Source organism: Umezawaea sp. NPDC059074, assembly GCF_042738955.1.
Lineage (GTDB): Bacteria > Actinomycetota > Actinomycetes > Mycobacteriales > Pseudonocardiaceae > Umezawaea.
The window spans coordinates 57,672-111,508 of the sequence record NZ_JBHYHC010000016.1 but is presented as its reverse complement, the minus strand read 5'-3'; the positions used below and the strand labels follow the sequence as shown (position 1 = coordinate 111,508).

Sequence of the window (53,837 nt, the reverse complement as noted above, 5' to 3'; positions counted from 1 at the left end):
TTAAAATTGGAGATCGGGCAGGGCTTTGGGGCACTGCCTTTTGGCCCGATCAAGGCCGAAATGAGGGGTCCCCAAGTCAAATCGGCCACACCAACGACGGAAATCGCCCGGTGACCACGACGACAGCCGGAGCCGCCCGGTGACCACGACGGAAGCGGCAGCCACCCGGCGACCACTGCCGGAAGCAGCGGCCACCGGCAGAACACCGCTGGAAGCAGTAGCCGCGGGTTGAAGCAGCCGCCGGAAGGCCAACGCCGGAAACCGCCAGAACCCAAACCCAAGGCAAGACACGCCTCCGCAAGGGTCCTCGATCGAGCAGAACCCCCCAATACACAAGGTACAAGCCACCACCGACAAAAACCGGCTCACCCGATCAGGCGACTCCCACATCCCACGCCGGGCTCAACCCCCAGCCAACCGTTCCGCGATCAAGTCCGTCACCTCGTCCTGGTGCTCGCTCAGGTAGAAGTGCCCTCCGGGGTAAACCTGCAAGTCAAACGCCCCACTGGTGTGCTCCGCCCAGGCCCGAGCTTCCTCTATCGTCGCCTTGGGATCCGAGTCCCCCACCAGCACCGTCACCGGGCACTCCACCACCGCCCCGTCCTCACACCGATAAGTCTCCACGGCCTTGTAATCGGCCCGGATCACCGGTATCACCAGCCGCAGCAGGTCCTCGTTCCCGAGCAACCGCGAATCCGTCCCGCTCAACAACTGCAACTCCGCGACGATCCCGTCGTCGTCCCGCAGGTGAACCTGGTCGTCCCGGTACCGCGACGGAGCACGACGCCCCGAAGCGAACAGGGCCACCGGCGATACCCCGACGCGTTCCAAACCTCGCGCCACTTCGAACGCCAGGGTCGCCCCCATGCTGTGCCCCAGCAACGCCAGGGGCTTGTCGGAGGTCCACGGTTTCAGGGCTTGGACGATCCGGTCGGCCAGTTCGGGAACGGATTCGATGCAGGGTTCCGCGCGGCGGTCCTGCCTGCCGGGGTATTGCACCGCCAGCACTTCCACTCCCGGCCTCAGGGATTCCGAGACCGGGTAGTAAAAACTCGCCGATCCTCCCGCGTGCGGAAGGCATACCAGCCGGACGGTCGCGTCCGGGCTGGGGTGGAACCGTCGGATCCACAGGGCGGTGTCGACCACTACTCGTGCCATGGCGGTTGGTTGTTCCTCTCACGACATCACGACAGTCACCAGGGGCGCACAACCTCCAGGCGCATCCGGAAGGGACGTTCGGATTGGTTTCACCACAATGGTGCGGGACGCCGTCGGCGTCCCGCACCCCCTGTTCACCCCTGTTCGGGCGTGTTCTCCACCAGCCACCCGTGGACCAGGGCCGCGGTCGAGGCCGCATGTTCTTGCATCATCGAGAAGTGCGTGCCCGGTGCGTCCACAACGGAGTGGTCGTAGTCCCAAGTGGACCGCCAGTCGGCGGCCGGATCCATGCCCGGCAACGGTTCCGATGCCCGGACCAGGAGGGTAGGGGTCGTGATCGGGGTCGGCTGCCAGCCGGCGTAGACCCGGCAGTACGCGCCCATCGCGGTGAGGCGCTGGTCGTCGACCAGCGGGGCCTCGACGTCACCCACGACCTCGGGGTGCACGCGGGACAGGGCCTCGCGGTCGTGGCGGAAGATGTCCATCAGCACCAGTGCCGCGGCGGGCGTCCCCAGGCTCTCCAGGTGCGCCGCCACGCCGTGCGCCAGCGTACCGCCGGACGAGTGCCCGACCAGCACGAACGGCTTGCCCTCCGCCTGCTCCAGCACCGCCTGGGCCTGTGCCCGGACGATCGCGTCGATGGACGCGGGCACCAGCTCCCCCTTGAGGAAACCGGGCGTGGACACCACGGACACGGTCCGCTCGTCCCGCAGCGACGCCGCGAAGCGGGCGTACACCTGCGGTCCGGAGTTGGCCAGGATCGGCGGGAAGCAGATCAGGCCGGGACCGGTGTCGCCCTTGGCCAGCCGCGCGGAGTGCAGCGGTTCGGGCAGGTCCTCCGGGCCGGTGAACGACGGCCGGAACTCCGAGACCGCCATCAGCAGCCCCATGAAGTCCTCGCCACGCCCGGAGGCGGTGGCCTGCTGGTGCAGCAGACCGAGCGTTCCACCGGGAGCGGCGACGGCCGTGTCCGGCACGGCGATCTCGCGTTCCAGCAGTTCGGCGACCAGCGCGGGCGTGGGGTGGTCGAACAGCAGCGTCGGCGGCAGCCGCAGCCCGGTGACCGCGTTGAGCACGTTCCGCAGCTCCACCGAGGTCAGCGAGTCGAAGCCCAGTTCCACGAACTGCTGCGTCGGCTCGACCTTCTTCGCGCCGCTGTAGCCCAGCACGGCGGCGGTGTGCGTCAGGACGGCGTCCAGCAGCGCCCGCGTCCGGTCCTCTGCGGACAGGCCGCGCAGGTCCAGCCGCACGTCCGCCGACGCGGTCCGGCGGGTCGTCACGCGAACCAGGCCGCGCAGCAGCGCGGGCAGGGCGGGTCCGGCGCCGCGCAGTCCGGCGGTGTCCAGCTTCATCGGCACGGCGACCGCGTGCTCGCCGCGGAACGCCCGGTCGAACAGCGACAGCCCCTCGGCCACGCCCAGCGCCGCGACGCCGGAGCGCCGCAGGCGGTCCTGGTCGGCGGTCATGCCGCCCAGGTCGTCCCACAGGCCCCAGGCCAGCGACAAGCCGGCCAGTCCCCGTGCCTTCCGCTGCTGCATCAGGGCGTCCAGGTAGGCGTTGGCGGCGGCGTAGTTGCCCTGGCCGGGCGTGCCGAACGTGCCCGCGGCCGACGAGAACACCACGAACGCGTCCAGGTCACCGGCCAACTCGTGCAGGGCCGCGACCGCGTCCACCTTGGGCCGCAGGACGGTGTCGACCTGCGCGGCGGTCATCTTCCCGAGCGTCGAGTCGTCCAGCACACCGGCGGTGTGCACGATCGCCTTCACGTCGTGCGCGGCCAGCAGCGCGGCCACCGCGGAGCGGTCGGCGACGTCGCAGGCCGCGAACTCCACCGCGGCACCGAGGGCGGCCAGTTCTGCGGCCAGCTCCAAGGCGCCGGGCGCGTCCGCGCCACGCCTGCTCGCCAGCAGCAGCTCCCGCACCCCGTGCTCGACCACCAGGTGCCGCGCGAACAGCGAGCCGAGCCCGCCGGACGCGCCGGTCACCAAGACCTTGCCGGAGCTGAAGGATCGGGAGGCGTCCACATCGGACACCGTGCGCGCCAGGCGGGGCGCGAACACCTCGCCACCGCGGACCGCGATCTCCGGCTCGTCCGCGACCGTGACGACGTCGCCGTCGACCACGTCGACCAGCACGAACCGGCCGGGGTACTCGGCCTGCGCCGACCGGACCAGCCCGCGCACCGCGGCACCGGCCAGGTCGGTCACGTCGTCACCGGCCCGCACAGCGACCGCGCCGCGGGTCACGAACGCCACCACGGCGTCGGACTCGGCGTGCTCGCGCACGGTGGCCAGCGCGGCGTGCACGGCCTCGGACACCGTCCCGGCCACCTCGACCACCACGACGTCACCACGGGCGGCGGGAGCCGTGACCGGCGTCCACTCGACGTGGAAGAGGGAGTCGGTCGCCTGCGGCGCGAGCGCCACCGGGCGCAGCACCAGCGAGTCGACGGACGCGACCGGTGCGCCGGTGGTGTCGGCGACCAGCAGCGACACCGCGTCGGTGCCCGCTCCGGTCATCCGGACCCGCAACTCCCCCGCGCCGACCGCGTGCAGCCGGACGCCGGAGAACGAGAACGGGAGCCGGGTGCCGTCGCCCTCGGCGAGGAAGTCGCCGAACCGGATGGCGTGCAGCGCGGCGTCGAGCAGCGCCGGGTGCAGGCCGAACGCGGTGGTGTCGGCGTCCAGCGAGACCTCGGCGAACACCTCGGACCCGCTGCGCCAGGCCGACTTGAGGCCCTGGAACACCGGCCCGTACTCCAGGCCCAGCGCGGCGAAGTCCTCGTACAGCCCGTCCACCTCGACGGCTTCGGCGTCCGCGGGCGGCCACACGGCGAGATCGTCCGAGGTCGTGTCCGCGGCCTGGCCGAGCGCGCCGGTCGCGTGCCGCGTCCACGGGCCGTCGGCGGCGGTGCGGGAGAACACGGTCAGCGTGCGCCGACCGGCATCCTCCTCGCCGACCATGACCCGCAGCGCCACGCCACCGTGCTCGGGCAGCACCAGCGGGGCCTCGAGGGTGAGTTCTTCGAGCAGGTCGCAGTCGACCTGCGCACCGGCCTGGAGCGCCATCTCGACGAACGCCGTGCCGGGCAGCAGGACCGTGCCGGCCACCGCGTGATCGGCGAGCCACGGGTGGGTGTTGAGCGCCAGCCTGCCGCTGAACACCAGCGCGCCGGACTCCGGCAGCGACACCTCGGCGCCGAGCAGCGGGTGGTTGCCAGCGCCCAGCCCGAGGCCCACGGCGGTGCCGTCGTCGGCTCCGGCGGGCGACTCCAGCCAGTAGCGCTCGCGCTGGAACGCGTACGTCGGCAGGTCCACGGTCTTCGCGCCCGCGAAGAACGCCGTCCAGTCGACCGCCACCCCCCGCGTGTGCAGCGCGGCCAGACCGCTGACCAGCGAGCGGACCTCGGACCGGTCCTTGCGCAGCAACGGGGTCACGGGGACCTCGGCCATCGCGGCGAGGACGCCGTCCGGGCCCACCTCCACGAACGTCGTGACGCCCTGCTGTTCCAAGGTCTGCACGGCCTCGTGGAAGCGCACGGTGTTGCGGACGTGGGCGACCCAGTACTCCGGGTTCGTCACGTCGCCGAGCAGCTCGATCCGGGGCTGCTGGAAGGTGAGGTCGGAGACGACGGCGCGGAAGTCGTCCAGCATCGGGTCCATCAACGGCGAGTGGAACGCGTGCGAGACCGCGAGCCGCTTGGACTTCCGGTCGCCGAACTTCGCGACCACGGAGGCGACAGCGGATTCCTCGCCCGCGAGCACGATCGCCTTCGGACCGTTGATCGCCGCGATGGAGACGGACTCGGTGAGGTGGGGCGTGACCTCGTCCTCGGTGGCCTGCAAAGCGACCATCGCGCCACCGGCGGGCAACGCCTGCATCAGCCGGGCACGGGCGTTGACCAGCGCGGCGGCGTCGTCCAGCGAGAGCACACCGGCCACGTGGGCCGCGGCGATCTCGCCGATCGAGTGCCCCGCCAGGTAGTCGGGACGAAGGCCCCACGACTCGACCAAGCGGTAGAGAGCAACTTCCAGGGCGAAGATCGCGGGCTGGGTGAACTCGGTGCGGTCCAGTTCCTCTTGGGTGTCCCGCACGTCCACCAACGCGGCGACCTCGTCGAACGCGGCCGCGAACACCGGGTAGGCCGCGTACAGCTCACGGCCCATGCCCGCGCGCTGCGAGCCCTGGCCGGTGAACAGGACCGCGAGCTTCCCGGCCACGGCGGTGCCGGAGGCGGGCGCGTCCAACACGGTCAGCAGCTCATCTCGGTCGTCAGCGACCACGGCCGCGCGGTGCTCCAGCAGCGTGCGGCTGGTGGCCAGCGAGAACGCCACGTCCAGCGGGTTCGCGGAGGGGTTGGCGGTCAGGTGGGCCTTGAGCTTGGCGGCCTGCGCGACCACCGCCGAAGGGGTCTTGCCGGACAGCAGCCACGGCAGCGTCGACCACTCGGTGGGCTCGTCCGCCTCGACGGCGGGCACGTGCTCCAGCACCACGTGCGCGTTGGTGCCGCTGATCCCGAACGACGACACCGCCGACCGGCGGACGCGGCCGCTCTCGGGCCACGGCGTCGAGTCGGTGACCAGCTCGACCGAGCCGGACGTCCAGTCGACGTGCGGGGAGGGCGCGTCGACGTGCAGGGTCTTCGGCATCACGCCGTGCCGCATGGCCATGACCATCTTGATCACGCCCGCGACACCGGCCGCGGCCTGGGTGTGGCCGAGGTTGGACTTCACCGCGCCCAGCAGGACGGGCGTGGACCGGTCCTGGCCGTAGGTCTCCAGCAACGCCTGCGCCTCGATGGGGTCGCCCAGCTTGGTGCCGGTGCCGTGCGCCTCCACGGCATCGATGTCCGAAGTGGACAGTCCGGAGTTGGCCAGCGCCTGGCGGATGACCCGCTGCTGCGACGGCCCGTTCGGGGCGGTGAGGCCGTTCGACGCGCCGTCCTGGTTCACGGCCGTGCCGCGCAGGATCGCGAGCACCGGGTGGCCGTTGGCGCGGGCGTCGGCGAGGCGCTCGATGACGAGCATGCCCGCGCCCTCGCCCCAGCTCGACCCGTCCGCCGCGGCGGCGAAGGGCTTGCAGCGCGAGTCGGGGGCCATCGCGCCCTGGGTGCTGAACTCCACGAACGTGCCGGGCGTCGCCATCACCGTGACACCGCCGGCCACGGCCAGCGAGCACTCGCCGGAGCGGAGTGCCTGCGCGGCCAGGTGCAGCGCCACCAGCGAGGACGAGCACGCGGTGTCGACCGTGACGGCCGGGCCTTCCAGGCCGAGCGTGTAGGCGATGCGGCCGGACGCGACGCTGCCCGCGGTGCCGGTGCCGAAGTAGCCGCCGACCTCCTCGGGCAACGAGGTCAGGCGCGTGCCGTAGTCGTGGTACATCATCCCGGCGAACACGCCGGTCTGGCTGCCGCGCAACGAGGTCGGGTCGATCCCGACCCGCTCGAACGCCTCCCACGACGTCTCCAGCAGCAACCGCTGCTGGGGGTCCATGGCCAGGGCTTCCCTCGGGTTGATGCCGAAGAACGCCGGGTCGAACTCGCTGGCGTCGTAGAGGAACCCGCCCTCGGCCGCGTTGCTGGCCTCGGTCAGGTAGTCGATGTTCCAGCCGCGGTCGGTCGGGAAGCCCCCGATCGCGTCCCGACCGGCCGCCAGGAGGTCCCAGAGACCTTCCGGGCTCGTGACGCCGCCGGGGAAGCGGCAGCTCATGGCGACGATCGCGATCTGGTCGTCGTCGACCGACGTGGCCGCGCGCACCACCGCGGCGGCACCGCCGGAGCCGACGATCTTGCCTCGCAGGTACTCCACCAGCACGTCGGCGGTCGGGTAGTCGAACACCAGCGTGGCGGGCAGCTTCAGGCCGGTCGCGGCGTTGATCCGGTTGCGCAGCTCGACCGCGGTCAGCGAGTCGAAGCCCAGCTCGCGGAACGCCTTCGAGGTGTCGACCGTGTCCGTGGACGCGAACCCGAGCACCGCCGTGACGTGCGTGCGCACCAGGTCCAGCAGGAGCTTGACCTGCTCGGCCTCGGGCAGCGCGCCGAGCTTCTGCGCGAGCCCGGACGCGGCGGCCTGGTCGGCGGCGGACGCGGTGCGCCTGCCGGGCGCGCGGGTGAACCCGCGCAGCAGGGCGGGGACGGACGCGCCCGCGCCGCGCAGGGCGGCGGTGTCCAGGTGCATCGCGACCAGGACGGGCTCGGTCGACGCGAGCGTGGCGTCGAACAGCGCGAGGCCCTCCCCGGAGGTCAGGCCGCCGACGCCGCCGGACACCCGGCCGCGGTCGGCGTCGGCCATCTCGCCGGTCATCTCGCTGGCCTGCTCCCACAGCCCCCACGCCAGCGACAGCGCGGGCTTGCCCTGGGCGACGCGGTGGCGGGCGAAGGCGTCGACGAACGCGTTGGCGGCGGCGTAGTTCGCCTGGCCAGCGTTGCCGAACGTGCCCGCGGCCGAGGAGAACAGGATGAAGTTCTCCACGTCCCCGACCAGCTCGTCCAGGTTGAGCACCGCGTCGACCTTGGGCCGCAGCACGGTGTCCAGCCGGTCGGGCGTGAGCGACGACAGCACGCCGTCGTCCAGCACACCGGCCGTGTGCACGACGGAGGTCACCGGGTGCTCGGCCAGCAGCGCGGCCAGGGCGTCGCGGTCGGCGGCGTCGCACGCGGCGACGGTCACCGCCGCCCCGAGGGCGACCAGCTCGTCGCGCAGCTCGGCCGCGCCGGGGGCGTCCAGGCCACGGCGGGAGGTGAGCACGAGGTCGCGGACGCCGTGCTCCACCACCAGGTGGCGGGCCAGCAAAGCGCCCAGCACACCGGTCGCTCCGGTCAGCAGCACGCGACCGTCGGCGGAGAACACGGGCTCGTCCACAGTGGACACGGCCGCGCGGGTCAGCCGGGGCACGCGCACGACACCGTCGCGCAGCTGGAGTTCCGGCTCGCCGGACTCGACGGCGGCGGTCAGCATCCTCGCCGACGCGGCCGTGGTGTCGGAGTCGACCAGGACGAACCGGTCGGGGTTCTCGGTCTGGGCCGAGCGGATCAGGCCTCGGACAGCCTCGGCCGCGAGGGAGTCGCCACCACCGGTGAGGAGGACAAGACGGGATTCACCGGCAAGGCACTCCTGCGCCTGCGCGAGTGCGGCGTGAACGGCTGCGTGAACGGAGCCTGCGTCAGCCTCTGGGAACGCGTGGGAAACCACATCAACATCGGGCACCTCTTCCAGTGGGGTCTCAAGGGCGTCGAGGGGCAGGACCTGCCAGTCGACGCGGAACAGCGACCGGCCCGTGGCGGGTCCGGCGGCGGCTTGCTGGGAAACGGGGCGCAGCACCAGTTCCTCGACCGACGCGACCGGCTGGCCGGTCTCGTCGGCGACGACGACCGACACCGAACCGGTGCCGACCGGGGAGATCCGGACCCGCAGCGCGGTCGCGCCCGCGGCGTCCAGCCGAGTGCCGGTCCAGGTGAACGGCAGCCACGGCGTGTCCGTGACCTCGATGAACGAGCCGAGGCCGACGGCGTGCAGAGCGGCGTCGAGCAGCGCGGGGTGCAGGCCGAAGCCGACGACCTTCGCGCCCTCGGGCAGGGCGACCTCGGCGAACACCTCGTCGCCGGAGCGCCAGGCGGCGCGCAGGCCGCGGAAGGTGGGGCCGTAGCCGAGGCCGATGCCCGCGAGCCCGTCGTACAGGCCGCTGGTGTCGATCGCCTCGGCCCCGGACGGCGGCCACGCGGTGAGGTCGGCCGGGGCCGCTCCCCCATCGGCGGCCATCGTGCCGGTGGCGTGGCGGGTCCACGGCTCGTCGTCGTCCGCGAACTCGATCCGCGAGTACACGGCCACCGCGCGGAGGCCGGTCTCGTCGGGGGCTTCCAGGACGACCCGCACCACGACGGCGTCGGTGTCGCCCAGCACGAGCGGGGCTTCCAGGGTCAGCTCGTCCACGACCCCGCAGCCGACCTGGTCACCGGCGCGGATCGCGAGCTCCACGAACGCCGTGCCGGGCAGCAGGACCGCGTCGGACACGCGGTGGTCGGCCAGCCACGGGTGCGTGCGCTGGGACAGCCTGCCGGTGAACAGGTAGCCGGCGGAGTCGGGCAGCGCGACGGCCGCGCCGAGCAGCGCGTGGTCCATGACGCCGAGACCGGCGGACGTGACGTCGCCGTAGCCGGACCCGGTGGTGTCGAGCCAGAACGGCTGGCGCTGGAACGGGTACGTGGGCAGCTCGACCGCGCGGGGGCTGTGACCGGCGAACACCGCGTCCCAGTCGAGCGCCAGGCCGCGCACGTGGGCCTGGGCGAGGGACGTGAGCAGCCGGGTCGGGCCGCCTTCGCCGCGGCGCAGCGAGCCGATGACGACGGCCTCGGTGCCGAGGTCGTCGACGATGTCCTGCACGCCCATGGTGAGCACGGGGTGCGGGCTCATCTCCAGGAAGAACCGGTGGCCGCGCTCGACCAGCGCGTGCACGCCCAGCGCGAACTCGGCGGTCTCGCGGAGGTTGGTGTACCAGTAGTCCGCGCCCAGCTCGGTGCCGTCGATCGGCTTGCCGGTGACGGTGGAGTAGAACGGGATCTCGCCCGCCATCGGCTTGACCGGTCCGAGCAGCTCGGCCAGCCGGTCGCGGATGATCTCCACGTGCGCCGAGTGGGACGCGTAGTCCACGGCGATGCGCTTGGCGCGGACGCCATCGGCGTCGCACGCGGCGACCAGCTCGTCCAGGGCGTCGTTGTCGCCGGAGACGACCGTGGCGCGCGGGCCGTTGACCGTGGCGACCGAGATCCGGCCGTCCCAGCGGGTCAGCAGCTCGCGGGTCTTCGCGGACGGCAGCGCGACGGACACCATGCCGCCGAGGCCGGACAGCGCGCCGAGCGCCTGGCTGCGCAGCGCGACGACGCGGGCGGCGTCGTCCAGCGACAGCGCGCCCGCGACGCACGCGGCGGCGATCTCGCCCTGCGAGCTGCCGACGACGGCGGCGGGCGTGACGCCGTAGGAGCGCCACACCTGGGCCAGCGACACCATCACGGCCCACAGCGCGGGCTGGACGACGTCGACCCGGTCGAAGCCCGGAGCGCCGTCCTCCTCCCGCAGCACGTCGATGAGGGACCAGTCCACATAGGACGACAGGGCGGTCTCGCACTCCGCCATGCGGGTGCGGAAGACCTCGTTGTCGTCCAGGAGTTCGAGGGCCATGCCGACCCACTGCGAGCCCTGGCCGGGGAAGACGAAGGCGATCTTGCCGCGCACGTCCGCCACGCCCTCGACCACGTCCGCGCTGACCTCGCCGTCGGCGAGCGCGTCGAGGGCGAAGTCGGCGCGCTCCCGGCCGATCACGACCGCGCGGTGCGGGAAGCGGGCGCGGGTCGTGGCCAGCGAGTAGCCGAGGTCGGCGACCGACACGTCCGGGTTGGCGGCCAGGTGGTCGCGGAACTGGGCAGCCTGGGCACGCAACGCGGTCTCGCCGCGAGCCGACAGCACCCACGGGAGCACCCCGGCCTTCGGAGTCCGCTCCGCGGTCTCGTCGGCGACCGGCGCCTGCTCGATGATCGTGTGGGCGTTGGTGCCGCTGAAGCCGAACGAGGACACGGCCGCGCGGCGGGGTTCGCCGGTCTCGGGCCAGGCGCGCTCCTCGGTCAGCAGCTCGACCGCGCCGGCGGTCCAGTCGATGTGCGGGGACGGCTCGTCGACGTGCAGCGTCTTCGGCATGACCCCGTTGCGGACGGCCATGACCATCTTGATGACACCGGCGACACCGGCGGCGGCCTGCGTGTGGCCGAAGTTCGACTTGATCGAGCCCAGTCGCAGCGGCTCCTGGCGGTCCTGGCCGTAGGTGGCGAGGAGGGCCTGGGCCTCGATCGGGTCGCCGAGCTTGGTGCCGGTGCCGTGCGCCTCGACCAGGTCGACCTGGCGGGTGGTGAGACCGGCGTCGGCGAGCGCGGACTGGATCACCCGGCGCTGCGACGGGCCGTTGGGGGCGGTGAGGCCGTTGGACGCGCCGTCCTGGTTGATCGCGGACCCCTTGATGACCGCGAGGACCGGGTGCCCGAGGCGCTGGGCCTCGGACAGCCGCTCGACGAGCAGCATGCCCGCGCCCTCGCCCCAGCCGGTGCCGTCCGCGGCGGCGGCGAACGCCTTGCAGCGGCCGTCGCCCGCGAGGCCCTTCTGGCGGGAGAACTCGATGAACGTGCCGGGCGTGGCCATGATCGTGACGCCGCCCGCGAGGGCCAGGGTGCACTCGCCGGAGCGCAACGCCTGGATCGCCCAGTGCAGCGCCACCAACGACGAGGAGCACGCCGTGTCGATCGTGACGGCCGGGCCCTCCAGACCGAGCGTGTAGGCCACGCGGCCGGAAGCGACGCTGCCCGCGGTGCCGGTGCTGAGGTAGCCGCCGATCTCCTCGGGGATCTCGGTCAGCCCGGTGGAGTAGTCGTGGTACATCACGCCGGCGTAGACACCGGTCTTGCTGCCCTTGACCGTGGCGGGGTCGATGCCCGCGCGTTCGAACGCCTCCCACGAGGTCTCCAGCAGCAACCGCTGCTGCGGGTCCATCGCCAAGGCTTCGCGCGGCGAGATGCCGAAGAACGTCGGGTCGAACTCGGCGGCGTCGTAGAGGAAGCCGCCCTTGGCCACGTAGCTCTGGTTCGTGGCCTCGGGGTCGTCGCCGAACAGGCCCTCGATGTCCCAGCCGCGGTCGGTCGGCAGCGGCGAGATCGCGTCCTGCTGACCGGTCACCAGGTCCCACAGGTCTTCCGGGCTCTTGACGCCACCGGGGTACCGGCAGCTCATGCCGATGATCGCGATGGGCTCGTGGTCAGCCTCCTCGACCTCCTTCAAGCGCTTCCGGACCGTGCGCAGGTCCGCGGTGGCGCGCTTGAGGTAATCGCGCAGCTTCTCCTCGTTGTCCATCGTCACATCAGCTCCTGGTCGAGCAGGTCGAAGAGTTCGTCGTCGGTGGCCGCGTCCAGATCCGCGTTCTCGGATTCCGGCGCCGCCAGTCCGGCCAGTACCGCTTGCAACCGTTCGGTGATCCGCGCACGCGCGGCCTCGTCCCGGCCCAGTTCGATGAGTTCGGCGGACAGTCGATCGAGGTCACCCAGCGAGAGCGGCGCTCCGGCGGGTGTGTCGGGCACGACCTCGACCCGCAGCTGGTCCACCAGCGCGGCCGGGGTCGGGTAGTCGAACACCAGCGTCGCGGGCAGCTTCAGCCCGGTCGCGGCGTTCAGTCCGTTGCGCAGTTCCACGGCGCTGAGCGAGTCGAAGCCCATCTCCTGGAACGTGCGGTGCTCGTCCACGGCGTCGGGACCGGCCAGGCCGAGCGCGCTCGCCACGTGCGAGCGGACGACGTCGAGCAGCACCTGGTCCCGGTCGCCGTCGGACAGTCCGGCGATCCGCTTGCTCAACGACTCCTGGGGCGCGGCCTCGGCGGCGTTGGCGCGGCGCACCGGCTTGCGGACGAGTCCGCTGAGCAGGGCGGGCACCCGGTCGCCGAGGGCGGTGGTGTCGAGGTGCATCGGCACGAGCACGGCGTCCGGGCCGGCGAGCGCCGTGTCGAACAGCGCCACACCCTCCTCTTCGGACAGTGCCGTGCCGAGCTTCGCGGAGTCGGCGGTCATGCCGCCGGTGTCCTCCCACAGGCCCCAGCCGAGCGACAGCGCGGGCTTGCCGTGCGCGTGCCGGTGCTGGGCCAGTGCGTCGAGGAACGCGTTGGCGGCGGCGTAGTTGGCCTGGCCGGGGTTGCCGAACGTGCCCGCGGCGGACGAGAACAGGACGAACGCGTCCAGGTCGCCGGTCAGCTCGTGCAGGTTCAGCGCGGCGTCCACCTTGGGGCGCAGCACCTTCTCCAGCCGCTCGGGGGTGAGCGAGGTGAGGATGCCGTCGTCCAGCACGCCCGCGGCGTGCACCACGGCCGTGACCTGGTGCTCGGCCAGCAGCGGGGCCAGCGCGGCGCGGTCGGCCACGTCGCAGGCGACCACGTTGACCGCCGCGCCCAAGGCCCGCAGCTCGTCGCGCAGGTCGAGCGCGCCGGGTGCGTCCGGGCCGCGCCTGCTGGTGAGCAGGAGCTTGGTGACGCCGTACTCCGTCACGAGGTGCTTGGCGAACACCGCGCCGAGAGCGCCGGTCGCGCCGGTCATCAGGACCGTGCCACCTTCCCGGAACTCCGGCTTCGGGGCCTCGACGGCGGCCACGCGGGCCAGACGGGGAGCGCTGAGCGCGCCTTCGCGGATGGACACCTGCGGTTCACCGGTGGCGAGCGCCGCGCCGAGCGCGCGGACCGAGTCCTCGTGGTCGTCGAGGTCGACCAGCGCGAAGCGGTCCGGGTTCTCGGCCTGCGCCGAGCGGACCAGGCCTTGCACGGCGGCACTGGCGAAGTCGTCGCCCCTGGTCACGAACACCAGGCGGGCGTCGCGGTCGGCGGCCAGCCACTCCTGCGCGACGGTGAGGGCCTGCTCGACGGTGGCCCTGGTGGCGTGGGCGAGTCCGTTCGCTCCCAGGTCCGGGACCGACGAGACCAGCAGGGCGTCCACGTCGCCGACCTCGGCGAGCGTGGCGTGGGACGGGATGTCCAACGCCTGCGCGAGCTTCAGGTCGTCCGAGCCGAGCACCGCGAGCTTCGTGACGGCCGTGGTCGGGGTCGGGATGGCGACCTGGTCGACCCGGAACAGCGAGCGGGTGAAGCCGCCGCCGAGCTGGTCGGCCGCGAGGGGCCGCAGCACCAGCGAGGCGACCGAGGCGACCGGGGCGCCGGTCGGGTCGGCGATCTCCAGGCTGACGGCGTCGCCGCCCGCCTTGGCCATCCGGATCCGCAGCGCGGACGCGCCGACGGCGTGGACGCGGACGCCTTCCCAGGCGAACGGGAGTCGGGCCTGGCCGGTGTTCTCGAAGAAGTCGCCGACGCCGACGGCGTGCAGGCACGCGTCCAGCAGGGCCGGGTGGACGGCGTAGTCGGAGGTGTCCTCGGCGACCGCGATCTCCGCGTACACCTCGCCGTCGGTGCGCCACGCGGCCTGGACGCCCTGGAACGCCGGGCCGTACTCCAGGCCGATGGCGGCGAAGCCGTCGTAGAGACCGCTGATGTCGACCGGCAGGGCGTCGACCGGGGGCCACACGTCCAGGCCGCCGTCGGCGGGAGCGCCGGTCGTGGCCAGGACGCCGGTGGCGTGCCGGGTCCACGGCTCGTCGTCGAGTCGCGAGTGGACGGTGAACGTCCGGCGCTCGTCGGCGTCCGGGCCGCCCACGACGACCTGCACCTGCACGCCGCCGTGCTCCGGCAGGACCAGCGGGGCGGCCAGGGTCAGCTCCTCCACGACCGGGCAGCCGACCTCCTCGCCCGCGCGGACCGCCATCTCGACGAACGCCGTGCCGGGCAGCAGGACCGTGCCGCCGACCGCGTGGTCGGCCAGCCACGGCAGGCCGTCCCTGGTGAGCCGCGAGGTGAACAGGTGGCCGTCGGAGTCCGGCAGGTCGATGCCGCCGCCGAGCAGCGGGTGGCCGCTCGGGGCGAGGCCCTGGCCAAGCGGGGCCGAGCCCTCGTCCAGCCAGTAGCGCTCGTCGGTGAAGGCGTAGGTCGGCAGGTCGACGCGGCGGGCGTCGGTGCCCGCGAAGAACGCGGTCCAGTCGACCTTCGCGCCACGGGCGTAGGCCGTGCCGAGGGCGTGGAACAGGGTCCTGACCTCGGGGCGGTCCTTGCGGAGCGCCGGGACGAGCACGGCGTTCGTGACGGACTCGGCCCCCATCGCGGAGAGCGTGCCGTCCGGGCCCAGCTCCAGGAACGTCTTCACGCCCCTGGCTTCCAGCGTGGTGGCGGTCTCGGCGAACCGGACGGCCTCGCGGACGTGGCGGACCCAGTACTCCGGGTCGGTGACCTCGCCCAGCAGCGCGATCGTCGGGTCGTTGAAGGTGAGTTCGGAAACGACGGCCCGGAAGTCGTCCAGCATCGGCTCCATCAGGGGCGAGTGGAACGCGTGCGAGACGGCCAGGCGCTTGGACTTGCGGTCGGGGAAGCCGTCCACGACCTCCCGCACCGCGTCCTCGTCGCCCGCGATGACGATCGCGTCCGGACCGTTGATGGCGGCGATGGAGACCAGTTCGGTGAGGTGGGGCAGCACTTCCTCTTCGGTGGCCTGGAGGGCGACCATCGCGCCGCCGGTCGGCAAGGCCTGCATCAGGCGACCACGAGCGGAGACGAGCTTGGCGGCGTCGGTCAGCGAGAGGACACCGGCCACGTGGGCGGCGGCGATCTCGCCGATGGAGTGGCCCGCCAGGAAGTCGGGCCGCACGCCCCAGTGCTCGAAGAGCCGGTACAGCGCCACTTCCAGCGCGAACAGGGCGGGCTGGGTCGTACCGGTCTCGTTGAGCGCCTTCGCGTCGATGCCGAACACGACCTCCTGCACCGGCACATCCAGCTCGGCGCACACGGCGTCGAACGCGGCCGCGAACACCGGGAACCGGTCGTACAGCTCGCGGCCCATGCCGAGCCGCTGCGACCCCTGGCCGGTGAACAGGACGGCGAGCTTGCCGCCGGTCGAGCCGGTCACGGCGACCTCGCCGTCGATCACGACGGCCCGGTGCTCGAACGCGGCCCGGCTGGTGGCCAGCGAGAACGCCACGTCCAGCGAGCGCTCGGGGTGGTCGGCGAGGTGCTCGGTCAGCTTGCCGGTCTGCGCCTGGAGGGCCACCGCGGTCTTCGCGGACACCACCCACGGCAGCGTGATGTCTTCCCCGACCTGCGCCGGAGCCTCAAGCGGCGCCTGCTCGATGATCGTGTGGGCGTTGGTGCCCGAGATGCCGAACGAGGAGACGGCCGCGCGGCGCGGGCGGTCGCCCGACAGCCACGGGGTCGACTCGGTCAGCAGCTCGACCGCGCCCGCGGTCCAGTCGACGTGCGGCGAGGGCTCGCCGACGTGCAGGGTCTTCGGCAGGACGCCGTGGCGCAGCGCCATGACCATCTTGATGATGCCCGCGACGCCGGCCGCGGCCTGCGTGTGGCCGAGGTTCGACTTGATGGACCCCAGCAGCAACGGGGTTTCGCGGTCCTGCCCGTAGGTGGCGAGGAGCGCCTGGGCCTCGATCGGGTCGCCCAGCGAGGTGCCGGTGCCGTGCGCCTCCACCGCGTCGATGTCCGAAGTGGACAGACCGGCGTTGGAGAGCGCCTGGCGGATGACCCGCTGCTGCGACGGGCCGTTCGGGGCGGTGAGACCGTTGGAGGCACCGTCCTGGTTGATGGCGCTACCGCGCACGATGGCGAGGACCGGGTGGCCGTTGGCTCGGGCGTCGGAGAGGCGTTCGACGAGCAGCATGCCCGCGCCCTCGCCCCAGCCCGTGCCGTCGGCGTCGGCGGAGAACGCCTTGCAGCGGCCGTCCGCGGCGAGGCCGCGCTGGCGGCTGAAGCCGATGAACGTGCCGGGCGTGGCCATCACCGTGACACCGCCGGCCAGTGCCAGCGAGCACTCCCCCGACCGCAGGGCCTGCACCGCGAGGTGCAGTGCCACCAACGACGAGGAGCACGCCGTGTCGACCGTGACGGCCGGGCCCTCCAGGCCGAACGTGTAGGACACGCGGCCGGAGATGACGCTGCCCGAGCTGCCGGTGCCGAGGTAGCCCTCGATGCCGTCCGGCACGGACCGCAGCCGGGAGGCGTAGTCGTGGTACATCACGCCGGCGAACACGCCGGTCCTGCTGCCGCGCAGGGTGGTCGGGTCGATGCCCGCGCGTTCGAACGCCTCCCACGAGGTCTGGAGCAGCAAGCGCTGCTGCGGGTCCATCGCGAGGGCTTCCTTCGGGTTGATGCCGAAGAACGCCGGGTCGAACTCGGCCGCGCCGTAGAGGAACCCGCCTTCGCGGGAGTACGACGTGCCCTGGTGGTCGGGGTCCGGGTGGTACAGGTTCTCGACGTCCCAGCCGCGGTCGGTCGGGAAGCCGCCGACGGCGTCGCGGCCGTCCTCCAGCAGCGTCCACAGGTCCTCGGGGCTGGTGACGCCGCCGGGGAACCGGCAGCCGATGCCGACGATCGCGATCGGCTCGTCGTCGGTGGCGTTGGTGCGGACCGGGCCGGTGACCTCGGCGGCCGTGCCGCCCAGTTCGGCGCGCAGGTACTCGACCAGCGCGGTCGGGGACGGGTAGTCGAAGACCAGCGTCGCGGACAGCCGCAGGCCGGTCACGGCGGTGAGCCGGTTGCGCAGCTCGACGGCGGTCAGGGAGTCGAAGCCCAGCTCGCGGAACGAGCGGTCGGCGTCGACGTCCTGCGCGCCCTCGTAGCCGAGCACGTCGGCGGCCTGGCCGCGGACCAGGTCGAGCAGCAGGTCGGCCTGCGCGGCGGCGGTCAGCCCGGTCAGCCTGCCCAGGAGACCGGAGTCGCCGGTGGCGGCGGCGCGGCGGGTGGTGCGGACCAGGCCGCGCAGCAGCGGGCTGACGGTCGTGCCCGCGAGGGCGGCGGTGTTGAGGTGCATCGGGACGACGACGGGGTTCCCGGTCGACGCGGCGAGGTCGAACAGCTCCAGGCCCTCGGCGGTCGACAGGGCCGTGACGCCGCCGCGGCTGAGCCGGTCGGTGTCGCCGGTCATGCCGCCGTTGTCCTCCCACAGGCCCCAGGCCAGCGACAGCGCGGGCTCGCCCTGGGCGGCCCGGTGCTGGACCAGCGCGTCCAGGTAGGCGTTGGCGGCGGCGTAGTTGCCTTGGCCCGCGTTGCCGAACGTGCCCGCGGCCGAGGAGAAGACCACGAACGCGGACAGGTCGGCGGTCAACTCGTGCAGGTTGTGGACCGCGTCCACCTTGGGGCGCAGCACGGTGTCGACCTGCTCGGGGGTGAGCGAGGTGATCGTGGCGTCGTCCAGCACACCGGCGGTGTGCACGACGGCGGTGACCGCCCGGTCGTCCAGCAGGGTCTTCAGCGCGGCGCGGTCGGCGACGTCGCAGGCCACGACCTCCACCGACGCGCCGAGCGCGACCAGCTCGTCGCGCAGCTCGGTGGCGCCGGGGGCGTCCGGGCCGCGGCGGGAGGTGAGCAGCAGGTCGCGGACGCCGTAGGAGGTGACGAGGTGCTTGGCGAAGACCGCGCCCAGGCTGCCGGTCGCACCGGTGACCAGGACCGTGCCGTGGAAGTTGAGCCGCTTGTCGGGGGTGGAGGTCGCGCGGGCCAGGCGGGGCGCGAACACCTTGCCGTCGCGGACGGCGACCTCGGGCTCGCCGGAGGCGACGGCGGCGGCCACGTCGACCGTGCCGTCGTGGTCGACCAGCAGGAACCGGTCGGGGTTCTCGGTCTGCGCCGACCGCACCAGGCCGCGCACGGCGGCACCGGCCAGGTCGGTCACGTCCTCGCCGCTGACGGACACGGCGTTCGTGGTGAGGAAGACCAGGCGTTCGGTGGCGTGGTCCTCGGCGAGCCAGGTGCGGATCGAGGACAGGGCCTGGTGGACCGACCCGGAGACGCTGTCGGCGGTGATCTCGGCGACCACGGCGTCGACCTGCTCGGTGCCGGTGACCGGGATCCACTCGACCTGGTAGAGCGAGCGGGCGGCCGTGGAGCCGAGCTGGTCGGGGGTGAACTCCCGCAGCACCAACGAGTCCACCGTCGCGACCGGCGCGCCGGTGGCGTCGGCGATCTCCAGCGCGACGCCGTCCGTGCCGGTCGGCGAGACGTGCACGCGGAGCGCGGTCGCGCCCACGGCGTGCAGCGAGATGCCGCGCCACGCGAACGGGAGGCGGGTCTTGCCGCTGGACGCGCCCAGGCTCAAGGAGTGGAGCACGGCGTCGAACAGGGCCGGGTGCAGGCCGAAGCGGTCCGCGGCCGCGTCCAGCGCGACCTCGGCGTACACGTCGTCGCCCTTGCGCCAGGCGGACTTGAGGCCCTGGAACGCCGGGCCGTACTCCAGACCGGCCGTGGCGAGCGTGGCGTAGACGTCGTCCACGCCGACGGCCTCGGTGCCCGCGGGCGGCCACTCGGTGAGGCTGAACGCGGCCGCCGGGGCCTGCGGGAGCAGGGTTCCGGTGGCGTGCCGCACCCACGGCTCGTCGTCGCCCTCGGGCCGCGAGTGCACGGTCAGCGCGCGGCGGCCGTCGGCGGCGGGCTCCTCCAGCGCGAGCCGGAGCTGAACGGCGTCGTGCAGGGCCAGCGGGGCTTCGAGGGTCAGTTCCTCGAGGAGGTCGTAGCCGACCTCGGCACCCGCGCGGAGGGCCATCTCGACGAACGCCGTGCCGGGCACCAGGACCGTTCCCGCGACGACGTGGTCGGCGAGCCAGGCGTGCGTGGTGACCGACAGGCGGGCGGTGAACAGCTGGCCCTCGGGCAGGGCGACGGCCGCGCCGAGCAGCGGGTGGTCCGCGTCGCCCTGGCCGACCGAGGTGACGTCGCCGAAGGCGAACCCGGCCGTGGGCCAGTAGTTCTTGCGCTGGAACGCGTAGGTGGGCAGGTCGACCCGACGGCCGCCCTTGAGCAGCCGCGCCCAGTCGGCGTCGGCACCGGCCGCGTAGGCGTTGCCCACGGCGGTGAGCAGGGTGGCGAGTTCGGGGCGGTCCTTGCGCAGCACCGGGATGACGGGCGCGTCGGCCATCGCGGCCAGCACGCCGTCCGGGCCCAGCTCGACGAACGTCGTGACGCCCTGGGCTTCCAGGGTGGCCATGGTGTCGGCGAAGCGGACCGTGCCGCGGACGTGGCGGACCCAGTACTCCGGGTCGGTGACGTCACCGAGCATCGTGATCTTCGGCTCGTGGAAGGCCAGCTTCGCGACCACGGCCCGGAAGTCGTCCAGCATCGGGTCCATCAGCGGCGAGTGGAATGCGTGCGAGACGCTGAGGCGCTTGGACTTGCGGTCGGCGAACTTGGCGATTACCGCGGCGACGGCGGTTTCGTCGCCCGCGACGACCACGGAGTTCGGGCCGTTGATGGCGGCCAGCGACACCAACTCCGTGAGGTGGGGCGTCACCTCGTCCTCGGTGGCCTGGAGGGCGACCATCGCGCCGCCGGTCGGGAGGGCCTGCATGAGCTTGCCGCGGGTCTCCACCAGCACGGCCGCGTCTTCCAGCGACAGGACCCCGGCCACGTGGGCGGCGGCGATCTCGCCGATGGAGTGGCCCGCGACGACGTCCGAGGTCATCCCCCAGTGCTCCAGCGTGCGGAACAGGGCGACTTCCAGCGCGAACAGCGCGGGCTGCGTGACGGCGGTCTGGTCGAGCGCGTCGGCGTCCGTGCCGAACACGACGTCCCGCAACGGGAGGTCGAGCTGAGCCCGGACCTCGTCGAACGCGCGGGCGAACACCGGCACCGAGTCGTACAGCTCCCGGCCCATGCCGAGCCGCTGGGACCCCTGGCCGGTGAACAGGAACGCGGTCTTGCCGGTCGTGGTGGTCGACTCGCTCCGGCCGAGGGCGGCCAGGTCGCGCAGGACCTGCTCCCGGTCGTGGGCGACGACGACCGCACGGTGCTCGTGCGTCGAGCGGGTGAGCAGCGAGTGGCCGACGTCCAGGAGGTCCAGCTCCGGGTGGGCCTCGACGTGGGCGGCCAGCGCGAGGGCCTGGCCGCGCAGGGCGGCGGGCGTGCGCCCGGAGAGGACCAGCGGGCGGGGGAAGTCCTCACTCCGGTCGGTCTCGACCGGCGCGACCGGAGGCTGTTCGATGATCACGTGGGCGTTGGTGCCGCTGATGCCGAACGACGAGACGCCCGCACGGCGGGGGCGGTCGACGGTCGGCCACGGGCGGGCCTCGGTGGTCAGCTCGACCGACCCGGCGGTCCAGTCGACCTCGGAGGTGGGGGCGTCGACGTGCAGGGTCTTCGGGACGACGCCGTGGCGCATGGCCTCGACGACCTTGATGATGCCCGCGACACCGGCGGCGGCCTGGGAGTGGCCGATGTTGGACTTGATGGACCCCAGGAGCAGCGGCTCCGAGCGGTCCTGGCCGTAGGTGGCGAGGAGGGCCTGTGCCTCGATCGGGTCGCCGAGCTTCGTGCCGGTGCCGTGGGCCTCGACCAGGTCGACGTCCGCAGTGGACAGTCGAGCGCTCGCGAGGGCCTGCTGGATCACCTTGCGCTGGGCCGGGCCGTTGGGGGCGGTGAGGCCGTTGGACGCGCCGTCCTGGTTGATGGCGCTACCGCGCACGATGGCGAGGACCGGGTGGCCGTTGCGCTCGGCGTCGGAGAGGCGCTCGACGAGCAGCATGCCCGCGCCCTCGGACCAGCCGGTGCCGTCCGCCGCGCCCGCGAAGGACTTGCAGCGGCCGTCGACCGCGAGGCCGCGCTGGCGGCTGAAGCCGACGAACGTGGCCGGGGTGGCCATGACCGTGACACCACCGGCGAGGGCAAGCGTGCACTCGCCGTTGCGCAGCGCTTGGACCGCGAGGTGCAGGGCCACCAGCGACGACGAGCACGCGGTGTCGACCGTGACGGCCGGGCCTTCCAGGCCGAACGTGTAGGACACGCGGCCCGAGGCGAGGCTGCCGCCGGTGCCCAGGTAGCCCTCGACCTCGTCGGTGCCGCTCTCCACCACGGACGCGTAGTCGTGGTACATGATCCCGGCGAACACGCCGGTCCGGCTGCCGCGCACCGACGTCGGGTCGACGCCCGCGCGCTCGAACGCCTCCCACGTGGTCTCCAGCAGCAGGCGGTGCTGCGGGTCGAGCGCGATGGCCTCCTTCGGGCTGATGCCGAAGAACGCCGGGTCGAACTCGGCGGCGTCGTGCAGGAAGCCGCCGTCACGGACGTAGCTGGTGCCGGGGTGGTCGGGGTCGGCGTTGTACAGGTTCGCCAGGTCCCAGCCGCGGTTGGTCGGGAAGCCGGTGACGGCGTCCGCGCCCGACGCGACCAGGTTCCACAGGTCCTCGGGGGTGGAGATGCCGCCGGGGTAGCGGCAGGCCATGCCGACGATGGCGATCGGCTCGTCGTTGGCGAGCACGACGGTGTCGGCGGCGGTCGGCGTGGCCGCTCTCCCGCCGAGTTCCGTGCGCAGGTGCTCGGCGAGCGCGGCGGGCGTCGGGTAGTCGAAGACCAGCGTGGCGGGCAGGCGCAGACCGGTGTGGCCGTTGAGGCGGTTGCGCAGCTCCACGGCGGTGAGCGAGTCGAAGCCCAGTTCCTTGAACGCCAGACCGGGCTCGACGTCGTCGCCGGAGCCGTAGCCGAGGACCTCGGCGACGTGGTGGCGGACGATCGTGACCAGCTCGGCGCCGGAGACGCCGGTCAACGCCGAGGCGACCGGGGCCGGGGCGGTGCGGGCGGACCGGCGGGTCGGGCGGACCAGCCCGCGCAGCAGCGGGGGGACGACCGGCTGGCCGCCGAGGACGGCCGTGTCCAGGTGCGCGGGCACCTGCACCGGCAGCTCCGAGGCGAAGGCCGCGTCGAACAGCGCTAGGCCCTCGTCCTGGGTCAGCGGGCGGACGCCCATGCGGGTCATCCGGTCGACCGTGGCGTCGGTGAGGGTCGCGCCCATGCCGCCGGTCCCGGCCCACAGACCCCACGCGAGCGAGAGGCCGTGCTGGCCGGTGGCGCGGCGGTGGCGGGCCAGGTTGTCCAGGACGGCGTTGGCGGCGGCGTAGTTGGCCTGGCCCGCGTTGCCGAAAGTGGTCGCCGAGGAGGAGAAGAGGATGAACGCCTTGAGGTCGTGGGTCAGCTCGTGCAGGTTGAGCGCGCCGTCGACCTTGGGGCGCAGGACGGTGGTGATCTGCTCCGGGGTCAGGGCGTCGATCACGCCGTCGTCCAGGACGCCCGCGGTGTGCACCACGGCGGTCACGGGGTGGTCGGCCAGCAGTGCGGCCAGCGAGTCGCGGTCGGCGGCGTCGCACGCGGCCACGGCGACCGTCGCGCCGAGGGTTTCCAGCTCGGTGACGAGGTCGACCGCGCCGGGCGCGTCCAGGCCGCGGCGGGAGGTCAGCAGCAGGCCGCGGACGCCGTACTTGGTGACGAGGTGCTTGGCGAGCACGCCGCCGAGACCGCCGGTGCCACCGGTGATGAGCACGGTGCCGTCCAGCACCGGGACGTCCGCGCGGACGTCGGAGCTGCGGGCCAGCCGGGCGACGCGGACCACGCCGTCGCGCAGGGTGATCTGCGGTTCGCCGGTGGCGAGGGCGGCGGGCAGGACCTTCTCGGAGGCGGCGGAGCCGTCGGTGTCGACCAGCAGGAACCGGTCGGGGTGCTCGGTCTGCGCGGAGCGGACCAGGCCCTGGACGGCACTGCCCGCGTGGTCGGCACCGGTCGTGGCGAAGACCAGGCGCGACGCGGTGAAGCGCTCGTCGGCCAGCCACTCGCACACCAGGCGCAACGCCGTCTGCACGGCCTCGTGCACCTCGGCCGCGCCACCGGTCCCGGCGGTGAGGCGGACCAGGACGGCGTCGGCGGGCTCGAGGGTGGAGAGGTCGGCGTCCAGGGTCGTCTCGACGATCCGGGTGGACGCGTCGGCGACCGGCAGGACCGTCCAGTCGACGTGGAACAGGGACTCGGTGAAGCCGGTGGCGATCTCGCGGACCTCGCGCAGCACCAGCGAGCCGATGGACGCGACGGGTGCGCCGGTGGTGTCGGCGACCTGGAGCGAGACGCCGTCCGCGCCGGTCGGGGCCAGGCGGACACGGACCGCGGAAGCGCCCACGGCGTGCAGGGCGACCTCGCGCCAGGCGAACGGGAGCCGGGCCTGTCCGCCGGAGCTGACCGCGCCGAGCGCGTGCAGGGTCGCGTCCAGCAGGGCCGGGTGGATGCCGAAGCCGGTCACGTCGTCGGTGACGGTGACCTCGGCGAAGACCTCGTCGTCGCGCTGCCACACGGCCTGCGCGCCCTGGAACACCGGGCCGTAGGCCAGGCCCACGGAGGCCAGGTTGTCGTAGAGGGCGTCGATCGCGACCGGCTGGGCTCCCGTGGGCGGCCACTCGGACAGGTCGAACGCCGTGGCGGGCGCGGTCGGGAGCAGGGTGCCGGTGGCGTGCCGGGTCCACGGGCCGTCGAGTCGCGAGTGGACGGTCAGGTTGCGGCGGCCGGTGTCGTCGGGGCCGCTGACGCCGACCTGGACCTGCACGCCGCCGTGCTCGGGCACGACCAGCGGGGCCTCGAGGGTGAGTTCTTCGAGGAGGTCGCAGCCGACCTGGTCGGCGGCGTGGATGGCCAGCTCGACGAACGCCGTGCCGGGCAGCAGGACTGTGCCGGAGACGGCGTGGTCGGCCAGCCAGGCGTGCGTGTCGAGGGCGAGGTGGCCGCTGAGGACCAGGCCGTCGGAGTCCGCGAGGGAGAGCGTGGAGCCCAGCAGCGGGTGGTCCGACGCACCGAGGCGGACGCCGCCGGGGACGACGTCGAGCCAGAAGCGGTCGCGCTGGAACGCGTAGGTGGGCAGGGAGACCTTCGTGCCGCCGCCGAAGAACGCGGTCCAGTCGACGGTGACGCCGCTGACGTGCAGCGCGCCGACCGCCGTGGCGACGGACTCGACCTCGGAGCGGTCCTTGCGCAGCAACGGGGTCACGGGGACCTCGGCCATCGCTGCGAGTACGCCGTCCGGGCCCAGCTCCAGGAACTTGGTGACACCGCGCTGGTCGAGGGTCTGGACGGCGTCGTGGAAGCGGACCGTGTCGCGGACGTGGGCGACCCAGTACTCCGGGTCGGTCACGTCGCCGAGCAGCTCGATCCGGGGCTGCTGGAAGGTGAGGTCGGAGACAACGGCGCGGAAGTCGTCCAGCATCGGGTCCATCAACGGCGAGTGGAACGCGTGCGAGACGGCCAGGCGCTTGGACTTCCGGTCGGCGAACTTCGCGACGACCTGCGCGACGGCGGCTTCCTCGCCCGCGAGCACGATGGCCTTGGGGCCGTTGATGGCCGCGATGGAGACATCGGCGGTGAGGTGCGGAGTCACCTCCGCCTCGGTGGCTTGGAGGGCGACCATCGCGCCACCGGCCGGGAGGGCCTGCATCAACCGGGCGCGGGCGTTGACGAGCTTGGCGGCGTCGGCCAGGGAGAGGACTCCGGCGACGTGGGCGGCGGCGATCTCGCCGATGGAGTGGCCCGCGAGGTAGTCCGGGCGGATGCCCCACGACTCCACCAAGCGGTAGAGCGCGATCTCAAGGGCGAAGATCGCGGGCTGGGTGAACTCGGTGCGGTCCAGTTCTTCTTGGGTGTCGCGCACGTCGACGAGTGCGGCGACCTCGTCGAACGCCTTGGCGAACACGGGGTAGGCCGCGTGCAGTTCACGGCCCATGCCCGCGCGCTGCGAGCCCTGGCCGGTGAACAGGAACGCGAGGCCGGATTCCTTGGCCACGCCGGGGTTGAGCGAGTCGAGGCCGCGCACCACGTCGGCCAGCTCCGTGCCGACGATGGCGGCACGGTGGGTGTGGGCGGTGCGAGTGGTCGCGAGGGACCAGGCCAGGTCACGCGGGGTGATGTCGGGGTGGGCGGCCAGGTGCTCGCTCAGCTTGGCGGCTTGGGCGCGGAGTGCCTGCTCGGTCTTGCCGGACAGCACGAACGGAACAGCGACCGGCTCCTGTGCGGCAATCTCGACCGGCTCGACGATCGGAGCCTGCTCGATGATCGTGTGGGCGTTGGTGCCGGAGATGCCGAACGACGAGACACCCGCACGGCGCAAACGTTCGCCTGCGGGCCAGTCACGCGCTTCGGTCAGCAGTTCGATGTTGCCGTCGGCCCAGTCGACGTGCGGCGAGCGCACGTCGGCGTGCAGGGTCTTGGGCAGGACGCCGTGGCGCAGCGCCATGACCATCTTGATGATGCCCGCGACACCGGCGGCGGCCTGCGTGTGGCCGATGTTGGACTTCAGCGACCCCAGCCACAGGGGCTCCGAACGGTCCTGGCCGTAGGTGGCCAGCAACGCCTGAGCTTCGATCGGGTCACCGAGCGAGGTACCGGTGCCGTGCGCCTCGACGACATCGACGTCCGAAGTGGACAACCCGGCCGACGCAAGCGCTTGCTTGATCACGCGCTGCTGTGACGGACCGTTCGGTGCGGTCAGACCGCTCGACGCGCCGTCCTGGTTGATGGCGCTCCCCCGCACGACGGCCAACACCTCGTGACCGAGGCGCTGCGCGTCGGACAGGCGCTCCAGGAGGAGCATGCCGACGCCCTCGCCCCAGCCGGTGCCGTCGGCGTCGGCGGAGAACGCCTTGCAGCGACCGTCGGAGGCCAGCGCGCCCTGGCGGGCGAAGTCGATGAACGTGCCGGGCGTCGACATGACCGCCACACCACCGGCCAGCGCCATCTCGCACTCACCGAGCCGCAGGGCCTGCACCGCCCAGTGCAGCGCGACCAGCGACGAGGAGCACGCCGTGTCGATGGTGACGGCCGGGCCTTCCAGGCCGAGCGTGTAGGAGACGCGGCCGGACGCGATGCTGCCCGCGCTGCCGTTGCCCAGGTAGCCCTCGACGCCCTCCGGCGGCGCGATCTCGCGGGCGGCGTAGTCGTGGTACATCAGGCCGGCGAACACGCCGGTCCGGCTGCCCTTGAGCGTCGACGGGTCGATGCCCGCCCGCTCGAACGCCTCGTACGACGTCTCCAGCAGCAACCGCTGCTGCGGGTCCATCGCCAGCGCCTCGCGGGGCGAGATGCCGAAGAACGCCGGGTCGAACTTGCTGACGTCGTAGAGGAAACCGCCCTCCAGGGGGATGTCCTCGACCTGCCAGCCGCGGTCGGTCGGGAACCCGGAGATCGCGTCACGGCCGTTCGCGACGAGGTCCCACAGGTCCTCGGGGGTGGCGACCCCACCGGGGAAGCGGCAGCTCATCGCGACGATCGCGATGGGCTCGGTGGCCTTGTCCTCGACGTCGCGGAGCTGCTTGCGCGCGTCCCGCAGGTCGGCGGTGGCCCGCTTCAGGTAGGCGAGGTACTTGTCCTCGTTCGCCACGTGATCATCTCCTCTGGCGTTGGCGGCGGTCACGTGGCTCACGACAGCTCGTTGTCGAGCAGGTCGAACAACTCGTCCGCGGTGGCGGAGCCGAGGTCGTCGTCCTGCGGCGCACCGTCGAGCGAGGCCAGGAGACCGCGGAGTCGGGCCGCGATCACCTGCTTCTCGGCGTCGTCCGGTGCGGCCGTGTCCAGGGCGGCGGCCAGTCGGTCCAGTTCGGTGTGCACGCCGGTGGTGCTCGCCGCGTCCTCGACCGGCACGATCGTGCCGAGGTGCTGGGCGAGCGCCGTCGGTGACGGGTAGTCGAAGATCAGCGTGGCGGGCAGGCGCAGGCCCGTCGCCGCGGTGATCTGGTTGCGGAACTCCACCGCGGTCAGGGAGTCGAAGCCGAGTTCCAGGAAGCCGCGACCGGGTTCGACGGCGGTGTGCGACTCGTAGCCGAGCACCGTGGCCGCGTGCTGCCGGACCAGGTCGAGGATCGCGCGGTCGCGGTCCACTCCGGACAGTCCGGCGAGCCTGGCGGACAACGACATCTCGGTGACGGCGGCTTCGGCAGCGCGGCGGACCGGCGTCTTCACCAGGCCCCGCAGCAGCGGCGCGAGGGTTCCGGCGGCGGCCAACGAGCGCAGGACCGCGTGGTCCAGGTTGATCGGCACCAGCCCGGCGAGGTCGTGGCAGAGGGCGATGTCGAACAGCTCCAGGCCCTCGCTGGGCGTGAGCGGTGCGACGCCTGCCCGTGCCATGCGCTGGACGTCGGCCTCGGTGAGGTCGGCGCCCATGCCGTCCTCGGTGACCCACAGGCCCCACGCGACCGAGGTCGCGGGCAGCCCGGTCGCCCTGCGGCGCTGGGCCAGCGCGTCCAGGTAGGCGTTGGCCGCGGCGTAGTTGCCCTGGCCCGCCGCCCCGAAGACGCCGCCGGTGGAGGAGAACAGGACGAACGCGGCCAAGTCGAGGTCGCGGGTCAGCTCGTGCAGGGTGGTCGCCGCGTCGACCTTCGGCCGCAGCACGCGGTCGACCTGGTCGGCGGTCAGCGAGGTGATCGTGGCGTCGTCCAGCACACCGGCGGTGTGCACGACGGCGGTCAGCGGGTGCTCGGCGGGAACACCGGCCAGCAGCGAGGCCACGGCGTCGCGGTCGGCGACGTCGCAGGCGACGAAGTCGACCGTGGCGCCCTTGGCGACGAGCCGGTCGCGCAGGTCCTCCGCGCCGGGAGCGGCGAGGCCGCGCCGACTGGTGAGGACCAGGTTCCGGATGCCGTGCTCGGTCACCAGGTGCTCGGCGACCAGGCCGCCGAGGGTGCCGGTGGCACCGGTGACGAGGACCGTGCCGGTGACGTCCAACGCCGTGGGCTCGGCGGCGAGACCGGCCCTGGCGAGCCGGGGCGCGAACGCCGTTCCGTTGCGCAGCGCCAGTTCCGGCTCGCCTGCGGCGAGCGCGGCGGTCAGCGCCAGGTAGGAGGCGTCCTCCTCGTCCAGGTCCACCAGCACGAAGCGGCCGGGGTTCTCGGCCTGGGCCGAGCGGACCAGGCCACGGGCGGCGGCGTTGGCGAGGTCGAGCACGTCGTCGTCCGCTCCGACGGCCACCGCGTTGCGGGTGACCAGCACCAAGTGACGGTCGTCGTTGGCGGTGTCGGCGAGCCACGTGCGGAGCAGGTCGAGCACGCCGGTCGTGGCGGAGCGGACCGTGGTGTCCTGGCTGGCGACGAAGGACGCGAACACCACGTCCGCGTTCTCCCCCACCAGCCTGACGCCCGCCGATTCGAGACCCGCGCCGACCTTCAGCTCGTCCTCGCCGAGCACCGCGTAGGTGACGTCGGTGGGCGGCGTGGCGGGCGTGACCGAGGTCCACTCGACCCGGTACAGCGACTCGACGTGGGTCGGAGCGCCCGCGAGCTGGTCGGCCGAGATCGCCCGCAGCGCGAGGGACTCCACCGACGCCACCGGGGCTCCGGTGGCGTCGGCGAGCTGGATGGCCACCGACTCGCCGGTCGCGGAGAGCTTGACCCGCAACGACTTCGCGCCGGTGGAGTACAGCCGCACCCCGCTCCAGGCGAACGGCAGCAGGCCGTCGCCGGAGGCCAGGCCGCCCGCGCCGATGGCGTGCAGCGCGGAGTCGAGCAGCGCCGGGTGGACGCCGTAGTCGCTCGTGTCGGTGTCGGAAGGCAGAGCCACGTCGGCGTACACGTCGTCGCCGAGCCTCCACGCCCCTTCGAGGCCCTGGAACAGCGGCCCGTAGCCGAACCCGGCGTCCGCGAAGCCGTCGTAGACGCCGTCCACGTCGATCTCCTCGGCCCCCGTCGGCGGCCACTGGGCGAGGTCGAAGGTCGGGACGTCCGACTCCACCAGCGACCCGGTGGCGTGCCGCGTCCACAGCTCGTCGCCGGTGCGGCTGTGCAGGGCGAACGGGCGGGCACCGGACGCGTCGGGAGCGCCGACCACGGCTTGGAGCTGCACGGACCCGGTCCTCGGCAGGACCAGCGGCGACTGGAGGGTCAACTCCTCCAGAGCGCCGCAGCCGACCTGGTCACCGGCGCGCAGGGCGATCTCGACGAAGGCCGTGCCGGGCAGCAGGACCACGCCGTGGACCTCGTGCTCGGCCAGCCACGGGTGGGTTTCCAGGGACAGCCTGCCGGTGAACAGGAAGCCGTCCGCGTCGGCCAGCGGCACAGCCGCGCCGAGCAGCGGGTGGTCCGCGGAGGACAGCCCGGCCGAGGAGACGTCGACCATCATGGCCGCGTCCTCCAGCCAGTACCGCGAGGTCTGGAACGCGTAGGTGGGCAGCTCGACCTGGCGGGTGGCGCGACCGGCGAAGAAGGCCCGCCAGTCGACGTCGACACCGTGGACGTGCAGCTCGCTCAACGCGGTGGTCAGCGTGGCGACCTCGGCGCGGTCCTTGCGCAGCACCGGCACGGCGGTCACGTCGGCCTCGGCGGCCATCGCCGTGAGGACGCCGTCGGGGCCGACCTCCAGGAACGTCGTGACGCCCAGGCGGGTCAACTCCGTGAGGGAGTCGGCGAAGCGGACCGCGTCGCGGACGTGGGAGACCCAGTACTCCGGGTCGGTCACGTCGCCGAGCATCGGGACGCGCGGCGTGGAGTAGGTCAGGCCTTCGGCGACCGCGCGGAACTCGTCCAGCATCGGGTCCATCAGCGGCGAGTGGAACGCGTGCGACACCTTGAGGCGCTTGGTCTTCACGCCCTGGGCCGACAGTTCCCCGGCGACCGCGAGGACCGCGTCCTCGTCACCGGCGATCACGACCGACTTCGGGCCGTTGACCGCGGCGATGGAGACGCCCTCGGTAAGCAGCGGCAGCACCTCGGACTCGGCCGCGCGGACGGAGATCATCAGGCCGCCGGTCGGCAGGGCCTGCATGAGCCGGCCGCGAGCGCCGACCAGCGTGGTGGCGTCGTCCAGCGACAGCACCCCGGCCACGTGGGCCGCGGCGAGTTCGCCGATGGAGTGGCCCGCCAGGTGGTCGGCGTGCACGCCCCAGGCCTCCAGGAGCCGGTACAGCGCGACCTCGACCGCGAACAGCGCGGGCTGCGTCAGGCCGGTCTGGTCGAGGGCGTCGGCGTCGTCGCCGAACACCGTCTCGCGGACCGGCGCGTCGAACTTCTCGCAGACCTCGTCGAACGCCTTGGCGTACACCGGGAAGGCCTCGTACAGCTCGCGGCCCATGCCGAGCCGCTGCGACCCCTGGCCGGTGAACAGGAAGGCCGTCTTGCCGGAACCCTCGACGCCGCCGGTGATGGCGTCGAACGCGGCCAGCTTGCCGAGCAGCTCGGTGCGGGACTCGGCGACGAACGCCGCGCGGTGCTCCAGTGCGGCCCGGTGGGTGGCGAGCGTGCCCGCCGCCTCGACCAGGTCCAGCTCCGGGTGCGCCGCCAGGTGGGCGTGCAGCTGAACCGCCTGCGCCTTCAGGGCTTCCTCGCCGCGAGCGGAGAGGACCACCGGAACGATCTGCTCGGTGATGGTCGGTTCCACGACCAGGGTTTCCGGCGCCTGCTCGATGATCGTGTGGGCGTTGGTGCCGGAGATGCCGAACGAGGAGATCGCCGCACGGCGGGGGCGGCCGGTCGACGGCCACTCGCGTGCCTCGGTCAGCAGTTCGACGTCGCCCGCGCTCCAGTCGATGTGCGGGGACGGCGCGTCGACGTTGAGGGTCTTGGGCAGCACGCCGTGGCGCATGGCCTGCACCATCTTGATGACGCCCGCGACACCGGCGGCGGCCTGCGTGTGGCCGATGTTGGACTTGATCGAGCCGAGCCACAGCGGCTCGTCGCCCGTGCGCTCCTGGCCGTAGGTGGCCAACAGCGCTTGGGCCTCGATCGGGTCGCCCAGCGTGGTGCCGGTGCCGTGCGCCTCGACCACGTCGATCTGGTCCGCGCCCAGTCGGGCGTTCGCGAGGGCCTGCTTGATGACCCGCTGCTGCGACGGCCCGTTCGGGGCGGTGAGGCCGTTCGAGGCGCCGTCCTGGTTGACCGCCGTGCCGCGCACGATGGCGAGCACCGGGTGGCCGTTGCGGCGGGCGTCGGACAGCCGCTCGACGAGCAGCAGGCCCACGCCCTCGCCCCACGCCGTGCCGTCGGCACCGGCCGCGAACGACTTGATGCGGCCGTCCTCGGCGAGGCCGCGCTGGCGGCTGAAGGAGGTGAACGTGCCGGGCGACGGCATCACCGTGACACCACCGGCCAACGCCAGGTCGCACTCGCCGGAGCGGAGCGCCTGGACCGCCAGGTGCAGGGCCACCAGGGAGGACGAGCACGCGGTGTCGACCGTGACCGCCGGGCCTTCCAGCCCGAACGTGTAGGCGACGCGGCCGGAGATGACGCTGGCCGAGTTGCCGGTGCCGACGAAGCCCTCGACCTCTTCGGGGATCAGCGTGAGCCGCGAGGCGTAGTCGTAGTACATGACACCGGCGAAGACACCGGTCTTGCTGCCACGAACGGACGTCGGGTCGATGCCCGCGCGCTCGAACGTCTCCCACGAGGTCTCCAGCAGCAGGCGCTGCTGGGGGTCGGTGGCGAGCGCCTCGCGCGGCCCCATCCCGAAGAACGCCGGGTCGAACTGCGCGGCGTCGTGCAGGAAGCCGCCTTCACGGGCGTAGGTCGTGCCGGGGGTGTCGGGGTTCGAGTCGAACAGGTTCTCCAGGTCCCAGCCGCGGTCGGTGGGGAACGGCGAGATGCCGTCGTTCCCGGCGACCACGAGGTCCCAGAGCTGCTCGGGGTTGCGGATGCCGCCGGGGTAGCGGCAGGCCATGGACACGATCGCGATCGGCTCGTCGTCGCCGACCTTCGCGGCGCGGACCTCCACGGCCGGGGCCTCGACCGCGCCGAACAGCTCCTCGACCAGGTGGTCGGCGAGCGCTCCGGCGTTCGGGTAGTCGAAGACCAGCGTGGCGGGCAGGCGCATCCCCGTGACGGCGTTGAGGCCGTTGCGGAGCTCGACGGCGGTGAGCGAGTCGAAGCCCAGTTCCTTGAACGCGCGTCCGGCGTGGACGGCGTCCGGCGAGTCGTAGCCGAGGACGGCGGCGACCTGCGTGCGGACCAGCTCCAGCACCGCGCGGTGCCGCTCGGGGCCGACCAGGTCGGCCAGGCCGAGGCGGGACGCGGTGTCGGCGGCGCGGACCGCTCGGCGGGCCGGGCGGACCAGGCCGTGCAGGATCGCCGGGACGGTCGGGTGGGTGCGCAGGACCGCGAGGTCCAGGTGCACCGGCACCAGGTGGGCCTCACCGGTGGTCAGCGCGGCGTCGAACAGGGCAAGGCCGTCCTCGGCGGACAGGGTGCCGATGCCGCCGCGCGCGGCGCGGTCGGAGTCGGTGCCCATGCCCGTGTCGGTCTGCCACAGGCCCCACGCCAGCGACGTGGCGGCGAGGCCGTTCGCCCGGCGGTGGAGGGCCAGGCCGTCGAGGGTGGCGTTGGCGGCGGCGTAGTTCGACTGGCCCGCGGTGCCGTAGGTGCCGGACAGCGAGGAGAACAGGACGAACATCTCCACGTCGCCGACCAGCTCGTGCAGGTGGCGGGCGGCATCGGCCTTCGGCGCGGCCACGGCGGCGATCCGGTCCGGGGTCTGCGCCTCGAACGTGCCGTCGTCCAGCACACCGGCGGTGTGCACGACACCGGTCAGCGGGCGCTCGGCCGGGATGCCGGTGAGCAGCCGCTCCAGCGCGGCGCGGTCGGACACGTCGCACGCGGCGAACGTCGCCACCGCGCCGAGCCCGGCGAGCTCGGTGGCCAGCTCGGTCGTGCCGGGCGCGTCCTCGCCGCGCCTGCTGACCAGCAGCAGGTTCGTGACGTCGTAGCGGGTCACCAGGTGCTTGGCGACCAGGCCGCCGAGCGCGCCGGTGGCACCGGTGATCAGTACCGTCCCGGTCGGGTCGAGCGCGGGCGGTGCCCCCACGGCCGCCGCCACGCGGGCCAGACGCGGCGCACGGGCATCGCCGTCGCGGAGTGCCAGTTGAGGGGCCCCCGGAACCAGCGCGTGGGACAGCACACCGCGGGAAGCCTCCTGACCGTCGAGGTCGAGCAGCGCGAACCGCTCGGGGTGCTCGGTCTGCGCCGAGCGGATGAGCCCCCAGATCCCGGCCCCGGCCAGGTCCGTGACGTCCTCGCCGTCCGTGGAGACCGCTCCCCTGGTGACGAACACGAGCTTCGCGTCGGCGAACCGGTCGTCGGCGAGCCAGGTCTGGGCGAGGGCGAGGGCCTCGGACGCGTCGGCCGGGGACACCAGGACCGCGTCCGGCACGTCCACCAGGGCGGCGAGGTCGCCGTCCAGCTCGGTGAACGACACCGTCGCGTCGGTGGTGGGCACGGTGACCCACTCGACCTTGAACAGCGAGTCGGTGGTGGTCGTGGCGGCCACCTGGTCGGCGGACACCTGCCGCAGCACCAGGGACTCGACCCGCGCGACCGGCGCGCCGGTCCGGTCGGCCACGTCGAGGGTGATGCCGTCGTGCTTGCCGCGCGAGAGCTTCACCCGCAAGGCGTTGGCGCCGACGGCGGTCAGCGAGACGTCGGTCCAGGCGAACGGGATGCGCACCACGTCGGCGTCGGGCAGCAGGCCGCCGAGCCCGGCGGCGTGCAGCGCGGAGTCCAGCAGCGCCGGGTGCAGGCCGAAGCCGGTGGCGTCGGCCACCTCCACCTCGACGAACACCTCGTCGTCGCGCAGCCAGGCGGACTTGAGGCCCTGGAACGCCGGGCCGTAGCCGTAGCCGGACTCGGCCAGGGCGTCGTAGAACCCGGTCAGGTCGACGGCTTCGGCGTTGGCGGGCGGCCACTCGGTCAGGCCGTTCTGGGTGCCGGTGCCGGTGGCGAGGGAGCCGCTGGCGTGCCGGGTCCACGGGCCGTCGCCGACGCTGGAGTGCACCTGGAGGGCGCGGCGGCCGTTGTCGTCGGCGGCCACGGTCAGCTGGAGCGCCACGTCGCCGTGCTCGGGGATCACGAGCGGGGCTTCGAGGGTCAGCTCCTCCAGCAGGTCGAGGCCGACCTGCTCGGCCGCGTGCAGCGCCAGTTCCACGAACGCGGTGCCGGGCACCAGGATCGAGCCGAGGACGACGTGGTCGGCGAGCCACGGCTGGGCGGCGGTCGAGAGGCGGCCGGTGAGGACCAGGCCGTCGCCGTCGGCCAGCGAGAGGGCCGCGCCGAGCATCGGGTGGTCGACGTCCCGCAGGCCGATCGCGGACACGTCCGCCCAGCCCTGCGCGGGCTGCGGCCAGAAGCGCTCGCGCTGGAAGGCGTAGGTGGGCAGCTCGACCCGGCGGGCGCCGGAACCAGCGAAGTACGCGGACCAGTCGACCCGGTTGCCGAGGGTGTGCAGCGAGCCCAGCGCGCGGACCAGGGTGGTGACCTCCGGGCGGTCGGCGCGGAGCGCGGGCACCAGCACGGCGTCCGTGACGCTGTCCGCGCCCATCGCCGTGAGCACCGCGTCCGGGCCCAGCTCCAGGAAGGTCGACGCGCCACGGGCTTCCAGCGTCGTGACGGTGTCGGCGAACCGGACGGCGTCGCGGACGTGGGAGACCCAGTACTCCGGGTTCGTGACGTCGCCCAGCATCGCGATGGCCGGTTCGCTGAACGCCAGCTTCGTGACGACCGCGCGGAACTCGTCCAGCATCGGGTCCATCAGCGGCGAGTGGAACGCGTGCGAAACGGTGAGGCGCTTGGACTTCCGGTCCGCGAAGTGGGCGATCACCTGGGCGACCGCGTCTTCCTCGCCCGCGACGACGACCGAGGTGGGGCCGTTGACCGCGGCGATCGAGACGGTGTCGGTGAGGTGCGGCAGAACCTCTGCCTCGGTGGCCTGGAGGGCGACCATCGCGCCACCGGCCGGGAGGGCCTGCATGAGCCTGCCGCGGGTCTCGACCAGCTTCGCGGCGTCCTCCAGGGTGAGGACGCCGGCCACGTGGGCGGCGGCGATCTCGCCGATGGAGTGGCCGCCGACGAAGTCGGGGCGGACGCCGAACGACTCGACCAGCCGGTAAAGGGCCACTTCCAGCGCGAACAGGGCGGGCTGGGTCGTGGCGGTGTGGGTGAGCAGCTCGGCGTCGTCGATCGGCCGCTCGAAGTGCGAGCAGACCGCGTCGAAGGCGTCGGCGAACACCGGGAAGGCGTCGTACAGCTCGCGGCCCATGCCGAGCCGCTGGCTGCCCTGTCCGGTGAACAGGATCGCGAGACGGCCTTCGGCGGCGGTGCCGCGGACCAGGGACGCGTCCTGGTCGCCGCGCACCAGCGCGGTCAGGCCGCGGACGAGGTCGTCCCGGTCCCCGACGACGACCGCGCCGTGCTCCAGGTGGGCGCGGGTGGTCGCGGCGGAGAACGCCGTGTCGGCCAGGTCGGCGACGCTGTGGTCCAGGTGGTCGAGCAGGCGCTCTGCCTGGTCCGCCAGGGCTTCCGGCGTCTTCGCGGACAACACCAGCGGCGTCACCGGGAGCGCAAGCCGCTGTGTCTCGGCCTCGTCGGTGACCGGCGCCTGCTCGATGATCGTGTGGGCGTTGGTGCCGGAGATTCCGAAGGACGACACCGCCGCGCGGCGCGGGCGACCGGTTTCGGGCCACTCGCGGGCCTCGGTCAGGAGTTCGACCGCGCCGGAGGTCCAGTCGACCTTCGGGGAAGGCTCGTCGATGTGCAGGGTCTTGGGGGCGACGCCGTGGCGGATCGCCATGACCATCTTGATGATGCCGCCGACACCGGCCGCCGACTGGGCGTGGCCGATGTTGGACTTCAGCGAGCCCAGCAGCAGCGGGGTCTCGCGGTCCTGGCCGTAGGTGGCGAGGACGGCCTGTGCCTCGATCGGGTCGCCGAGGACCGTGCCGGTGCCGTGCGCCTCCACCACGTCGACGTCCGAAGTGGACAGTCCGGCGTTGGCGAGGGCCTGGCGGATGACGCGCTGCTGCGACGGGCCGTTGGGAGCGGTGAGGCCGTTGGAGGCACCGTCCTGGTTGACCGCGGAGCCACGCACGACGGCGAGGACCTGGTGGCCGTTGCGCTGCGCGTCGGACAGGCGTTCGACGAGGAGCATGCCGACGCCCTCGCCCCAGCCGGTGCCGTCGGCCGAGGCGGCGAACGCCTTGCAACGACCGTCGGTCGCGAGACCGCGCTGGCGGGAGAACTCGACGAACGTGCCGGGCGTGGACATGATCGTCACGCCGCCCGCGAGCGCCATCGTGCACTCGCCGCTGCGCAGCGCCTGTGCGGCGAGGTGCAGGGCGACCAGCGACGAGGAGCAGGCGGTGTCGACCGTGACGGCCGGGCCTTCGAGGCCGAAGGTGTAGGAGACGCGGCCGGAGGCGACGCTGGTGATGTTGCCGGTGCCGAGGTAGCCCTCGACGTTGTCGCCGCCCGCGACGAGCAGCGCCGAGTAGTCCTGGTTCGCGGTGCCCGCGAACACGCCGATCTGCTGGCCGCGCAACGAGGTCGGGTCGAGCCCGGCCCGTTCGAACACCTCCCACGAGGTCTCCAGCAGCAGGCGCTGCTGCGGGTCCATGGCGAGGGCCTCGCGGGGTGAGATGCCGAAGAACGCCGGGTCGAACCCGCTGATGCCCTGGAGGAACCCGCCCTCCACGACGTAGGACGAGCCCTGGCTGTCCGGGTCGGCGTCGAACAGCGCCTCGGCGTCCCAGCCGCGGTCGCTCGGGAACGGCGAGATCGCGTCCCGGCCCTCGGCGACGAGCTGCCAGAGCTGCTCGGGCGACGAGACACCGCCGGGGAAGCGGCAGGACATCGCGACGATCGCGATCGGCTCGTCGTCGAGCGGGGTGTTGGCGGTGATGGTGTCCAGTGCCGCGCCCGCGCCGCCGAACTGGCTGTCCAGGTGCTCGGCGAGCACGGCGGGCGTCGGGTAGTCGAAGACCAGCGTCGCGGGCAGCGAGAGCCCGGTCTCGGCGGTGAGCTTGTTGCGCAGCTCCACGGCGGTCAGCGAGTCGAAGCCCAGTTCGCGGAACGGCCGGGTGCTGGTGATGTCGTCGCCGGAGGCGTAGCCGCAGACGATCGCGGCCTGCCGACGAACGAGGTCGAGCAGCGCGCGGGAGCGGTCCGCCGCGGACAGGGACGAGAACTTGGACGTGCTGGGCGCGTCCTGCGTCGGGGCCGCGTCCAGCGCCGCGCGGACCTCGGGGAGGTCGCCGATCAGCGGGCTGGGGCGAAGGGTGGTGAAGACCGGGGCGAACAGCGCCCAGTCGATGTCGGCGACCGCGACGGCGGTGTCGTCGTTGCGGATCGCCTGGCGCAGCGCGGTCAACGCGGCGTCGGGGTTCATGGCGGTGACGCCACGGCGGCGCAGCTGCTCCCCCGCGTCGCCGGTGGCCATGCCCGCCTCGGCCCACGCGCCCCACGCCACCGACAGCGCGGTGGCACCACGGGCGCGGCGGGACTCGGCGAGGGCGTCCAGGTAGGCGTTCGCGGCGGCGTAGGCGGACTGGCCGCCGCTGCCCCACGTGCCCGCGATGGAGGAGAAGAGGATGAACGCGTCGACCTCGCCGACCAGCTCGTCCAGGTTGCGCGCGCCGTCGACCTTCGGGGCCAGCAGCGCGGCGAAGGCGGCCGGGTCGTACTCGGCCAGCGGCGTGAACTGCTCGGCGCCGGCGGCGTGGATGACGGCGTTGGGCGGGAGCTCCGCGACCAGGGCGGCCACGGCGTCGCGGTCGGCGACGTCGCAGGCCGCGAGGGTCACGCGGACACCCGTGGCTTCGAGGGAAGCGGCGAGTTCGGTGGCGCCGGGCGCGTCCGCGCCGCGCCGGGAGGTGAGGACCAGGTGCTCCGCGCCTGCCTCCGCCAGCCAGTGGGCCACCCGCGCGCCAAGTGCGCCGGTGCCCCCGGTGACGAGCACGGTCCCACGCGGCGCGAAGCTCCCTACAGCCTCAGCGTTCCGCCCGTGCGCCAGGCGGCGGGCGAAGACACCCGAACCGCGCAGAGCGACCTGGTCCTCGGTGCCCACGAGCACGGCGGCGAGCCGCTCGTACCCGCGCTTGTCCAACGTCTCGGGGAGGTCGATCAGACCGCCCCAGCGGTCCGGGTGCTCGAGCCCCGCGACCAGTCCCAGGCCCCAGATCGTGGCCTGCTCGGGATTCGCGACCACGTCCGAGCGGCCGGTCGTGACCGCGCCTCGGGTGGCGCACCACAGCGGCGCGGAGATCCCGGCGTCGCCAAGGGCTTGCACGAGCGCAAGCACCTCGGCGACGTCCGTGCAGGTGGAGAGCACCCCATCGACCTCGCCGACGGTCTCCAACCGCTCAACCAGATCCGCACGCCCCGCCGAGGCGGCGATGCGGACGATCTCGACACCCGGCAGTGCCAGGTCCTCGTCACCGACGAGCAGCCAACGGCCGGACGCGGTGGCCGTTCCGGGCGTGGTGTGCTGCCACTGCACCTGGTAGCGCCAGCCCTCCACGGTGGACTCGCCACGGCGTTCGCGCCGCCACTGCGCCAGAGCCGGGACCACGGTGCCGACGGTCTCGCTCTCCAGCGACAGCGAGGTCGCGAGCGACTCCAGGTCCTCGCGCTCGACGGCGTCCCAGAAGCGGGCCTCGACCTCGTCCACCTCGGCGGTGACCGCCGGGCGCTCCAGCCAGTACTGCTCGTGCTGGAACGCGTAGGTGGGCAGGTCCACCCGCTGCGCGCCGCTGCCCGCGAAGAACGCGGTCCAGTCGACCTTCACGCCGCGGGCGTGCAGCGCGCCGAGCGCCGTGACGATCGTGCGGGCCTCGGGGCGGTCCTTGCGCAGGCAGGCGACCAGGGCCGCGTCCCGGACGCTGTCGGCCGCCATCGCGGTGAGCACGCCGTCCGGGCCCAGCTCCAGGAACGTCTTGACGCCCTGGGCTTCCAGCGTCGTGACGGTCTCCGCGAAGCGGACGGTGCCGCGGACGTGGCGGACCCAGTACTCCGGGTCCGTGACGTCGCCCAGCACGGTGATCTTGGGGGCGCTGAAGGTGAGCTGCGAGACGACGGCGCGGAAGTCGTCCAGCATCGGGTCCATCAGCGGCGAGTGGAACGCGTGCGACACGACCAGGCGCTTGGACTTCCGGTCCGCGAACCGTGCGACGACCTGCTCCACCGCGTTCTCGTCACCGGCGATGACCACGGAGTTCGGGCCGTTGACGGCCGCGATCGAGACGGTGTCACCGGTGTGCGGCAGCACCTCGTCCTCGGTGGCCTGCAAGGCGACCATCGCGCCGCCGGTCGGGAGGGCCTGCATCAGGCGACCGCGAGCGGAGACGAGCTTGGCCGCGTCTTCGAGGGTGAGGACGCCGGCCACGTGGGCGGCGGCGATCTCGCCGATGGAGTGGCCGCCGACGGCGTCGGGCTTGACGCCCCACGACTCGACCAGCCGGTACAGCGCCACTTCCAGGGCGAACAGCGCGGGCTGGGCGTTACCGGTCTGGTTCAGGGCGTCGGCGTCGATGCCGAAGACGATCTCGGCGACCGGCACGTCCAGCACGGCGCACACGTCGTCGAACGCCTTGGCGAACACCGGGTAGGCGTTGTACAGCTCGCGGCCCATGCCGAGCCGCTGCGAGCCCTGGCCGGTGAACAGGATCGCGGTCCTGCCCTGCACCACCGTGTCCCGCACGGGGAGCGAACCCAAGCCCAGGAACAGTTCCTCGGTGGTGGCGGCGACCACGACGGCCCGGTGCTCCAGGTGGGCGCGGGTCGTGGCGGCGGAGAAGCCGAGGTCGGTCAGGTCCGCGCCCTCGACGACGGACGCGAGGTTCGCGGCCTGGCCCAGCAGCGCGTCCGCGCTCTTGGCCGACAGCACCACCGGCGTGACCGGCAGCGGGGCCTTGGCGGGCACCGGCTTCGAGGTGACCGGCGCCTGCTCGATGATCGTGTGGGCGTTGGTGCCACCGATGCCGAACGACGAGACGCCCGCGCGGCGCGGGTGACCGGTCTCGGGCCACTCGACCTGCTCGGTGATCAGCTCGACGTCACCGGCGGTCCAGTCGACCTGCGGGGTCGGCGCGTCGGTGTGCAGCGTGCGGGGCAGGACGCCGTGGCGCATGGCCAGCACCATCTTGATGATGCCCGCGACACCCGCGGCGGCCTGCGTGTGGCCCAGGTTGGACTTCAGCGCGCCCAGCAGCAGCGGACGCTCGCGGTCCTGGCCGTAGGTGGCCAGCAGCGCCTGCGCCTCGATCGGGTCGCCGAGCTTCGTGCCGGTGCCGTGGCCCTCCACGACGTCCACGTCCTGGGTGGACAGTCCGGCGTCGGCGAGCGCGGCCTTGATGACCCGCTGCTGCGACGGACCGTTCGGGGCGGTGAGGCCGTTCGACGCGCCGTCCTGGTTCACGGCCGAGCCGCGCACCAGCGCGAGCACCTGGTGGCCGTTGCGCTGGGCGTCGGACAGCCGCTCGACGAGCAGCAGGCCGATGCCCTCGGACCAGGTCGCGCCGTCCGCGGCGGCGGCGAACGGCTTGCAGCGGCCGTTGGGGGCCATGCCGCCCTGGCTGGCGAAGTCGACGAACGTGCCGGGCGTCGCCATGACGGCGACACCGCCGACGAGCGCCATGTCGCACTCACCGGTGCGCAACGACTGCGTGGCCACGTGCAGCGCGACCAGCGAGGAGGAGCAGGCGGTGTCGATCGTGACCGCCGGGCCCTCCAGGCCGAAGGTGTAGGAGACGCGGCCGGACGCGACGCTGCCGGAGTTGCCGGTGCCCAGGTAGCCGGACACCTCCTCCGGGATCGTGGTCAGGCCGTTGACGTAGTCGTGGTACATCAGGCCGGTGAAGACGCCGGTCTTGCTGCCGCGCAGCGTGGCCGGGTCGAGGCCCGCGCGCTCGAACGCCTCGTAGGAGACCTCCAGCAGCAGGCGCTGCTGCGGGTCCATCGCGACGGCCTCGCGGGGCGTGATGCCGAAGAACGTGGAGTCGAACGAGCTGGCGTTGTGCAGGAACCCGGCCTCGGTGGAGTCCAACGCCTGGCGCAGCAGGTCCAGGTCCCAGCCGCGGTCGGTGGGGAACGGCGAGATGGCGTCCACGCCGTCGGTGATGACCCGCCACAGGTCTTCCGGCGAGGCGATGCCGCCGGGGAAGCGGCAGGCCATCGACACGATCGCCAACGGCTCGTCGGTGTGCTTCTTGGGCGCGGGCTTGGCCACCTCGGCGGCGGGCACGGTGCCGAGCAGCTCACCGCAGAGGAAGTCGGTCAGGACCGCGGAGGTCGGGTAGTCGAACACCAGCGTCGCGGGCAGCCGGAGACCGGTCGCGGCGGACAGCTGGTTGCGGAACTCGACGGCGGTCAGCGAGTCGAAGCCCAGTTCCTTGAACGCCCGGCTCGCGTCGACCTCGGAGCCCGAGCCGTAGCCCAGGACCGCGGCCACGTAGGCGCGGACGATCTCCAGCACCTCCGGCATCCGCTCGTCCTCGGGCAGCGCGGCCAGTCGGCCCGCGAGACCCGCCACGGCGGCCTCGTCGGCGGCGGTCGCCTTGCGGCGGGTGGTCGTGCGGACGAGCCCGCGCCACAGGCGGGGCACGGAGCCGTCGGCGGCCTTGAGGGCGCTCAGCGTGACGCGGACCGGCAGCAGCAGGTCGTCGCCGGTGGCGAGCGCGGCGTCGAACAGCGCCAGGCCCTCGGCGTCGGTCAGCGCGCTGAAACCGCCGCGCGACAAGCGGTCCTGGCCACCGGAGCCCATCGCGGACGACATGCCGCTCGCCCGCTCCCACAGGCCCCACGCCAGCGAGACGGCAGGAAGACCGAGGGCGCGGCGGTGGGCGGTGAGGGCGTCGAGGAACGCGTTGGCGGCGGCGTAGTTGCCCTGCCCCGGCGAGCCGAGGACGCCTGCCGCGGAGGAGAAGGAGACGAACAGCGCGAGGTCGTCGTCGGCGGTGAGGTCGTGCAGGTGCCAGGCGGCGTCGACCTTGGGCCGCAGCACGGCGTCGAGGCGGTCCGGCGTCAGGGAGGCGAGAACGCCGTCGTCCAGCACACCGGCGGCGTGCACGACGCCCGCGAGGCGGTGCTCGGCCCGGATGTCGGCCAGCACGGCGGACAGGGCGTCGCGGTCGGCGGCGTCGCACGCCACGATCCGGGCGTCCGCGCCCAGGTCGGCCAGCTCGTCCAGCAGCTCGGGAGCGCCGTCGGCGTCCGGGCCGCGCCGGGAGGTCAGGACCAGGGTCCGGACGCCGTGGGCGGTGACGAGGTGCTTGGCCAGCAGCGCGCCCAGTCCCCCGGTGCCGCCGGTGACCAGGACCGCGCCGTCGAGGGCCGGAACCTCCTGCGAGGCAACGGCCTTGGCGAGGCGGGGGGCGAGCACCACGCCGTCGCGGATGACGACCTCGGACTCGTCGGCGGCGAGCGCGATGCTCAGCGCGGCCTCGGAGGACGGCAGGCCGTCGGTGTCGACGAGCAGGACGCGGCCGGGGTTCTCCGACTGCGCGGAGCGGACCAGGCCGCGGGCCGCGGCGGCGGCGAGGTCGAGCACGTCCTCGCCAGCCGTGGCGACGGCGTTCGTGGTGACGAGGACCAGGCGCTCCTCGTGGTCGCCCGCCAGCCACTCCTGGAGGAGCTGGAGCACGGAGTGCGCGGTGGAGTGGACCGAGTCGACGTCGTTGGTGCCGCGCACCGGGATGACCACGGCGGGGGCCTCGGAGTCCGCGCCCTCGGTGACCGGGTTCCAGGTGAGGGTGAACAGCGAGTCGGACGTGGTGGAGCGGACGGCGCTGAGCTGGTCGGTGGAGATCGCCCGCAGCACCAGCGATTCGACGGACGCGACCGGCTCGCCCGCGCCGTCGGCGACGAGCAGCGAGACGGCGTCGGTGCCCGCGCGGGTGATGCGGACCCGCAGGGTGGTGGCGCCCGCGGCGACGAGTTCGACGCCGCTCCAGGAGAACGGCAGCCACGGACCGTCGGCGGAGCTGAGGAACTCGCCGTGCGCGATGGCGTGCAGCGAGGCGTCCAGCAGCGCGGGGTGCAGGCCGAAGCCGTCGACGTCCGTGCCCTCGGGCAGCGCGGCCTCGGCGTAGACGGCGTCGCCGTCGCGCCACACCGCGCGCAAGCCCTGGAACACCGGGCCGTAGTGCAGGCCACCGGCGGCCAGGGCGTCGTAAAGACCGTCCAGGTCAACGGACTCCGCGCCGGAGGGCGGCCACGTCGTCAGGTCGTCCGACGCGCCCAGCGACGACGGGGCCAGGCTGCCGGTCGCGTGCCGGACCCACCCGCCCTCGTCCTGGCGGGCCGAGATGGTGAAGGAGCGACGACCGGCGGAGTCCGCCTCGGCCACGGCCACCTGGAGCTGCACGGCCCCGTGCTCGGGCAGCACCAGCGGGGCCTGCACGGTCAGCTCGTCGAGCAGCGCGCAGCCGACGTGGTCGGCGGCGCGGATGGCGAGGTCCACGAAGGCCGTGCCGGGCACGAACACCAGGCCGGACACGACGTGGTCGGCGAGCCACGGGTGGGTGCCGACCGAGACGCGGCCGGTGAACACGACACCGCCGTCGTCGTCGGACAGGTCCACGACCGCGCCGAGCAGCGGGTGGTCCGCCTCGCCCAGACCGGCGGCGGTGACGTCCACGATCGAGGAGCCGTTGCCGATGAGCCAGTAGCGGCGGTGCTGGAAGGCGTAGGTGGGCAGGTCGACCGCGCGGGCCCCGGACCCGGCGAACACCGGCGTCCAGTCGACGGGCAGGCCGCGCACGTGCGCCTCGGCCAGCGAGGTGAGGAACCGGCGGAGGCCGCCCTGGTCGCGGCGCAGCGAGCCGAGCGCGAGACCGGTGGCGTCGGCGTCGTCGAGCATGTCCTGCACCGGCATGGTGAGCACCGGGTGCGGGCTGACCTCGACGAACGCCCGGAAGCCCTGGCCGATCATGGTCTCGACGGTCGGGGCGAACACGACCGTGCCGCGCGCGTTGCCGTACCAGTACTCGGCGTCCAGTTCCGCGCCGTCGACCAGCTCGCCGGTGACGGAGGAGAACATCGGGATCGTGGTCGGACGCGGGGTGATCGGCGCGAGCGCGGCCACGACCTCGTCGCGGATGATCTCGACGACCGGCGAGTGCGAGGCGTAGTCGACGCGGACGCGGCGGGCGCGCACGCCCTCGGCCTCCAGGTCGGCGACCAGCCGGTCGAGCACCTCGGGCTCGCCGGAGAGCGTGATCGAGCGGGGGCCGTTGATCGTCGCGATCGACACCCCGGCGACGTCGGCGATCCGCTCCCGGACGGTCGCGAGGGGCAGGCCGACCGAGGCCATGCCGCTCTTGCCCGCCAACGCGATGAGCGCCTTGCCGCGCAGGGCGACGACCAGCGCGGCGTCCTCCAGCGACAGCGCGCCGGCGACGCAGGCGGCGGCGATCTCACCCTGCGAGTGGCCGATCACGGCGTCGGGCTTGATGCCGTAGGACTGCCAGAGCGCCGCGAGGGACACCATGACGGAGAACAGCGCGGGCTGCACGACGTCGACGCGGTCCAGGCTCGCCGCGCCCTCCTCGGCGCGCAGCACGGCGGACAGCGACCAGTCGACGTGCGCGGACAACGCCTGCTCGCACTCGGCGATCCGGGCCGCGAACACCGGCGAGGAGTCCAGCAGCCCACCGGCCATGCCGACCCACTGCGAGCCCTGGCCGGGGAAGACGAAGGCGGTCTTGCCGCGCACGTCGGACGCGCCGCGCGCGAGGTCGGTGACCGGGCCGTCCTCGGCGAGGCCGCGCAGACCGGCGACCAGCTCGGCCCGGTCCTCGCCGACGAGCACGGCGGCGTGGTCGAAGCGGGATCGCTTGGTGGCCAACGAGTACGCGACGTCGGTCAGGTCGACGTCGTCCTCGATCAGCGCCACCAGGCGGGCGGCCTGAGCGCGCAGGGCGTCGGGCGTCTTGGCCGACAGCAGCAGCGGAACGGCCGGGAGCGCCACCCGCTCGGTCTCGTCGACGGCCTCGGGGGCCTGTTCGAGGATGGTGTGGGCGTTGGTGCCGGAGATGCCGAACGACGACACGGCCGCGCGGCGCGGGCGGTCGACCGAGGGCCACGGCGTGGTCTCGGTGACCAGCTCGACGGCGCCGGAGGCCCAGTCGACGTGCGGGGTGGGGTTCTCGGCGTGCAGGGTCTTCGGGACGACGCCGTGCTTGATGGCCATGACCATCTTGATGACACCGGCGACACCGGCGGCGGCCTGGGCGTGGCCGATGTTGGACTTGAACGAGCCGAGCAACAACGGCTGCGACCGGTCCTGGCCGTACGCGGCGAGCAAGGCCTGAGCCTCGATCGGGTCGCCGAGCTTCGTGCCGGTGCCGTGCGCCTCGACGGCGTCCACATCGGACGGTTCGAGCTTGCCGGAGGCCAACGCCTGCGCGATGACGCGCTCCTGGGCGAGGCCGTTGGGGGCGCTCAGGCCGTTGGACGCGCCGTCCTGGTTGATGGCCGAACCGCGGACGATCGCGAGGACCTGGTGGCCGTTGCGGCGGGCGTCGGACAGCTTCTCGACGGCCAGCATGCCGACGCCCTCGGCCCAGCCGGTGCCGTCCGCGTCGGCGGAGAACGCCTTGCAGCGGCCGTCGGTGGACAGGCCGCGCTGGCGGGAGAACTCGACGAACATGCCGGGGGTCGCCATGACCGCGACACCACCGGCGAGGGCGAGCGTGCACTCGCCGGAGCGCAACGCCTGGATCGCCCAGTGCAGCGCCACCAACGAGGACGAGCACGCGGTGTCGATCGTGACGGCCGGGCCCTCCAGGCCCAGGGTGTAGGAGATGCGGCCGGAGGCGACGCTGGTCGCGTTGCCGGTGAGCAGGTAGCCCTCGACGCCGTCCTCGGCGTCGGCGGTCTCGGCGGCGTTGCCGTACTGGTACTGGGCCGCGCCGACGAACACGCCGGTCCGGCTGCCGCGCAAGGTGTTCGGGTCGATGCCCGCGTGCTCCAGCGTCTCCCACGAGGTCTCCAGCAGCACCCGCTGCTGCGGGTCCATCGCCAGCGCCTCGCGGGGGCTGATGCCGAAGAAGTTGGCGTCGAACTCGGCGGCGTCGTGCAGGAACCCGCCGTCGGCCACGTACGCGCTGCCCGCCGCCTCGGGGTCGTCGTCCAGGTTCAGCTCCCAGCCGCGGTCACCCGGCATGCCGCCGATGGCGTCGCCGCCGGACTCCACGAACTCCCACAGCTGGTCGGGGGACGACACACCGCCGGGAAAACGACAGCCCATGCCGACGATCGCGATGGGCTCCTGGCCCTCGCGGTCGAGCTCGCGCAGCTTCCGCTTCGCGTCGTCGAGCTCGCTCGTCACCTTTCGCAGGTAGGCGAGGACCTTGTCTTCGTTGGCCATTCGAGTCGTCTCCTCTACAGCGGTGCAGGCGAGTTGAGGGTGATCACGAGGAGCTGAGGTTGTTGTCGATGAAGTCGAAGAGCTCGTCGTAGCCCGCCTCGTCCAACGTGGCTTTCCCAGCGGTCTCCTCGGAGGAGCCGCCGTTCCACTTGGCCAGCACGCGCTGCAACCGGCTGGTGATCTTCGTGCGCATCGGGTCGTCCGCACCGACCTCGCCGAACGCGAGTTCCAGGCGGTCCAGTTCGTCGAGCAGGGTCGCGGCCGGGCTGTCGTTGCCGACCAGCTCCACGCGGAGGTGGGCGGCCAGCTCGATCGCGTTGGGGTAGTTGAAGACCAGCGTCGCGGGCAGCTTCACGCCGGTCGCGGCGCTGAGCGTGTTGCGCAGCTCCACCGCGGACAGGGAGTCGAAGCCGAGTTCCTTGAACGCCAGCGTGGGCTTGATGTCCAGCGCCGACTCGTAGCCGAGGACGACCGCGACCTGCCCGACCACGAGGTCCAGCAGCAGTTCGTCCTGCTCGGCCTTGGTCTTGCCCGCGAGCCGCTGCGACCAGGAGGCCGGTTCGGCCTTGCCCGCGGCGGCGGCCGTGCGCCGCGCCGGGGCGCGGACCAGGCCGCGCAGCAGCGGGTGCACCTCGCCGGAGTCCCGCAGCGTCGACAGGTCCAGCTTCACCGGCGCGAGCAGGGCGTCGTCGGTGACGCGGGCCAGGTCGAACAGCGCCAGGCCGTCGGCCGCGGCCAGCGCGGGCATCCCGGAGCGGGCCATGCGGGCGAAGTCGGCGTCGGTGAGGGTCGACCCCATGCCCGCCGTCTGGTCCCACGGGCCCCAGGCCAGCGAGATCGCCGGGAGGCCGCGGTGGCGGCGGTGCACCGCGAGGGCGTCGAGGAACGTGTTGGCGGCGGCGTAGTTCGCCTGCCCCGCCCCGCCGAACAGGCCGGAGGACGAGGAGAAGACGACGAACATCGCCAGGTCGAGGTCGGCGGTCAGCTCGTGCAGGTGCGCGGCGGCGTCCGCCTTCGGACCGAGCACGGTGGACAGCCGGTCGGGGGTGAGCGAGTCGAGGACGCCGTCGGCGAGCACGCCCGCCGCGTGCACCACGCCGGTCAGCGGGTGCTCGATCCCCTTCAGCAGGGCCGAGACGGCGGCGTGGTCGGCGACGTCGCACGCCGCCAGGTCCACGGTCGCGCCGAGGCCGATCAGCTCGTCGGCCAGCTCGCGGGCGCCGGGGGCGTCCGCGCCGCGCCGGGAGGTCAGCACCAGGTGCTTCACGCCGTGCTCGGCGACGAGGTGCCGGGCCACGAGCGCGCCCAGTCCCCCGGTGCCGCCGGTGATGAGCACCGAGCCGTTCGGGTCGAGCGGGGTCGGGATGGTCAGCACGACCTTGCCGGTGTGCTTGGCCTGGCCCAGGTAGCGGAACGCCTCCGGGGCGCGGTGGACGTCCCACGTCGTCACGGGCAGCGGGGTGAGCGAGCCGTCGGCGAACCAGCCGTGCAGGCGGGTCAGCAGCTCGCCGATGCGGTCCGGTCCGGCCTCGATCAGGTCGAACGCCGTGTAGGCCACGTCGAGGTGCTGCTTCGCGACCGCGGCGGGGTCCCGCACGTCGGTCTTGCCCATCTCCAGGAACCGGCCGCCGTGCCCCTGCGCCACCAGGCGGAGGGAGGCGTCGACGAACTCGCCGGACAGCGCGTTGAGGACCACGTCCACGCCCCGGCCGTCGGTGGCGATGGTGAACTGGTGCTCGAAGTCGATGGTGCGGGAGGACGCGATGTGGTCGTCGGCGATCCCGGCGGCCCGCAGCGCGTCCCACTTGCCGGTGCTCGCCGTGCCGTAGACCTCCGCGCCGAGGTGGCGGGCGATCTGCGTGGCGGCCATGCCGACACCACCGGCGGCGGCGTGGACCAGGATCGACTCGCCGGACTTGAGGCCGCCCAGGTCCTCCAGGGCGTAGAGCGCGGTGAGGAACACCAGCGGCACGCCTGCGGCCTGGGTGAACGACCAGCCGTCGGGGATCGGGCAGACCTTGCGGCGGTCGGCGATCACGACCGGGCCGAACGCGGCGTCGACCATGCCCATGACCCGGTCGCCGACGGCGAGGTCGGCCACGCCGGGCCCGACCTCCAGCACGACGCCCGCGCCTTCCAGGCCCATGATCCCGGCGTCGCCGGGGTACATGCCGAGCACGTTCATCACGTCGCGGAAGTTGACGCCCGCAGCGCGCATCGCGATCCGGACCTCGCCGGGCTCCAGCGCGGACTCGGCGTGCGGCCACGGGATCGTGGTCAGGTTGTCGACCGTGCCGGAGGTGGTGAAGTCCAGGCGCCACGCGGAATCCGTGGCCATCGGGGCGATCGAGCCGGAGTTCGCGCGGACCAGGCGCGGGGCGTAGAGCGTGCCCGCGCGGACCGCGACCTCCAGTTCCCCCGCGCCGAGCACGGCGGGCAGGACCTCGTCGATCGCGGTCACGTCGTCCAGGTCCAGCAGGACGATCGCGCCGGGGTGCTCGGACTGCGCGGAGCGGACCAGGCCGGAGGCGCTGGACTGGGCGGGGACGGTGATGTCCTCGCCGGGCAGCGCGGCGACGGCGTGGCTGGTCACGACGACCAGCACCGACTCCTCGGACCGGTCCTCCACGAAGGACTTCAGGCCCGCCAGCAGTTCGGCGGTCACGGTGTGCACGTTGGCGGAGTCGGCGACGTGCAGGATCGTCACGTCCTCGACCGACTCGGGTTCGGCGGTGACCGGCGTCCAGTCCACCCGGTACAGGGAGTCGACGCCGACTCGGGTGAACTGCTCGCCGCTGATCGGCCGCAGCACCAGGGAGTCGACGCGGGCGACCGGCGAGCCGGTGCCGTCGGCGACGTCCACGGAGATGCCGTCGCCGTTCGGGGAGACGCGGGCGCGCAGCGTCTCGGCCCCGGCGGCGAACAGGCTCACCCCGGTCCAGGAGAACGGCAGCGACGCCGGGCCGCTCTGCTCCGACCCGTCGCCGATGCCGAGCGTGTGGAGAACGGAGTCGAGCAACGCCGGGTGGACGCCGAACGCGCCCGCCCGACGCTGTTCCGCCTCGGGCAGCGAGACTTCGGCGTACACGTCCTCGCCGCTGCGCCAGGCGTTCACCAGCCCGCGGAAGACCGGGCCGTAGCGCAAACCGCCCGCGGCGAGGTCCTCGTAGAGGCCGGACAGGTCCAGGGGGACGGCTCCGGCGGGCGGCCACTGCGCCAACTCGAACGCGGGAGCCGTGGTGTCGTCGGTGAGGACGCCGGTCGCGTGCACGATCCACGCGGCGTCGTCGTCATCGGCGCGGGAGTAGACGGTGAGCATCCGGCGGCCGGGCTCGGCGTCCAGCTCGACGTGCAGGCTGATGCCGCCCTGCGCCGGGACGATCAGCGGGGCCTGGAGCAGCAGCTCCTCCAGGTGGCCGCAGCCGACCTGGTCGCCGGCGCGGATCGCCAGCTCCACCAGCGCGGTGCCGGGCACGACCACGTTGTCCGCGACGACGTGGTCGGCGAGCCAGGCGTGCGTGGCGACGGACAGGCGGGCGGTGAACAGCACACCGCCGTCGGGCATCGGCAGCACCACGGCGAGCAGCGGGTGACCGGCGGCGGACAGGCCCGCGGACGTCACGTCGCCCACCGAACCGCTGTCCTCCAACCACAGGCGCTGGCGGTCGAACGCGTAGGTCGGCAGGTCGACGCGCTGGGCGCCGGTGCCGGAGAAGTACGCGGCCCAGTCGATCCGGACGCCGCGGACGTGCAGCCCGGCGAGCGCGGTGGTGAGGGCCGTGACCTCGGGGCGGTCCTTGCGCAGCGCCGGGACCAGCACGGCCTTCTCGACGCTCTCCGCGCCCATGGCGGTGAGCACGGCGTCAGGGCCCAGTTCCAGGAACGTCGACACGCCCTGGGCTTCCAGCGCCGTGACGGCGTCGGCGAACCGGACGGCGGTGCGGACGTGGGTGACCCAGTACTCGGCGGAGCACAGTTCCACGGCCGTGGCGAGCTTGCCGGTGGCCGTGGAGACGATCGGGATGAGCGGCGAGGAGTAGGTCAGCCGGTTCGCGACCGCGCGGAAGTCGTCGAGCATGGCGTCCATGTGCGCCGAGTGGAACGCGTGGGAGACGGTGAGCCGCTTGGACTTCCTGTCGTCGAACGCGTCGACCACCGCGAGCACGGCGTCCTCGTCGCCCGCGAGGACGATCGAGGTCGGGCCGTTGACGGCGGCAATCGTAACGCCGTTACCAATCAGCGGGAGGACTTCCTCCTCGGTGACCTGGAGGGCGACCATCGCGCCGCCGGTCGGCAGCGCCTGCATCAACCGGCCACGGGCCTCGACCAGCGTCGCGGCGTCCTCCAGGGACAGGACACCGGCCACGTGGGCGGCGGCCAGCTCGCCGATCGAGTGCCCGGCCAGGAACTCCGGCTTCACGCCCGCCGCCTCGAAGAGGCGGTAGAGCGCCACCTCGACGGCGAACAGGGCGGGCTGCGTCATCCCGGTCTGGTCCAGCGCGGCGGCGTCGTCGCCGAACACCACGTCGCGGACCGGGCCGTCGAACTCGGCGCACACGGCGTCGAACGCCTTGGCGTACACCGGGAACGCGTCGTACAGCTCGCGGCCCATGCCGAGCCGCTGCGACCCCTGACCGGTGAACAGGATCGCCAGACCGCCGTCGGTGACGGCGCCGCGCTGGAGGTTCGCCGCCGCGCCGCCGTCGACCAGCGCGTCCAGACCGGACGTCAGGGCGGCCGCGTCGGCTCCGACCACGACCGCGCGGTGGGCGAGCGCGGTCCGGGTCGTCGCCAGGGAGAAGGCCACGTCGTCGAGGTGGAGGTCGGCGCCGGAGAGGTGGTCGCGCAGGCGGCGGGCCTGCTCGCGCAGCCCGTCCTCGGTGCGCGCGGCCAGCAGCCACGGCAGCACCTCGCGGCCCTGGCGCACGACCTCGACCGGCTCCGCCGCGGGCGCTTCCTCCAGCACGACGTGGGCGTTGGTGCCGCTCACGCCGAACGAGGAGACGCCCGCGCGGCGGGGGTTGCCGGTCTCGGGCCACGGGCGGGCCTCGGTCAGGATCTCCAGCGAACCGGCCTCCCAGTCGACCTGGTGGGACGGCTCCTCGGCGTGCAGCGTCTTGGGGGCCAGACCGTGGCGGATGGCCATGACCATCTTGATGACGCCCGCGACGCCCGCCGCGGACTGGGTGTGGCCGATGTTGGACTTCAGCGAGCCCAGCAGCACCGGGCGCTCGCGGTCCTGGCCGTAGGTGGACAGGATCGCCTGGGCCTCGATCGGGTCGCCGAGCCGCGTGCCGGTGCCGTGCGCCTCGACCACGTCGACGTCCGCGGGGGCCAGACCGGCGTTGGCCAGGGCCTGGAGGATCACCCGCTGCTGCGACGGGCCGTTGGGGGCGGTGAGGCCGTTGGACGCGCCGTCCTGGTTGACCGAGCTGCCGCGCACGACGGCGAGGACCTCGTGGCCGTTGCGGCGGGCGTCGGACAGCTTCTCGACCAGCAGCAGGCCCACTCCCTCGGACCAGCCGGTGCCGTCGGCGTCGTCGGAGAACGCGCGGCACCGGCCGTCCGGGGAGAGCCCGCCCTGCTTGCCGAACTCGGCGAACACGGCGGGCGTGCTCATCACCATCACACCGCCCGCGAGGGCGATGGAGCACTCACCGTTGCGCAGCGCGGTGGCAGCCAGGTGCAGCGCGGTGAGCGAGGACGAGCAGGCGGTGTCGACCGTGACGGCGGGGCCCTCGAGGCCGAACGTGTAGGAGAGGCGGCCGGACAGGACGCTGGGGGCCGCACCCGTGAGCAGGTGGCCCGCGACCTCGTCGGGGACCTCGGTCAGGCCGATGCCGTAGCCCATGGCGCTGCCGCCGATGAACACCCCGGTCTGGCTGCCGCGCAGCGACCTGGGGTCGATTCCGGCGCGCTCGAACACTTCCCACGTCGTTTCCAACAGCAGCCGCTGCTGGGGGTCCATGGCCAGCGCTTCACGCGGGGAAATACCGAAGAACGCGGGCTCGAAATCGGCCGCGTCATAGAGGAACCCGCCGCCCTCGACGGCGAAAACACCGTTTTCGGTGCCCCAGCCCCGGTCTTCGGGGAGCGGGGAAATCGCGTCACCGCCGGACTCGACCAGCCGCCACAGGTCCTCGGGCGAGCGGACGCCACCGGGGTAACGGCAGCTCATCGCCACGATGGCGATGGGCTCCTGGTCGCCTTCCTCCAACTCCTGAAGCCGCTGCCGGGTGGTCTGGAGATCCGCCGTCACCAGTTTGAGATACTCCCGGAGCGTGTCTTCATTCGCCATTTAAGAGCACCTCTTCGCTACGGACGACAGGGTTTCTCCGGCGCGGGAGAATGAGATCGTCGTGAATTCGGAAGCGCTTGGCACACTTCAGCTCACGAAACGATTCTGTCCGTGGCCCCAACACCCCTCAACCCCTAGCGGGCCCCTACGGGCCCCTGAGGAAACGCCCCGAAAACCGGGTTCGCCCCAGCACCGCTACCCCCTCCGACCAGGTCGGAGGGGGTAGCGAGGGGGCGGCAGGGGTGGGTGGTTACTTCCCCAGCTGCTTGTTGATGAGCGCGAACAGCTCGTCGTCGGACGCGTCGTCCAGGCCGGTCTCGGCGGGCTTCTCGGCGGCGGCCTTGCCCGAGTTCCACGAGGAGAGCAGCGACTGGAGCTTGATGGTGATCCTGGTCCGGGTGAGCGTGTCCGGGGTGGCGGTGGCGAGCACGGCCTCCAACTTCTCGAGTTCGTCGAGCACCGGCACCGTGGCGCCGCCCACGACGAGCTGGGAGTGCAGGAACTTGGCGAGCGGTTCGGCACTGGGGTGGTCGAAGACCAGGGTCGCCGGGAGCTTGAGCCCGGTGGCGGTGGTCAGGGTGTTGCGGAGTTCCACGGCCGTGAGCGAGTCGAAGCCGAGGTCCTGGAACGCCTTGTCCTTGGCGACCGCGTCCGCCGAGCCGTGGCCCAGGACGGTCGCGACCTGGCCGCGGACCAGGTCGACCAGCAGCGCGTGCTGCTCGACCTCGGACAGCGCGGCGAGCTTCCCGACCAGGTCGGACTCCTCGCCGGCCGCGGGCGCGGTCTCCTCCAGCGCGGCGCGCACCTCGGGCAGGTCGCCGAGGAACGGGCTGGGCCGGGCCATGGTGAACGCCGGGGCGAACTTGTCCCA

6 protein-coding genes (1 of these 6 only partly in view) are annotated in these 53,837 nt (G+C 73.1%); all 6 read right to left on the bottom strand.

What is annotated here, in order from left to right:
* Positions 1-402: 402 nt before the first annotated feature.
* Complete coding sequence (locus ACFWW9_RS10655) at positions 403-1,158, bottom strand: thioesterase II family protein (RefSeq protein WP_390374387.1); 756 nt, start codon at positions 1,156-1,158, stop codon at positions 403-405.
* 134 nt (positions 1,159-1,292) lie between these two features.
* Complete coding sequence (locus ACFWW9_RS10650) at positions 1,293-12,050, bottom strand: SDR family NAD(P)-dependent oxidoreductase (RefSeq protein WP_390374385.1); 10,758 nt, start codon at positions 12,048-12,050, stop codon at positions 1,293-1,295.
* Entirely contained in the window at positions 12,047-26,983 is a 14,937-nt protein-coding gene (locus ACFWW9_RS10645) for an SDR family NAD(P)-dependent oxidoreductase (RefSeq protein WP_390374383.1), read from the bottom strand. Before ACFWW9_RS10645 ends, ACFWW9_RS10650 begins: the two co-directional genes overlap by 4 nt.
* Positions 26,980-46,668 carry a type I polyketide synthase gene (locus ACFWW9_RS10640; protein WP_390374381.1) on the bottom strand — a complete coding sequence of 6,563 codons (19,689 nt, stop codon included), beginning with the start codon at positions 46,666-46,668 and terminating at the stop codon, positions 26,980-26,982. The genes ACFWW9_RS10645 and ACFWW9_RS10640 overlap by 4 nt, the downstream gene beginning before the upstream one ends.
* 43 nt (positions 46,669-46,711) lie before the next feature.
* Complete coding sequence (locus ACFWW9_RS10635; RefSeq protein WP_390374379.1) at positions 46,712-52,927, bottom strand: type I polyketide synthase; 6,216 nt, start codon at positions 52,925-52,927, stop codon at positions 46,712-46,714.
* 289 nt (positions 52,928-53,216) lie between these two features.
* Positions 53,217-53,837: the 3' portion of a type I polyketide synthase gene (locus ACFWW9_RS10630; protein ID WP_390374378.1), read on the bottom strand. 21,072 nt of this gene lie beyond the right edge of the window; the window shows 621 of its 21,693 coding nt (coding positions 21,073-21,693); the start codon falls outside the window, past its right edge; the stop codon is at positions 53,217-53,219.

Coding starts and splice junctions, on each gene's coding strand:
- ACFWW9_RS10640 (WP_390374381.1), bottom strand. CDS start 46,668: ATGGCCAACGAAGACAAGGTCCTCGCCTACCTGCGAAAGGTGACGAGC.
- ACFWW9_RS10655 (WP_390374387.1), bottom strand. CDS start 1,158: ATGGCACGAGTAGTGGTCGACACCGCCCTGTGGATCCGACGGTTCCAC.